This window comes from Candidatus Rokuibacteriota bacterium, assembly GCA_016188005.1.
Taxonomy (GTDB): Bacteria; Methylomirabilota; Methylomirabilia; order Rokubacteriales; family CSP1-6; genus UBA12499.
In genome coordinates this window covers 1-49441 of record JACPIQ010000109.1, presented here as the reverse complement: position 1 = coordinate 49441, position 49441 = coordinate 1, and the positions used below count along the sequence as shown (strand labels likewise).

The following is a 49441-nucleotide window of genomic DNA, read 5'->3' as shown; positions in this document are numbered from 1 at the left end:
CGGCCATCTCGCCGCTCGCCCACGCCACGTCGCTGCCGCCGACCGAGCGCATGGTCGACTACGCCCGCCGGCTCGGGCGTCCGGCCGCGCTGGAGGGCGAGGGCCTGGAGGCGATGGCGGTCCACTTCCGCGCGGAGGCGGAGGCCGCGGGCAAGCCGCTCGGCCGCCCCGTCGAGTACGACCCGTTCCACTACCGTCACCAGGTGCCGGGCGGCATGATGACGAATCTCACTGCCCAGCTGGCGGAGGCCGGCCTGGCGGACCGGCTCGACGAGGTCCTGGAGGAGATCGCCCGGGTACGCGAGGAGCTCGGGTACCTCAACATGGTCACGCCGACCTCCCAGCTCGTCGGCACGCAGGCGGTCATCAACGTGGTCCAGGGGGAGCGCTATCGCACGATCCCGGTGGAGGTCGTGAAGTACGCGCTCGGTCACTACGGCAGGCCGCTGGCCCCCATCGACCCCGCCGTCATGGACCGGATCCTCGCGACACCGGCCGCGCGTGAGCACGCGCGGGTGGAACCCCCTGCGCCGATGGTGGAGCGCGTCCGGGCGAGGTTCGGCGGCCGCATCACCGACGAGGAGCTGCTGCTCCGGATCATGTTTCCGGAGGAGCACGTCGAGGCGATGCTGGCCGCGCCGCCCCTCGCCGGCCGCCCGCCCTCGGTCGCCACGCCGCTCGTCGACCTGGTCCGCGCCCTGCTGACGGAGCGACGGTTCGCCTCGGTGCGGCTCGACACGGCGCAGGTCCGGGTGACCGCGCGCGCCCGGCCGGCCTGATGTCCTTGACAGGCAATCCCGAGGCGAGTAGAGGTACAGGCCACGATATACGGAAAGTTGTTCCGACATCCGGACCAGATGGCAGCGGTGCGCTGTACCGACCAGGCCCCATGGATCGCAACGCCGGAGGGAATCCATGAAGCGAGCAATTGCTCCCGCGCTCGTGTCCGTTCTCCTCTTCTTCGCCCTGCCGCTCACGATGATCGCGTACCCGACTCCCGGCCTCGCTGCCGAACAGTTCACTGAGGGTGGCTGGCCCTTGCCCTACGAGAAGGTGTCGGAGAAGTCGGTCCAGTGGCTGAAGAGCCGCGGCTACTGGCCGCTCAAGTGGGGCCATGCGACGATCGCCTTCTACGACGCCTATACAGGGGTCATCAAACACATGGACCTCGCGCGCAAGCGTGGTCTCGAGGTCCAGTTCGCGCCCTTCGCCGGTGGGCCTCCTCAGAACGAGGCCTTCGCCGGAGGACAGATCCAGATCGCCTGGGTCGGTGAAGGCCCGTACGTGTCCATCATGAGCAAGAGGCTGCCGGCGAAAGGCCTCCTCGTCTCGATGATTTCCTACCCGGTCTCGCTCGTCGTCCCTCCGAACAGCGACCTGAAGACACCGAAGGACCTCGAGGGTAAGCGGGTCGGCATGGCGGTCGGCTCGTCTGCGCAGTACATGTTCGCCGCCTTCGGAAGGCATCACGGCGTCGACCTAAACAAGGTGAAGGTTGTGCCGATGGGCTGGGCCGAGGCCGCGACCATGCCGAAGGGTCTCGACGCGGCGGTCGCGCTCTCCTTCGGCATCTACAACGGCGAACTCGAGGGGTTCCTGAAGGAGCGCTGGCCGCTGTATGCCCACTACAACTTCTACACGATGTACATGCACGAGGACATTATCCGGAACGCTCCGGATGTCGCGCAGGCCGTCGTCGACATGACGATGGAGGCCTTCGCGTGGGCCTACAAGAACCCCGCCGAGGCGATGAGGCTGTACCGCGACATGGTCCCCGCGCTAAAGCAGACGAAGCTAGCCCCGCAGTGGAGGGACGTCAACAACCTCTACGCGAAGCTGCCGCCGAGCGCGAACTACCCGGCGGTCGACCTCATCGCCGCGGAGGCGGAGTTCCTGAGCGGCCTCCTCGTGGAATGGAAGCAGCTACCGAAGAAGCTCAGCGCCGCGGAGGTCAAGGCGAGCTACGACACGAGTTTCGTCGACCGGACGTTCAAGAAGCTCGGCTGGGTCAGGAACGACTCTTCGTGGATGCGGCCCGGCTTCACGGCGAAGGACGCCATCGCCGACGTGAACAAGGGAAGTCTCTACTTCCCGGACAAGATGTACCTCGTGTCGGAGATGAACGTGCCGATCCCCTGGCCGCAGCCCGCTGATGTGTCAAAGCCCTGGTACTACTTCGGAGTGTGGTACCAGCCCGGGAAGTGACCGGTGCGGAACTCGAGCGCGACTGCCAGGCGGCGGCGATTCGCCACACCGCACTTCGTCCTCGACGGGCTGAGCCGCGTCGCGCTCATCGGCGTCGCGCTGGTGGCCTGGCAGATCATCTCGCTCTACGCGATCGATCCTCGCTTCGCGGCGCTCCTGCCACCGGTCCAGGTCATCTTCGTCAAGCTCATCCAGGCTCTCGCCGACGTCGACACGTACGGCCACATCCTCGCCAGCGCGACCCGGGCGCTGTCGGGGTTTTTCCTCGCCATCCTGGTGGCCATCCCGCTGGGTGTCGCCATGGGGTGGTGGCGAAGCGTCAATCGTGTCGTCGATCCCTTCGTGGAGCTGCTGCGTCCCGTGCCGCCCATCGCCTGGATCCCGCTGAGCGTCCTGTGGTTCGGCGTCGGCGAACTGCAGAAGGTCTACATCATCTTCCTCGGGACGTTCTTTCCGATCCTGCTGAACACGATCGCCGGCGTGCGGGGCATCGATCGCGAGGCGGTGTACGGCGTGCTGACGCTCGGCGGCAAACCGCGCGATGTCATCAAGGACGTGGTGCTTCCCGGGATGCTCCCCGTGGCCCTCACCGGCGTTCGGATCTCGATCGGCATCGCCTGGATGGTCCTCGTCGCCGCCGAGCTTACCGGCGCCCAGAGCGGCCTGGGCTACATGATGACCATGGCCCGGGAGTACGTGAACACGCCGGTCGTGATCATCGGCATGGTCATCGTTGGCGCGCTGGGGTTCCTTTCCGACAGGATCATGCGATACGTGCAGCAGCGGCTCACGCCCTGGGACGTCCACTGAGGCCGACGCCATGCCGCACATCCTCTCGGCGGAGAAGATCTCCAAGATGTTTGCCGCCCGGCGTGGGCGCGGCAACGTCCTCGCGTTGTCCGACGCCTCCTTCACGATCGACGAGGGCGAGTTCATCGCACTCGTCGGTCCGAGCGGTTGCGGGAAGTCCACGCTGGCGCGGATCATTGCCGGAATCGAGGGCGCCAGCGATGGAGACGTGTACTTCAGGGGCGAGCGGGTGCAGGGCCCGAGCTGGAAGCGGGGCATGATTTTCCAGCATTACGCCCTGCTTCCCTGGAAGACCGTCTTTCACAACGTCGAGCTGGGGCTGCGGTACCGCGGCTTCCGGAAGCCGGAGCGTGCCAGACGCGTGCAGGACTTCATCGAGTTGGTCGGCCTCGCGGGCTTCGCCGACGCCTATCCGCACGAGCTGTCCGGGGGCATGAAGCAGCGCGCCGCGCTTGCCCGAACGCTCGTGAACGATCCCGAGCTGGTCCTGCTCGACGAGCCGCTGATTTCGGTGGACGCGCAGACGCGGCGAATCCTCCAGAGCGAGCTCTTGAAGATCTGGGGGGACGACCGGCCGCGCGAGCAGCGAAAGACGATGATCTACATCACGCACAGCATCGAGGAAGCGGTGCTCCTGTCGGATCGGATTTTCGTCATGTCGACGCGGCCCGGACGGGTCATCAAGACCGTCGACAACGACATTCCGCGCCCTCGCACCGACGACGTCCAGGCGACCGCGGCGTTCGGGGAGATCTGCCGCTCGATCTGGTCGCTCATCGAGCCCGACGCTCGCAAGGCGATGTTGTACGCCGACTAGTCCTCAGCGCTCCACGCGTCACAGGGAGAATCGCGATGGCATGGAGACGCGAGCCGGTAGACTGGCCGAAAGCCATCCTGCAGCAACTGTTGGACGGCGAAGTCCCCGACGCGACTCTGCAGGAGATCCAGAGCCGCCCGAAGGAGGAGAACCGGTTCGAGAAGATCCTCGAGATCGAGCAGGGACGCGTGCCGTGGCACGAGCGCATCGTCGTGCCTCTCCAGGAACACCTGTATGTCGTCCTGAGGCGTGGCGACCTGATCGTCAAATGCGCGTGCGGTCACGAGTTCGGTGACTATCGGCGCAACTGGAAGCTCGGCGCCTCGGTTTACGAGCGCGACTGCCGGGATGGTGAGATCTACCAGGGGCCACGCGCCGCAGATCCTGACTGGATGATCCTCCGTGAGTTCTACTGCCCCGGCTGCGACAGTCTGCTCGACACGGAGGCGGTGCCGCCCGGCTATCCCTTCACGTTCGCGGCGCTGCCCGATATCGCGGGCTTCTACTCCGAGCATGCGGCACTGCGCGAGCGGGTCTTCGGCGACGTGCCGGTTCCGTCACGCCGAGAAGCTGGCGGATGAGCAGCTCCGGACGGCGTCGCCAGAAGCTCTGCTACACCGACACCGGCGGCACCTTCACCGATACGTTCGTCGTCGACGAGGACGGCGACTTCCTCGTCGCCAAGGCGTCCACCACGCCGGACGACGTCGCGAGCGGCTACTTCGACTCGCTCGAGGATGCGGCGAGAGAGCTCGGCATCTCGCTCGACGATCTCTGCGGCGAGCTCACGGTGATCGGGTACGGGACGACGATCGTGCTGAACACCCTTCTGACCCGCGGCGGCGTGCGGCTCGGCGGCATCGTCACGAAAGGCTTCGAGCAGGTGCTCATGATCGAGCGCGGCCGGCAGACCTGGGAGGAGCACGACCTGGAGGACCGCATCCACTATCGTGTCCACCGGCACACGACGCCCCTCATCCCACTCGATCGGATGAAGGGCGTGACCGAGCGCGTCGACTGCCTCGGCAGCGAGAGAGTCCCGCTCTACGAGCATGAGGTCCGCCGGGCGGGGGACGAGCTGATCGCCGCGGGCGTCGAGGCTATCGTGATCTGCTTCTTGTTCTCGTGGCAGAACCCCTCCCACGAGCGTCGGGCCGCCGAGCTGATTCGTGGCCTCGCCGCGGAGCGCGGCGTGCAGATTCCGGTCTATTCGAGCGTCGACGTCAGCCCCGTCCTCCGGGAGCTCTCCCGGCTGAATGCCACGGTGATCGAGGCCTACACCTCGCCGTGCTTCCGCGCGGCGCTCGGCCGCATCGAGGAGCGACTCGCGACCGGGGGATTTCGCGGCGCGCTGCAGGTCATGCAGTCGTCCGGAGGGCTCGCCGCTGGTCGTGACATCAAGGCCGTCGAGACCGTGCAGTCCGGCCCGGTGGGCGGTCTCATCGGCGGCCAGTACATCGGCCACCTCTACGGCTTCGACAACGTCATCACGACGGACGTCGGCGGCACCAGCTTCGACGTCGGACTCGTCAACGGGGGCCGGATCACGGTGGACCGAGAACCGGTCTGCTCAGGGATGGTTCTCGGCGTGCCGGTGGCGCAGGTGAGCTCCATCGGCGCAGGAGGAGGAACGATCGCCTGGGTCGACCCGCTCACCCGACGGCTGCAAGTGGGACCGGACAGCGCCGGCGCGAAACCGGGCCCAGCCTGCTACGACCGGGGCGGCGAGAATCCCACCGTCAGCGACGCGGACGTCGCCCTCGGCTATCTCGATCCCGACTACTTCCTGGGAGGACGCATCAAGCTCAGCGCCGAGCGCGCCTGGCGCGCGATCGAGGAGCGAGTAGGGCGGCCGCTCGGGATCTCGGTGCCCGAGGCGGCGACGGGGATCAAGCGCCTCGTCGACGTCAAGATGCGCGACGCCCTCCTCGGGATGGTGATGGCCCATGGCGGTGAGGTGAGTCGCTATCACCTCCTTGCCTTTGGCGGCGCCGGCCCTACCCACGCTGCCGGCTACACGTCGGGCGTCCCGCTCGGGGGCGTGCTCGCGCTGCCGTTCTCCGCCGCCTTCTCGGCGTTCGGCGCCGCCGCCGCCGACTACGAGCATCACTACATCCGCGCGGTGAACGTCGTGGTGCCGCCGACAGCGGTCGCGCACGTAAAGCTCGATCTCGGCACGCGGATCAACCAAGTCTGGGAGGAGTTGGAGGCGCAAGCCAGCCAGCAATTGCGGCGCGAGGGCTTCGTCGCCGGGCAGATCCGATTCCGCCGGCTCGCGATGGTCCGCTACAGCCGGCAGCTCGACGACCTGATCATCACATCACCTGTCTCGAGGATCTCGACCGTGCAGGAGTGGGACGCGCTGATCACGGCCTTCGAGACGGACTACGAGCGTATCTACGCGAGCGCGGCAAAGTATACGCGCGCCGGATACGACATCTTCGAGGTCGGCCTCGTGGCGGCGGTCGAGAAGACCAAGCCGAAGCTGCGGCGGTATGCGCGGCGTTCGAACTCATCCGCCTCACCGAAGGGGCGCCGGCATTGCTGGTTTGACGCCACCCGCGTCGACACGCAGGTGTACGAGTGGGGCGAGCAGTCACCGGGCGCCGTCGTGAACGGCCCGGCGATCATCGAGAACTCGTCGACGACACTGGTCGTGCCTCCCGATCGGCGGGTGGAGATTGACGAACACCTCAACGCCTGGCTCAGGTAGCGGCGACGACGCGAGGAGAGACGCGCATGGGGATGTTGCGAGAGCGACTCACGGCGCGAGAGCGCGAGGTCGGTGCGGGCCGATACCCCGGGCTGAGCCTCAAGGAGGCCGATCCGGTCAAGTGGGAGATCCTTTACACGCGGCTCGCCGGGCTCGTCCAGAACGCGCGTGAGACCGCGCGGCGCGTCTCGGCTTCTCCGGTCGTGAGGGAGATCGGCGAGTGCATCTTCGCCTTTTTCACTCCCGAGGGCGAGTCGGTGTGCTTCTCCACCGGCCTCCTGCTCCACGTGTCGAGCATGAGCGGCACGATCCGGTTTCTCCTCGAGAACGACTACGAGGAGTTGGTCGGCATCCGCGAGGGCGACTACTTCTTCAACAACGATCCTTTTCTGGGCGGCGCGCACTCGCCGGACCAGACCATTGTCACTCCCATTTACTCCGGCGATGAGCTGATCGGCTGGGCGGGCGGCCTGACCCATGTCCCCGAAACCGGTGCATCGGAACCCGGTGGTAACCCCGTGTCGGCCCTCACTCGCTACGAGGAAGGGATCTACCTGCCGTGTGTGAAGGTGGCCGAGGATGACCGCATCCGCCACGACCTCGAGGTGATGATCGAGCGGGGGACGCGGACGCCCGTGTACTGGCTCCTCGACCAGCGCGCCCGCATCGCCGGCTGCCGGCTGATCCGTGACGGCGTGAAGGCGCTCGTCACCGAGTACGGCCGACAGTACTTCCTGCCCGCGCTGTACGAGTACATCGAGGACACCCGCCGCGCGTGCCTCACCCGCGTCACGCAGGTGCTGTTCCCGGGGCGGTACCGCGCCGTCTCGTTCCACGCCGTGCCGTGGAAGGACAAGCCAGTCCGTTACGCCCGTGACCATGAGCTGATCATGCCAATCGAGCTCCAGGTGAGTCCCGACGGGGAGATCCGCCTCGATTTCGATGGGACGTCTCCGGCGGGCCTCCACTCGTTCAACGCATCCCAGCCGACCACCGTCGGGAACATGATCAGCATGCTGATCCAGAACGTCTTCTACGATATCAAGTACAACTATGGGATCCAGCACCTGATCGAGGGTGATCGCTGGCACCTACCGCATTCCTGCCTGAATCCTCCTGATCCGTCCTATGCCGTCGGCAACTGGGCGACGGCCATCGTATCTTGCAGCGGCATCACGACGTGCCTGTCATTCGCCTACTACGCTCGCGGTTTCCGCGAAGAGGTGACGGCCGGGCACGGGCTCACCAGCGCCATGCGAACGGGCGGCGTGGACCAGTACGGCCGGCGCTTCAGCATCAACAACTTCGAGCTGTCGTGCTCGGGGGTTCCCGCCACCGCGGTGAGGGATGGCGTCGACGTCTGTTACGCCGTCTGGAACCCGCAGGGAGACTGCGGCGACGTGGAGCTCTGGGAGAAGATGTTTCCGCAGATCTACCTCGGGCGTCGGATCTACCCCGACCCCGGGTTCGGCAAGTACCGGGGCGGAAGCGGGCTGGAATCGCTGTACCTCGTCGCGCTCGTGGACCAGGTCGAGATGGCGTCGAGCATGGGCGGCAGCCGCGTCTTCGCGAGCCCTGGCCTGATGGGCGGCTATCCCGCGAGCGCGAACTACCGCCGGATCGTCTCGGGCTTCGACCTGAGCCGGCTCGTGGCTGCCCGCCTCGACATACCTCATTCCGAAGGTGCCGACTCCTTGACGCCGGACTGGACCAGACTCGGCGACGGCGTGACCGAGTGCACCGATGCCGTCGTGATCGCGCGCGAGGTCCGGCGCAACCAGCTCTGGCAGCAGATAAACGGCGCGACCGGCGGTTACGGCGATCCGCTCGAACGCAATCCCGTGGCGGTGGCCGCGGATCTGGGCCTCGGCCTCGTCACTCCGGGGACCGCGGAGCACGTCTACGGCGTCGTCGTCAACGATGGAAGCGTCGATGAGAACGCGACGGGACGCCGGCGAGCTGAGATCCGCGCCAGGCGACGGTCACGCGGGATGCCCGCCGGTCAGTACGTCGAGCAGCAACGCCTTCGAATTCTCGCTGGTGAACTGCCCGAGCCGGCCCGAGCCGCGCTGAACCAGTGTCTGGCCGCGTCGGAGCGCTTCAGGCGGGAGTTCGTGGAGTTCTGGGGTCTTCCCGAGACCTTTGCCGGCGTCGAGCCGACATCGGCATGATGGCCAGGGACCAATGGTGAAGGTCTATCCGTCACCGGGTGGCGCGGTGGCCGGCATCCCGGACGGGGCGTCGATCATGGTGGGTGGGTTCGGCGGATCGGGCGTGCCCGAGGCGCTGCTCGCGGCGCTGGCCGAGACGGGAGCAAAGAGGCTCACCTTCATCAACAATAACGCCGGTCTGATGGAGGGAGGCGGCATCGAGACGCTGGTCCGGAACCGGCAGGTACAAAAGGTAATCTGCACCTTTCCGGGACAGCGCAAGCAAGGAGCCGTCGAGGAGCAGTTCCTCCGAGGGGAGGTCGACATCGAGACCCTTCCGCAGGGCACCTTCATCGAGCGGATCCGGGCGGGCGGGGCAGGGATCGGAGGCTTCTACACTACCGTCGCCGTTGGCACCCCGCTCGCTGAAGGCAAGGAGAGACGGATCATCGATGGCCGCGAGTATGTTCTCGAGCTGCCGCTTCACGCCGACTTCGCCCTGGTGCGGGCTCATCGCGCGGATCGATTCGGCAATTTGGCGTACCGTTACGCCGCCTGCAACTTCAACCCGACGATGGCGGCCGCTGCCGACGTCACCATCGCCGAAGTGGCGGAACTCGTGGAACCCGGGGAGATCCCCCCCGATCAGGTGCGGACTCCCGGCATCTACGTGGACCGGCTGGTCGTCGTGGGGTATTCATGGGACGTCCATTGACCCGCGATGCGATCGTCCGCCGCGCGGCTCGCGAGCTCCCGGATGGCGGCTTCGTCAACCTGGGCATCGGGCTGCCGACGCTGATCCTCGAGCACATCCCCCCCGGTCGAACCGTGTTCTTCCAGTCGGAGAACGGGATCCTCGGGATGGGGCCGCCGCCCCCGGCCGGACAGGAAGATCGTGACATCATCGACGCCGGGAAGCGGCCAGTCACCTTGCTGCCGGGCGCCTCGATCTTCCCCAGCGTCGAGTCGTTCGCGATGATTCGGGGAGGCCATCTCGACCTGGCGATCCTCGGCGGGTTACAGGTCTCGTCCAGCGGCGACCTGGCCAACTGGAAGGTGCCGGACCGTGTCCTGGGGGGTGTGGGAGGCGCAATGGACCTTGCCGCTGGGGCCAAGCGGGTGGTGGTCGTCATGAAGCATACGAGCAAGAGTGGCGAGGCGAAACTGGTCGAGCGCTGCACCTATCCGCTGACGGCCGGCCGCTGCGTCTCCCTGGTCATCACTGAGCTGGCGGTCATCGAAATCGCCCATGGCGAGTTCGTCCTCAGGGAGATCGCGCCCGGCTTCACTGTCGAGGAGATCCAGGAGCGAACCCAAGCAAGGATTCGCGCCGCGGGATCCATCCGCGAGATGGACGTGTGAGACGCTCAGAGGACCGAAGACGGAGCACTGGGTGCTTCAGGTTCGGCGAGCACTGGGACAAGCCCGCCGAAGACCTTATCATCGAAGCCTTCACCGAGTGCATCCAGGACGCCGGGATCGGACGAGACGAGATCGAGGCGTTTCGTGGGCGCAGGATCGTCGGGCCGGGGCCCAGCTCGGTGCTTGGCCCAAGCTCGACCTTCTCCCTGATCAGCCGGATCGGCCTCGAGCACAAGCTCGACGAGATCCTCGAGGAGGCAGCGCGGGTCCGAGAAGAACTCGGCTACGTCAACATGGTCACGCCGACCTCACAGCTGGTGGGGACCCAGGCGGTGATCAACGTCGTGCAGGGAGAACGGTACCGGACGGTGCCCGACGAGGTGATCCGGTACGCGCTGGGGCATTATGGGAAACCGCTCGCGCCCCTTGCGCCGGACGTCCTCGACCGGATCCACCAGACGCCAGCCGCACGGCTGTATACCAGTCGGGAGCCCGAAAAGTCAGTCATCGAACGAGTGCGTGCAAGGTTCGGCGGGGGAATCTCCGACGAGGACGTTCTCCTGCCGATCATGTTTCCCGAGGAGCACGTCGAGGCGATGCTGGCCGCGCCTCCCCTCGCCGGACGCCCGCCCTCGGTCGCCACGCCGCTCGTCGACCTGGTCCGCGCCCTGGTCACGGAGCGGCGGTTCGCCTCGGTGCGGCTCGACACGCCGGAGGTCCGGGTGACCGCGCGCGCCCGGCCGGCCTGATGTCCTTGACAGGTACCCGCGACGCGAGTCGATGGACGGGACACGATTCGGAGCACCTCGGCCTGGCGCTCGCCGCGGACAGCGGCGGGCGCGTCGGGTCGGCCCACCGGGCGCCGGCCGCCCGTGCCCCACGGAGGCGTTGACCCATGGATTTCGACCTCACGCCGACCCAGGTCCTCGTCCGCGACAGCGTCGCGGCGTGGGCCGAGCGGATCATCGCCCCGCGCGTGCGCGAGTACAGCCGGGCGGGGCGCTTCCCGCGCGACGTGCTGGACGAGCTGGCGAAGCAGGGCCTCTTCGCCGGGATCCTGCCCGAGGAGTACGGTGGCTCGGAGATGGACTACCTGAGCCACGGGCTCGTGGCCGAGGAGCTCTCGCGCGTCTGCAACGTCGTCCGGAGCTTCTACAACGTCCACACCTCGCTGGCGACCCTCGCGGTCCTCGGCTTCGGGACCGAGGCGCAGAAGCGGCGCTACCTCCCGGAGCTCGCGGCCCTCCGGAAGATCGGCTGCTTCTGCCTCACCGAGCCCAACAGCGGCTCGGACTCGGCGAGCCTGCAGACGCAGGCGGTGCGAAAGGGCGACCGGTGGGTGCTGCGCGGCACCAAGATGTGGATCACCAACGGCACCGTCGCGGATCTCGCGATCGTCTTCGCGCGTACGCCGGCGGCGGGCGGCGAGAGCCGGGTCACGGCCTTCCTCGTCGACCTGCCGGCGCCCGGGCTCGAGCGGCGGGAGATCCACGGCAAGCTCGGCATGTGGGCGGCCTCGACGGCCGAGGTCTACCTGACCGACGTCGAGGTCGGCGACGATGCGGTGCTGGGCGAGGTCGGCCACGGCATGCGTGTCGCCCTCGCCGCGCTCGACCACGGCCGCTACACCACCGCCGCGGGCTGCGTGGGCATCGCCCGCGCCTGCATCGACGCCGCCAAGCGGTACGCGCTCGAGCGCACCCAGTTCGGCCGGCCGATCGCCTCCTTCCAGCTCGTGCAGGAGGCGATCGCCGACATGGTGACGGAGATGGAGGCCGCCCGGTACCTCGTCTACCGGGCCGGGTTCCTCAAGCAGCAGGGCCGGCGGAACTCGCGCGAGGTGTCCATCGCGAAGTACTACGCCAGCGAGATGGCCCTGCGCGTCGCCTCCCGGGCGCTCCAGGTCCACGGCAGCTACGGCTACTCGGACGAGTACCCGGTGGAGCGCCACTTCCGGGACGCCCGGCTGAACCTGATCGTCGAGGGGACCTCGGAGATGCAGAAGCTGATCATCGGCTCGCACGAGCTCGGCCTCCGGGCCTTCGTGTGACGCGGGAGGACGGCATGGCGGCAGCGGCGTCGAGCGACAGGATCGCGGTCCTCGGAGCGGGCGTGATGGGGACGGGCATCGCCCAGGTCTTCGCGCAGTTCGGCTTCGCCGTCGCGCAGACCGACGTGAGCGAGGCGGTGCTCACCCGGGCGACGACGGCGATGCGGCGGAACCTCGAGGGGCTCGCGGCCAAGGGCAAGCTCGCGGCGGAGGAGGTCGAGCGGACCCTCGGCCGGATCCGCCAGACGACCGTGCTCGAGGACGCGGCCGGGGACGCGACGTTCGTCGTCGAGGCGGTCCTCGAGGATCTCGAGACGAAGAAGCGGGTCTTCGCCGAGCTCGACCGGGCCTGCGCGCCGGGAACGGTCCTCGCCAGCAACACCTCGATCCTCTCGCCGACCGAGATCGCCGCGGCGACGAAGCGGCCGGACCGCTGCATCGGGATGCACTTCATGAACCCCGCGCCGATCATGAGGCTCGTCGAGCTCGTGCCGGGCCTCCTCACCTCGGAGGCGACGGTCGAGGCGACCCGGGCGATGGCCGGCCGGATCGGCAAGACCGCGGTGGTCGCGCGCGAGGCGCCGGGGGGCATCGTGTCGCGCATCATGATGGCGATGCGCAACGAGGCCGTCGACATCCTGGCCGACGGCGTCGCGACCGCCGAGGAGATCGACACCGCCATGCGGCTCGGCGCGGGCTTCCCCATCGGGCCGCTCGCCCTCATCGACCTGGTGGGCGTCGACCTGCACGTGACGAACTCCGACAGCATGGTGCGCGAGACCGGGAACCCGAAGTATCGGCCGCACCCGCTGCTCCGCAAGATGGTCCGGGCGGGCCTGCTGGGCCGGAAGTCCGGCCGGGGCTTCTACCGCTATGAGCAGTGAGCCGCCGGTCCGCTACGAGCTGAGCGGGTCGACGGCCTGGATCACCGTCGACCGGGCGGCGGCGCTCAACGCGCTCGACCGGGCGACGGTCCGTGGGCTGGCGGAGGCCGTCGAGCGGGCGGCCGGGGACGCGGCCGTGCGCGCCGTCGTCCTCACGGGCGCCGGCGACCGCGCCTTCATCGCCGGGGCCGACATCCAGGAGCTCCAGGTGCGGACGCTCGCGACGGAGTCACGGCCCGACGGCGGCGGCCGCCGCGCGCTCGCGGCGCGGCTCGAGGGCCTGGACAAGCCGACGGTCGCCGCCATCAACGGCGTCGCCCTGGGCGGCGGGCTCGAGCTCGCCATGGCGTGCACGCTCAGGGTCGCCTCGGAGCGTGCCCGCCTCGGCCTGCCCGAGATCAAGCTCGGGATCATCCCCGGCAACGGCGGCACGCAACGCCTCGCCCGATTCGTGGGGTGGGGCCGGGCGATGGAGATGGTGCTGACCGGCGAGCCGATCGACGCCCCGACGGCGCTCGCGTGGGGCCTCGTCAACCGCGTGGCCGGCCACGAGCGGCTCCGGGCGGAGGCGCAGGCGCTCGCCGACACGCTCGCGCAGCGCCCGCCGCTCGCCCTCCGTGCGGCCAAGGAGGCGGTGCTGGCGAGCCGGGAGCTCGGCGTCGAGGCCGGGGGCGACCTCGAGCGCATGCTGTTCGCGATGTGCTGCGGGACGGCCGACAAGGCGGAGGGCGTCCGCGCGTTCCTCGAGAAGCGAGCCGCCCGGTTCACGGGCGAGTAGGAGGGAGACGATGGCAGACGACGTGGTCATCCTGGGCGGTGCCCGGACACCCATCGGCAAGTTCGGCGGCGGCCTGCGCGCGCACGGCGCGGTGGAGCTGGGCGGTCTGGCGATCCGCGAGGCCGTCACGCGCACCGGCGTGCCGGCGGACGCGGTCGACCTGTGCGTGATGGGGCATGCCCGGCAGGCGGGCAACGGCCCGAACCCCGGGCGGCTCATGGCTCTCGCCGGCGGCCTGCCGGAGTCGGTGCCGGTCAGCACGATGCAGCAGGCATGCATCTCGGGGCTCCTGGCCGTCACGCACGCCCGCTACGCCCTGCGCGAGGGCGACGGGGGGGTGGCGGTCGCCGGCGGCAGCGAGAACATGAGCAGCATCCCGTACCTCTCCTTCGAGACGCGGTGGGGAGCACGGATGGGTCACGGCAGCCTGGTCGACGCCATGTTCAAGGACGGGTTCATCGACCCGATCACCGGCAAGCACATGGGCGAGCTGTGCGACGCCGTGGGCAAGCGCTACGGCCTCACCCGGACCGAGCAGGACGAGTGGGCGTGCCTGAGCCAGGCGCGGGCGGCGCTGGCCCGGAAGAACGGCCACATCGACGGGATGCTGGTCCCGGTGCCGGGCAAGGGGGCGAATGCGGCTCCCCTCACCGAGGACGAGCACGCGCGGGCCGACACGACGCTGGACAAGCTCGCCAGGCTGCCGCCCGCCTTCGGCAAGGACGGGGTCATCAGCGCCGGCAATGCCTCGGGGATCACCGACGGCGCCTGCGCGCTCGTCCTCGCCACCGCCGGGCGGGCCCGCGAGCTCGGCCTCCGGCCGCGCGCGCGGATCCTCGGCGCGGCGACCGCGGCGATGGCGCCCGCCGACTTCCCGATCGCGCCGGTGGCCTCCACGGGCAGGCTCCTCGACCTCGGCCTCGACCGGGAGCGGGTCAACGTCTGGGGGGGCGCGATCGCCCTCGGCCACCCCATCGGGATGTCGGGCGCGCGGATCGTTCTCTACCTGGTCCACGCGCTGGAGGCCACGGGCGGCCGCTACGGCCTGGCCACACTCTGCGGCAACGGCGGCCACGGCGCCAGCATGGTCATCGAGCGCCTTGGCTGAGACGGGGGCCGGTGGCGGCGCGGTCCGGGCCCGCGGCATGGAGGCGCTCCTCCGCGCCCGCTCGGTCGCCATCCTCGGGGCCTCCGGCGACCCGCGCAAGGTGAGCGGTCGGCCGCAGAAGTACCTCCTCCGCCACGCCTACCGGGGCGCCATCTACCCGGTGAATCCCACCGCGACCGAGGTCCAGGGCCTTCCGGCCTACCCGTCGCTCGCGGCCATCCCCGGGCCCGTCGAGCTGGCCGTCGTCTGCGTGCCGGCGGCCAAGGTCCCCGACGCCATGACGGCCTGTGGCGCGCGCGGCGTGCCCGCCGCGGTGATCCTCACCGCGGGCTTCGCCGAGACCGGCGCGGACGGCGCCCGGATCCAGGACGAGGTGGCGCTGATCGCCCGCGCGCACGGCATCGCGGTGTGCGGGCCGAACTCGGTCGGCATCGTCAACGTCTGGGAGCGGCTCGCCGCGTCCTTCTCGGCCGCCCTCGAGCAGGACCTGGTGCCGGGGCCCATCGCCTTCGTGAGCCAGAGCGGCGCCATGGGGACGACGATCTTCAACCGGATGCAGGACGAGGGGCTGGGCTTCAGCTACTTCGTTTCCAGCGGCAACGAGGCGGTCGTCGAGTCGCTCGACTACATGGAGGCGCTCCTCCCCGACGAGCGGACCCGGGTGATCGGCGGCTACATCGAGGGCTTCCGCGACGGCCGGAAGCTCTTCGGCGTCGCCGACCTCGCCCACCGGCTCGGCAAGCCGATCGTCCTGCTCAAGGCCGGCCGGACGGAGTCGGGGACGCGCGCCGCGCTCTCGCACACGGCCTCGGTCACGGGGTCGCACCGCGTCTACGAGGCGGCGCTGCGCCAGGCCGGGGTCATCGCCGTCCACGACATCGAGGAGCTGGTCGATGCCTGCCGGCTCCTGAGCCGCGGCCGCACCTTCCCGGGCCGGCGGATCGGCGTCCTCACCGGCTCTGGCGGCGCGGGCGTCCTCGCCGCCGACCACCTCGGCCAGGCCGGCCTCGACGTCCCCTCGTTCTCGGCCGCCACGCGGGAGGCGCTCACGGCGGCGCTGCCGCCCTTCGCCGCCTGCAACAACCCGGTCGACGTCACCGCGCAGATCTTCGCCGAGCCCCAGCTGCTCGAGGCCGCCTACGCCATCCTCACCGACGAGGAGGTCGTGGACGGCCTCGCCCTCGTCCTGACCATGGCGCCCGCCGAGACGGCCCGCCGGCTGGCCGAGGACGTCGTGCGCTTCACTCGCGAGGGCAAGAAGCCGCTGGCCGTGTGCTGGCTGGCCGGCTCGCTGGTCGAGAACGGCCGTACCGTGCTGCGGGAGGCGGGCGTCCCGCTCTACGCCTCGCTGCCGGCCCTCGCCTCGGGGCTCCGCGTCATGGTGGAGGCGGGCCGGCCGGCGGCCGTCCCGACCGGGCCCGCCGCCCAGCGCCCGCCGCTGCCGCCGCCGCTCCGCGCCGCGCTCGCCAGGGGCGGCCTCCTGCCCTACGCCCGGGCGCGGGAGCTCCTCGCGTGCTTCGGCATCCCGGGCCCGCGGGAGGCGATCGTCAAGACGGCCCGCGCCGCGCGCCGGGCCGCCCTCGACCTCGGCGGCCCCGTCGCCCTGAAGCTCCTCTCCGCCGCCCTCACCCACAAGACCGACGCCGGGGCGGTCCGCCTCGGCCTGGCGCCGGGGGCCGCCGTGGAGAAGGCCGCGCGCGAGCTCCTTGCCCTCGGTGCCGGCCTGCCGCCGGGGAGCGTGGAGGGGCTGCTGGTCCAGGAGATGGTCGAGGGCGGGGTCGAGGCCCTCGTGGGGGCCGCCCTCGACCCCCAGTTCGGGCCCGTCGTGACCTTCGGGCTGGGCGGCGTCTTCGTCGAAGTCCTGCGCGACGTGGTGCACCGCCTGCCACCGCTCGGGGCCGCCGAGGCCGAGGCGATGACGCGGGAGATCGCCGGCGCGCGCATCCTCGACGGCCTCCGCGGTCAGCCGCCCCGCGATCGCGCCGCCCTCGTCGGCGCGCTGCTCGGCCTGTCAGCGCTCCTGCAGGAGGCCGGCGGCCTCGTGGCCGAGCTCGATGCCAACCCGCTCCTCCTCCTGCCGGAGGGGCGCGGCGTGACGGCGGTGGATGTCCGCGTCGTCGGCCACGGCCCCTCAGCGTGAGCGGGGCGCCGCCGGCCGACCGGGGGAGGGAGCGATGGACTTCGACCTGAGCGAGGAGCACCGCGGGGTCCGGGCGATGGCGCGGGAGTTCGCCCGGAAGCGCATCGCCCCCGCGGCGCGCGAGCTCGAGCGGGCCGAGGCCTTCCCGCGAGAGCTCGTGCGCGAGATGGGCGAGCTCGGGATGTTCGGCGCGGCCTTCCCGCCCGCCTACGGGGGCACGGGGCTCGGCTACCTGGCCCACATGCTGATCGCCGAGGAGGTCTCCGCCGCCCACGCCGCGCTCGGCACCCTCTTCAACATGCAGGGGATGACCGTGCCGCACACGATCCTGCTCGCCGGCACCGAGGCGCAGAAAGAGCGCTACATCCCGCGCCTCATCGCCGGCGAGTGGCTTGGCTGCTACGGCCTGACCGAGCCCAACGCCGGCACCGACACCGCCGCCATGCAGACGACCGCCCGGCGCGACGGGACGGACTACGTGCTGAACGGGACGAAGTGCTGGATCACCCAGGCGCCCGTCTTCGACGCCGGGGTCGTCTTCGCGAAGACCGACCCGAGTCAGCGCCACACCGGCACCTCGGCCTTCATCGTCGAGCGGCGCTCCGCCGGTCTCGCGACGCGCGAGACCCGGCACAAGTTCGGCTACCGCGCCTCGCCGACGGGCGAGCTGGTCTTCGAGGAGTGCCGGGTCCCCGCCGCGAACCTACTGGGCGCCGAGGGGGGCGGCTTCAAGGTGATGGCCCGCGGCATCCAGTACGGCCGCGTCTGCGTGGCGGCGCGGTCGGTCGGGATCGCCCAGGCGGCGCTCGACGAGATGGTCCGCTACGCGAACGAGCGCGAGCAGTTCGGGCGGCGGATCGGCGAGTTCCAGATGGTCCAGGACCCGATCGCCACGACGGCGGTGGCGGTCAGGACGGCCCGGCTGCTCACCTGGGAGGCCGCCTGGCGCCTGGACCAGGGGCGCCCGGCCTCGCTGGAGGCCTCGATGGCGAAGTACCATGCCGGCGAGGTCGCCTTCCGCGCGGCCGAGTCGGCGGTGCGGATCCTGGGCGCGTACAGCTACACCGACGAGTATCCGGTGAGCCGGTACCTGGCCGACTCGATCGTCGGCCTCGTCGGCGAGGGGACCAACAACATCCAGAAGGTGATCGTCGCCGAGGACGCCCTCGGCTGGAAGCCCGCGAACCGCCGGTGAAGCGCCCGGGGCCGAAGGACGTCGTCGTCGGCGCGCTCAGCCTCGGCGCCGTCGGCTACACGCTGCACGCCGCCGGGTTCGGCACCCTCACGCCGATGGTGGAGCGGCCGGTCCTGCTGGCGCTCCTCTTCCCCCTCGTCTTCCTGACCTTCCCCGCCGCCCGCCGCTGGTCGGGACGGCCGTGGTCCCGCCTCGTCGACGGCCTCCTGGCGGCGCTGAGCGCCGCCGTCTTCCTCTACGCCGCCCTCAACGCCGAGGACTTCCTGGACCGGACGACCGACCCGACCCGGCTCGACTACGTGATGGGCGGCATCGCCGTGCTGCTGGTCGTCGAGGGGTGCCGGCGGACGAGCGGCTGGGCCATCCCCGCCCTCGTCCTGGCGGGTGGCCTCTACGCGCTCTACGGCGATGTGCTGCCCGGCGTGTGGGGCCACCCGTCGGTCTCGCTGAGCCGCCTGATGTCGCTCACCTACATGTACAACGAGGGGATGTTCGGGAGCCTCACCGGCATCGCCGCGCGCTTCCTCGTGGTCCTCCTGATCTTCGGCGCCGTGCTGAACGAGTTCGGCGCCGCCCGGCTCTTCATCGAGGTGAGCGAGGCGATCCTCGGGCGCTTCCGGGGCGGCGGGGCGAAGATCGCCGTGGTCGGCTCGAGCCTCTTCGGGATGATCTCGGGGAGCGCGGTCGCCAACGTCGGCGCCGTCGGGCCGCTCACGATCCCGCTCATCAGGAAGTCGGGCTACTCGGCGCAGTACGCCGCGGCCGTCGAGGCCTCGGCGTCGGTCGGCGGCCAGATCATGCCGCCGATCATGGGGGCCGCGGTCTTCATCATGGCGGACATCCTGGGCATCTCCTACATCAAGATCGCGCTGGCCGCGGCGCTGCCGGCCGTCTTCTACTACCTCTCGCTCTTCGTCAGCATCGACTTCGCCGCCGGCCGCAGCGGCATTCGGGGGATCGACCCCGCGACCCTCCCGCGCCTGGGCGCGACGCTCCGGTCCGCCTGGTACATGCTCGCGCCGCCGGCCGTGCTCGTCTACCTCCTGGCCGTCCAGGAGAGCTCACCGGGCTCCGCGGCGTTCTGGGCGCTCGTCACGCTGGTGGCGATCGAGCTGGGCCGGAGCCTCTGGCTCGAGCGCACGCTGAACCTCGGGCGGCTGCTGGGCGCGCTCCACCGCGGCGTGCAGGGCAGCCTCATGGTCGTGACGATCCTCGCCGCCGTTGGGATCCTGGTCGGCATGGTGAACATCACGGGGCTCGCGATCAACCTCTCGTGGCTCCTGATCGACGCCGTCGGCGGCCACCTCCTGCCGCTCCTGTTCCTCACGATGATCGCCTCGCTCGTGCTGGGCACGGCGCTCCCGACCGTGCCGACCTACCTGATCGTGGCGATCCTGGTGGCGCCGTCGCTCGTGCAGCTCGGCATCACCCCGCTCGCGGCCCACCTGTTCGTCTTCTACTTCGGCGTGCTGGCGGACATCACGCCACCGACCGCCATGACCGTCGCCATCGCCTCCGGCATCTCGGGCTCGCGGTTCATCCCTACCTGCTGGACGGCGATGCGCGTGTCGCTGGTCGGCTTCGCCTTCCCGTTCCTGTTCGTCTACTCGCCGGCCTTCCTCCTGCGCGGCTCCGCAGCGGAGCTCCTCGCGGCGGCCGCCGTGGGGTTGCTCTTCGTGCTCGCCCTGGCCGCCGCCTTCGAGGGATTCCTCCTGACGCCTCTCAACGGCCGCCGCCGGGCGCTTGCCGGCATCGCGGCCGTCGGACTCCTGGTGGCCGGGATGAGCGGGCGGGGCCCACTGGGCGCCTCCGCGGTCGTGGCCGTCGGCTGGGCCGCGCTCGCCCTCCTGGCCCTCGTGCAGTTCCTGGACCTGTGGCGAAGACGCACCGCCCCGGAGGCGGGCATCGAGCCCGCGACCTGACCCTCAACACGGAGGTTCCCATGCCGAGAATCGGACGCCTCGTCTCCCTGGTGCTGGCCGTGATCGCCGCCCTCGGCGGCCTTGCCTGGGCCGCCGGCCCGCAGCGCTTCGTGCTGGCGACCGCCAGCGAGTCCGGCTACTACTACATCTTCGGCGCCGGTGCGGCCCGTGCAGTCAACAAGGCCCATCCCGACATCTTCCTCACGGCCGTGCCGACCGCCGGCTCCCCGGAGAACATCCGGCTCCTCTCCTCCGACCAGGCGCAGGTCGCCACGGTCGTCGGCTCCGTCGCCTACGCGTCCTACTCCGGGCGGGGCACCGACAAGAAGGACGACCTCCGGATCCTGCTCGCCTTCGGCCACCCCATCGGCTTTCACTTCCAGGTGCCGAAGGACTCGACGGTGAAGACCGTCTACGAGCTCAAGGGCAAGAAGGTCGCGTTCGGCGTCAAGGGCAGCGGTGACCACGCGATGGTGAAGCACGTGTTCGAGGCGATCGGTCTCGACATGGACCGTGACTTCCGGGCCCAGTACCTGCCCATCCGGGAGATGGTGGACGCCTTCAAGGACGGCAAGGTCGACGGGGCCTTCAAGGTGGGCCCCGATCCCCAGCCCGCCGTCGTCGACATGTCGACAGGCTCGCGCGGGGTCAAGCTCCTCGGTCTCAGCGAGGAGGACGTCCAGAAGGTGACCGCGAAGTTCCCCGACTACAGGCGCTTCGTGGTGCCCACCGGCTGGTTCCAGGGCTTCGACTACCAGGTCGTGACCGCCGCCACGCCGAACCTCGTGGTGGTCCGCTCGAAGTTCCCGGCCGACATCGCCTACAACATCGTGGCGGGCATCTTCGCCGGCCAGCCTGAGCTGGGCAAGTCGGACCGCCACTGGGCGGTCACGACGCCCGAGATCTCCGCCCGGAACCTCATCCTCCCCGTCCATCCGGGCGCCGAGCGCTTCTACCGGGAGAAGGGGCTCCTGAAGTGACGCTGGGATTCACGCTCGCCGAGGACCAGCGGCTCCTCAGCCACACGGTCCGCCAATTCGCGGAGAAGGAGCTCGCCCCGCTCGCCGCCCGTCACGACGAGCTCGAGGAGTTCCCGGCAGGGCTCGTGCCGAAGCTCGGCGCGGCGGGGCTCACCGGCGTCATCGTCCCGGAGGAGCTCGGGGGCGCCGGTGCCGGCAACATGGGGCTGGTGCTCATGCTCGAGCAGGTCGGGCGCGTGGACGCGGCGACGGCCTTCACGCTCCAGGGCCATTACCACGTCGTGCGCTACCTGCTGACCGCGGCGAGCCGCGCCCAGCAGGAACGCCACCTCGTGCCGCTCGCGCGGGGCACGGGGCTGGGGGCGATGGCGCTCACCGAGCCCGAGGCCGGCTCCGATGCGGCCGCGATTCGCACGGTGGCGCGGCCGGCGGACGGCGGCTGGGCGCTCGACGGCGGCAAGTGCTTCATCACCAACGCGGGCGTGGCCTCGACCTATGTCGTCATCGCGCGCACGGCCCCGGGTGGACGGCGCGGCGAGGGGATCAGCGCCTTCGTGGTGGAGGCCGGGACGCCGGGGCTCGTCATCGGCCCCCGCCACCGCAAGCTCGGCGTCCGTGCGAGCCTCACGCAGGAGATCCGCCTCGAGGGGTGCCGGGTGGGCGGCGAGGCGCTCCTCGGCCAGGCGGGACAGGCCTACCGGACGCTGACCCGGTCCCTCGGCCTGGACCGCCTCGCGAACGCCGCGACCTCGATCGGCCTCGCCCAGGGCGCGCTCGAGCACGGCATCCGCTACGTCGCCGAGCGCCAGGCGTTCGGGCGACGCGTCGTCGAGTTCCAGGGGATCCGGTGGCAGCTCGCCGAGCTGGCGACCCAGGTCGAGGCGGCGCGCCTGCTCGTCTACCAGGCGGCCTGGCTCGCGGACCACGGCACGCCGGACCTCGGGAAGGTGGCCATGGCGAAGCTGGCGGCGAACGAGGCGGTCATGCGGGTGACGACCGACGTCGTGCAGCTCCACGGGGGCCACGGGTACATGCGCGAGCACCCGGTCGAGCGTTTCATGCGGGATGCCCGGGTCTTCGGCATCGGTGGCGGGACGACGCACGTGCTCAAGAACCTGATCGCCCAGGGACTGCTCCGGTGACGCCCCCGCGCGAGAGGAGGGCTCGTGGGCTACCGGCCCCACTGAGCCTGCCGGTGCCAGCCTGGCACGGCCCGCCGGCAGTCCTGTCACGGCATGGCCGGCACTCGGCCGGGGCGTCCAGGATTTCCAGGTAGTTGTCCTCTGGCACTCCCATTGCGTGAGTGGGCCGGAGGCCATTACCAGACCATGCTTCGCCGTCACTTCCCCGCTGGCCTGCTGATATGCCTGGGCATCGGCCTGTCGGTCGCCCTGTGGAGCCTCGTCGGCGGCAGGGAGGAGGAGCGACTGCGGCTGGATCTCGAGCGGCGCACCGACTACATCGTGGCATCCATCGTCCGGGAGATGGACGAGAGCATCGAGCGCCTGGTGTCCATCCGCGCCTTCCTCGACGCGGGGCCCGCTCCCGACCGCCGACGGTTCCGCCTCCTCGTGGGGAGGGCCTTCACTGACGACGCGAGCCTGCTCTCCCTCAAGTGGGCCCCCCGGGTCATGGCCGCCGAGCGCGCCGCGTTCGAGGCCGAGGTTCGTCGGGAGGGGGTGCCGGGGTTCCGGGTCTCGGAGCAGGGGGCGGGGGGCAGCATGGTCCCGGCCGGCCCGCGGGCCGAGTACATGCCGGTGCTCTTCGCCGAGCCCTTCACCGGCCGCGAGAACCAGCTGGGCTTCGACCTGGCCTCGGAGCCGGCACGCCGGGTTGCCCTCGAGCAGGCGCGTGACACGGGCAAACCGATGGCCACGGGGCGCGTCCAGCTGGTGCTGGAGCCCGGGGAGCAGTGGGGCGTCCTCGTGCTCATCCCCGTGTACCGTGGCGCCACCCCAGGAACGGTGGAGGAGCGGCGCGAGGCGCTCAGGGGCTATGCGCTGGGGGTGTTCAGGATCGGCGACCTCGTGGGCAGCGCGCTCAAGCACCTCGGCCCCACCGAGGTCGACCTCAGGATCGAGGACGCGGCGGCGCCTCCCGGGCAACGCATCCTGCTGAGTCGCGCCCCCTGGGAGGCTCGTCCCGGGCCGCCCGGGAACGGGAGGCTCCCCGCGCGGCGGGTGCTGGAGGTGGCGGGGCGCCGGTGGGCCCTGGAGGTGCGTCCGACGCCGCTGTTCCTCGCGGCCCACCGCAGCCGCCACGAGTGGACCGTGCTGGGGGCGGGAATCCTCAGCACGGCCTTGCTCGGGGCCTACCTCTTCACGTCAGCGAATCGGGCCGCCAGGCTCGCCGCGGTCAACCACGAGCTCGAGCGGGAGGTGGCGGAGCGCCAGCGGGCAGAGGAGGTGGGGGAGCGCCAGCGTCGCGAGGCCGAGGCGCTGGCCGAGGTGGCCCGGGCCATCAATGCCTCCCTGGACCTGAGCACGGTGTTGCAGCGGGTGACCGAGGCTGCGCGGGAACTGTGCGGGAGCGACACAGCGAGACTCGCGCTCCGGGACCCCGAGACGGGAGCGATGCCCTACCGCTACGCGGCGGGAACGGAGTACTCGGGATCGCCCACCGCGATCTGCGAGCCCGGCAAGGGGGTGGGGGGACAGGCCCTCGCCACGGCGCGGCCGTTCAGGACGGACTGCTACGAGGAGGATCCCCGCATCACACGAGAGTACCTCGCCGCGGCCCAGGCGCAGGGGATCGTGGCGGTCCTGGCCGTTCCGATACGCGGCGAGGGCCAGGTGGACGGCGTTCTCCTCCTGGACAACCGCTCGCCGCGCCCGTTCACCGACAGGGACGAGGCCCTCCTCTGCCGGCTCGCCGACCATGCGGCCGTCGCGCTCCGGAACGCGCGCCTCTACGACCAGGCCCGGACGAGGCTCCGCCAGACCGAGACCCTCCTGGCGGTGGGCCAGGCGGTCGGGGGCACCCTCGAGCTCCCCGAGGTCGCCAGGCGGACGGTGAGGGAGGCCGTCAGGATTCTGGACGCCGATGTGGGCGGGGCCTGGCTGCTCGAGCCGAGCGGGGAGCAGCTGAAGCCACTGGCGGGCTACCGGGTCCCCCCCGACATACTGGGGATCTTCGCCGGCGGCTCGGTCCCGGCCGAGCATCCGGCGCTGCGGGCGCTGAGAGACGAGGGCGGGCCCATCTACTCCACCGACACCCGGCCCGATCCGCGAGTGGACCATGCGCTGTTTCAGCGCCTCCGCCACAAGGCGCTGCTCCTGTGCCCGGTCATGGTCAAGGAGGAGATGGCTGGCGTCTTGGTCATCATCTGGACCCGCGAAGCCCACGCGGTCACCGCCGAGGAGCGGAGGCTTCTCGAGGGCGTCGTCCGTCAGGCGGCCCTCGCCATGGACAATGCCAGGCTCCTGGAGGCCGAGCGGAGGCTCGAGGCCAGGAAGGAGGCGCTCGTCGCCCTGAGCCGGGGGCTGGCCTCGGAGCGGGATCTGAGCCGACTCCTCTCCCGCGTCGCCAGCGAGACACGGGACCTGACGGGGGCCGACACGGCGCTCTTGCTCCTCGCCGAGGGGGACCGTCTCGTGTTCCGAGGGATGGCGGGGGCGGACGACGCACTCATGACCAGCGGCTCCCTCAGGACGGGCGGGAGCCTCATCGGCGCTGTCGTGCGCGAGGGGCGCCCGCTCGTCTGCGCCGATCTGGCACTGGACCCGGACTGGCGCGAGACCGTCGTGGTCCAGCGACTCGGCTACCGGGCAATGCTGGCCGTGCCTCTCACGGCCCAAGGCCGGCCTGTCGGGGTGCTCAAGATCCTGCACCGGGCCCCCCGAGTGTTCGCGCCCGACGAGGTGGAGTTCATCGCCGCGCTGGCCAGCCATGCCGCGCTGGCCATCGAGAACGCCCGCCTCTTCGCCGAGGCCGAGCTGAGGCGGCATTCCGCCGAGAGCCTGGCCGAGGTGGGGCGGCTCATCTCCGAGTCGCTGGATCCCGGGGAGGTGGGGCGCCGGGTCGTGGAGAGCGTCCGCGCGCTGCTCGGGGCCGCCACCGCGCTGCTGTACCGCCTGGACGAGGAGAGCGGGGATCTCGTGGCCATCGCCGCATCCGGGAACGCGTGGCCCCCGCTGGGGCGGGGCCTCAGGCTCCCGCGCGGGACCGGCGCCGTCGGGCTCGCGGTCCAGAGGACCGCGCCCGTGGTGAGCGCGAATGTGCTCGAAGCCCCCGAGATCACCCTCGCCGCCGACAGCAGAGCGCGCATCGAGCAGGCCGAGCTCAACCGCGCAGTCCTCGCTCTGCCGCTGCTCGTCCAGGGGCAGGTGATCGGCGCGCTCGGCATCGCCGATCGCGAGGGGCGCCTGTTCGACGAGGGCGAGATCAGGCTGGCCCAGGCCTTCGCCGACCAGGCATCCGTCGCGCTGGAGAACGCGCGGCTCCACCAGGAGACCCAGCGGGCCTATGACGAGCTGTCCCGGACCCAGCAGCAGCTCACCCAGGCCCAGAAGATGGAGGCCATCGGCCAGCTGGCCGGCGGCATCGCCCACGACTTCAACAACCTCCTGACGGTCATCGGCGGGCGCAGCGAGCTGGCCCTGGCGCGCCTCGAGCCGGGTGATGCGCTCAGGCGCGAGGTCGAGGTGATCGGCAAGACGGCGGGCCGCGCGGCTGACCTGACCCGCCAGCTGCTGGCCTTCAGCCGCAAGCAGGTCATACAGCTCCAGGTCGTGGATCTCAACGCGGTGGTCGGCGGCATGGCCAGCATGCTGAGCCGGCTCATCGGCGAGACCATCGAGCTCGTCACGGTGCCCGGCTCGGGGCTGGGACGGGTGAAGGCCGACCCCGGGCAGATCGAGCAGGTGATCATGAACTTGGTCGTCAACGCTCGCGATGCCATGCCCGGGGGCGGGAGGCTCACGATCCAGGCGGCCAACCGGGAGCTCGACATCGCGACTGCCGCGCTCCTCGACGCCAAGCCCGGGCCGTACGTGATGCTCGCCGTGACGGACACCGGGAACGGAATGGACGCGGACACCCGGACCCGGATCTTCGAGCCCTTCTTCACCACCAAGGAGGTGGGGAAGGGCACGGGGCTCGGGCTGTCCACCGTCTACGGCATCGTCAGCCAGCACGGCGGCTGCCTGGACGTCGAGAGCGAGCCGGGGCGCGGGACGACGTTCCGGGTCTACCTTCGCCGGGAGGACGAAACCGAGGCAGCCTCGGCGCCGGCACAGGGCCGGGAGGAGGCGCCCCGGGGCTCGGAGACGATCCTCATGGTGGAGGACGACGCGGAGGTCGGGGATCTGACGCGCGAGATGCTCCAGGCGCTCGGCTACGCCGTCCTCCACGCCTCGCGCCCCGCCGAGGCTCTGGCCTGGGCCGAGGGCTGCCCCGGCGCGATCCACCTCCTGCTCACCGATGTGGTGATGCCGGAGATGAGCGGGCGCGACCTGGCCGATCGCGTGTCCCGCCAGCGGCCGGGGATCCGCGTCCTCTTCATGTCGGGCTACACCGACAACATCCTCGCCCCCCACGGCGTCCTCGACGCGGGGACGGCGTTCCTCCAGAAGCCTTTCACGCCTGTCGCGCTGGCCAGGAAGGTGCGCGAGGTGCTCGATGCGTCGCCGCCGCGCACTGACGCCCCCGCGTCGTAGACTGGAGATCCACGCTCCCGGCCCGATAGAGCGTGGGAGGAGGGGGAGAGATGCAGGACTCCTTCAGGATCAGCACGCGCGAGTGCCACGAGGTGATGGACATCACGCGCCGCGTGGCCGAGGTGGTGGCGCGGGCGGGGGGGGAGGAGGGGATCTGCACCGTCTTCGTCCGTCACGCCACGGCCGCGATCATCATCAATGAGAATGCCGACCCCGGCTTCCGCGCCGATGTGCTGACGGCGCTCGACCGCCTCTTCCCCCAGGGGATCTGGGAGCACGACAAGGTCGACGACAACGGCGCCGCCCACCTGAAGGCCGCGCTCCTCGGCCCCTCGGAGACCGTGCCGATCCGGGGCGGGCGGCTCCTCCTCGGCACCTGGCAGGGCATCGCGCTGGTCGAGTGCGACGGCCCGCGGGAGCGCGAGATCGTCGTCGACATCCGCGTCTGATCCCGACCGCGGGGAGGAGGGTGGGGCCCGGGGTGGGGCGACGGGAATCGGGACACCGGGGCGCCTTCCGGGCTACAATCGGGGCGCGACCCATGAGCGCGTATCTCCGGGTCTCACCCATCATGCTGGCGCTCGCGCTGGCCTGTGCCGCGTCACCCGCCCCTGCGCAGAGCCGGGTCGCGCCGGACGGCCGGCCCGCCATCCAGGTTCCCCGCGGCCAGGGCGGAGAGCGCGCCGCCGACCTCGAGAAGCTCAGCGCCGACGTGGTCCGGACGACGCGCGAGTACCGCGCGAGCCTGGAGAGGCTGCTGGAGATCTACCAGCGCGACGTGGCAACCCTGTCGGAGCTGGTGGAGCTGCGGCGCGAGCTGCGCGGTCGGGACGTCATCTCCCAGCGCGAGCTCGAGGTGAGCGAAGGGCTGCTGGCCGAGGCCGAGGCGAAGGCGGCCGAGACGCGGCGCTGGATCGTCGAGGCCGACCGGATCCTGCTCGAGGCGGAGGTGAGCGAGCAGGTCGCCAAGCTGCCCCCGCTGGCCAGCGGCGGCTACTTCGCCACCCCGACCCTCATCCGCTTCAACGGCTCCGCACGCTGGGGGCTCGCGGATACCGCGAAGATCCAGCGCTTCTTCGTGGCCCGGTTCGGCCAGCCGCTGCCCATCAGCGCGTTCGGCCAGACGGCGGCGCACAACCGCATCGGCTTCGACCACCGCGATGCCATTGACGTCGCGGTGCACCCCGACAGCGCGGAGGGCCAGGGGCTGATGGACTACCTCCGCAGCGCGGGCATCCCCTTCCTCGCCTTCCGGCGGGCGGTGGCCGGCGAGGCCACGGGCGCCCACGTTCACATCGGCCAGCCCTCACGCCGGATCACCGCGCGCCGCTAGCGGCCCCGTGGACGCGCCGGGCGATTCCCGCGACGGCCTGCTCCAGCCCCTCGCCGGCGAGCCGTCCGAGGCCGTCCGCGGCCCCCGCTCCGTCGTCCTCGTGGTGGACGACGACCCGGGAGTGCGGGCGTCCTTCCGCCTGATCCTCGAGGAGGAGTACGACGTCCTCGAGGCCCGGGACGGTGTGCAGGCGCTCGAGACTCTCCGCGCCGATCCGGTGGACCTCGTCCTCCTGGACGTCCGGCTGCCGGGGATGGACGGGCTCCAGGTGCTCGAGCGGATCCGGTCGCTCGACGAGCGGCTCGACGTGATCCTGGTCACCGCCGTGAAGACCGTCAAGACCGCCGTGGACGCCATGAAGCTCGGCGCCCTGGACTACCTCACCAAGCCGTTCGACCAGGAGGAGGTCCTCCCTCTGATCCGGCGGGCCGTCGAGAAGCGGACGCTCGAGCGCGAGGTGGTGGCGCTGCGATCCGAGCTGGCCCGGCGGGAGGGCCCGGAGGCGCTCGTGGGCCAGTCGCCCGAGATGCGGAAGCTCTTCCAGGTCGTTGACCAGGTCGCGCGCACCACCGCCACCGTCCTGATCACCGGGGAGAGCGGCACCGGCAAGGAGCTGATCGCCCGCGCGATCCACCGCCGGAGCCCGCGCCGGGACCGGCCCTTCGTGGCCGTGAACCCCGCCGCCATCGCCGAGAGCCTGCTGGAGTCGGAGCTGTTCGGTCACGAGCGCGGGGCCTTCACGGGCGCCTATCAGCGGAAGCTCGGGAAGTTCGAGCTGGCCCAGGGGGGCACGCTGTTCCTCGACGAGATCGCCACGCTCCGGGCGGAGGCCCAGGCCAAGCTCCTCCGGGCGCTGCAGGAGCGGGAGATCGAGCGCGTCGGCGGCACGCGCAGCATCAAGGTGGACGTCCGCATCATCGCGGCCACCAATGCCGATCTCCGCAAGGCCATCGCCGCGGGCGCCTTCAGGGAGGACCTCTACTACCGGCTCAACGTGGTGCCGCTCGTGGCCCCGCCGCTCCGGGGGCGGCCCGGCGACGTCCCGCTCCTGGTGACCCACTTCATCCGCCGCTACAGCCGGGAGTTCAACAAGCCGGTCACCGCCCTTTCCCCCGAGGCCCAGACGGCCCTCGAGGGGTACGGCTGGCCGGGCAACGTGCGCGAGCTGCAGAACGTCATCGAGCGCTCGGTGGCCCTCGCGGAGGGGCCCGTGATCCAGCTGAGGGACCTCCCGCTGGATCTCATGCTCCCCGATCATGGCGCCCGCTCCCGCGAGACCGAGAGCCTGCCGCTGCCGGAGGCGTGCGAGCGCTTCGAGCGGCAGATCGTGCTGCGGGTCCTCGAGCGCGCCGGCTGGAACCACACCGAGGCGGCCCGTCTCCTGGGCATCCACCGCAACACCCTCCAGCTGAAGGTCGCCAAGTGGAGCCTCAGGCGGCCGGGGAGTGAGGCCTAGGGTGCACAGGGATCTGTGCAGCCTGCCCAGGATCCTGTGCACGTGCGCCAAGCCCCTGTCGCGCTTATCGATTGTGGCGATGCGCGGGGCGCCGGTCCAGGGGACTGCACAGCCTTGCGGTCAATGGGGCTCCCGGCGAGTCGTCGGGGCCCTCGGACGGTCGTCGGGAGAATCAATGAGTTAGCGCAGCCGGGATCGCGTCGCTCGCTGGCCGCGTTCTTGCTCCCTCTCCTCCGCCATGGGCCTCATGGTGAAGCCCACAAGGCGATTCCTACATCAGGGGAGGAAGAGCGATGACCAGGATCTGGGCGGTGCTGCTCGTGCTCGCGTCGTTCCTGCTGGCGGCCCCCGTGATCGAGTCGGGGACCTCAGAGTCGACTCAGGTGTTCGTTGCCATCGGCAACGCCGACGGTGGTGGAGGCGGTGACTAGCTGAGTCGAAATCGCTCGCGGATGGACTGGGATGGGATCCGCTGCCCGGTCACGAGAAAGGGGGGCTTCGGCCCCCCTTTGCTCCTCGTCGCCGTGCTGACCCTCTCCGGCGCCCTCTCAGTCGCCGTCGTGGCCCAGGAGAGGCCGGAGCCCCCTGCGCCGGCGCCGGGGGGAGCCCTCTATCGGCGTCCCCTCGGCAACGATCCCCCGACGCTCGATCCGGTGCGCATCAGCGACATCTATGGCCGCTCCGTGGCCGAGCAGATCTTTGACGGCCTCGTCCGGTTCGACCAGACCCTCACCATCACTCCGGCGCTCGCCCGCTACTGGAAGGCCTCACGCGACGGCCTCACGTGGACCTTCACGCTGCGCCAGGGGGTCAAGTTCCACCACGGCCGCGAGGTGACGGCGGAGGACGTGGTCTACTCGCTCACGCGCATCCTGGATCCGAGAACCCGGTCTGGCGCGGCCGACAGCTTCGCGGGGATCGAGGGGGCGCAGGCCTTCCGGGAGGGCCGCGCCCGGCAAGTCTCCGGCCTGGTCGCCGTGGATCGGCACACGGTGCGGGTCACGCTCAGCGAGACGCAGGCGCCCTTCGTGTCCGTGCTGGCCCTGGGCCACGCCAAGATCGTCCCGCGGGAGCTCGTGGGGGAGCAGGGCGAGGGCTTCGGCGTCCACCCCGTGGGTACGGGCCCCTTCAGGTTCCTCCGCTGGGAGCGCGGGAAGGAGATCGTCCTGGGGGCCAACGCGGAGTACTGGGATGGTCCGCCGCGGCTGTCGCGCATCGTGTACCGGATCTTTCCGGGCGAGTCGAGCGATCTCATCTGTCGCGAGTTCGAGCAGGGCGGGCTCGAGGAGAGCCCGGTGCCTCCGCCCTGCCGCAGCAAGGCGGGAGACCCCCGCTACCAGTACGTCCGCCGGTCGACCTTCAGCGTGCGCTTCTATGGCTTCAACACGCGCCTCCGCCCTCTGGCGGACCCACGCGTGCGCCAGGCCATTGCCTATGCGGTCGACCGGGAGCGTATCCTCCAGGAGATCTTCCTCGGGCGGTACCAGCCGGCGCGCGGCATCCTTCCGCCGGGCATGCCCGGGCACAACCCGCAGCTCCGCGCGATCCCTCATTCGCCCGCGCGGGCCCGGGCGCTCCTGCGGGAGGCCGGGTATCCGGAAGGGCGCGGGCTCGGCCCCATCGCCATCTGGTCGAGCGTCAAGGGGGAGCGCATCGAGCGGGAGCTGGAGGTCGTGAAGCGGCAGCTCGCCACGGTGGGAATCCCGCTGGAGATCCACTACGACACCGGGTGGCCCTCCTTCTCCCGCGGGCTGGCCGAGGGGCGCTTCCCCATGTTCCTCTATGCCTGGTACGCCGATGTGCCCGACCCGGACAACTTCCTGTTCAAGCTCTTCCACTCGCGGACCCCCCGCAGCCTCACGGGCTACGCCAACCCGGTGGTGGACGATCTGCTGCGCGAGGCCCGGCACGAGCCGGACCTCTCTCGGCGCATCGACCTCTACCGGCGGGCCGAGCAGCGCATCCTCGACGACGCCCCCGTCATTCCGGTCTGGCATTACACCTACGAGCGGCTCTTCCAGCCCTACGTGAAGAGCGTGGAGGTGAATGGGCTCGGGGATCCCTACATCCCGCTCAGGAAGATCTGGCTGGAGGGGCGGCGGTGAGGGACGATCTTCGGGCGCGGCGCCGGGGGCTGCGGCCGCGCTCGCTCCAGGCCCGGTTCCTGGTGGGCACCGTCCTGGTCCTGCTCGTGGTCATGGCGGGGGTGTTCGTCGTGGTGGAGCATCGCCAGCACGCCGCCATCGTGGACGAGGTGCTCCGGCGGGGCGAGGTCATCGCGCGCGACCTGGCGGCGATCTCCTCCGGCCCGCTCCTCCTCTACAACTTCACGGCACTGGAGCAGAACGTGGCCCGCGTGAGCGCCAGTCACGACGTGGTGTACGCGATGGTGCTCGACGCCGAGGGGGCCGTGGCCGCCCACAGCCGGAACGCGGGGCTCGTGGGCGCCCCCCTCGCCGGAGCGGCGGACCGGCGCGCCGCCGGGGCGGAGAACCTCTTCATCCAGGAGATCCCGCGCGGCAAGGGCCGCGCGGCGGTCTACGACTTCGCCGTCCCGGTGCTGGTCTCGGCGCAGAAATGGGGCACCATCCGCGTCGGGCTGTCCAAGCGCCGGATGGAGGCTCAGATCAGCCGCACCCGATGGGAGCTGGCGGGGCTGAGCGTGCTGACGCTCCTCCTCGGCGGGCTCGTGGCCGCCCTCGTGGCCCGGCGCATCGCCCGGCCCGTCCGCCAGCTCGCAGCCGGCGCGGAGGCCATCTCGCGGGGCGACCTCGACCAGCGCATCGCGCCGCCCGGCTTCGACGAGATCGGCCAGCTCGCCGTCGCGTTCAACGACATGGCGGCCCAGCTCCTCCACCAGCGGAGGGACCTCGAGACGACCCACACCGAGCTCAGCCGCCGCTTCGCGGAGCTGGCCGACCTCAAGAGCTACACGGACAGCATCTTCGCCTCGCTCACGAGCGGCATCGTCACCCTCGACCTCGACGGGCGCGTGGCGACGCTGAACCCTGCGGCCGAGATGCTCACGGGGCTCTTCGCCGGGGAGGTCATCGGCCGCTACGCCACCGAGGTGTTCGTCCACACGCCCGAGATCGGCGAGACTCTGCTCGAGACGCTGGGAAGCCGCTACGGGACGACCAACCTCTCGCTGACGCTCCGGCGCCCGAACGGGGGCACGCTTCCCGTGGAGATGAGCACGGCGCCGCTGCGTGGCGTGGAGGGCAAGGACCTCGGCGTCGTCGGCGTCTTCGGCGACGTCACGGTCGTCCGCGAGCTGGAGGCGCAGCTCCGCCGCTCGGACCGCCTCGCCGCGCTCGGCACGCTCGCCGCGGGCCTCGCCCACGAGATCAAGAACCCGCTCACCTCGCTGCGGACCTTCACGCGCCACCTCTCGCGGAAGTTCGACGACGCGGGCTTCCGGCGCTCCTTCGAGGAGGTGGTGTCGCGGGAGCTCGAGCGGATCAACGAGATCGTCGAGCAGCTCCTCGACCTGGCCCGCCCCTCGCGGCTGCACCTGCAGGCCGTGGTCGTCCCGGTCCTCCTCGACCGCGTGCTCGATCTCTACAGCCACGAGCTCGAGAGCCGGCACGTCGCGGTGGCGCGGGAGTACGCGCGGGACGTCCCGGCTGTCCCGGCTGACCCCGACCTGCTCTACCGGGCCTTCGTGAACCTGGTGGCCAATGCGCTCGAGGCCATGGAGTCGGGGGGCCGGCTAACGGTCCGCACGGGGTGGCATCACGGGCCGGACCCCTTCGGCGCCGTCCCGCGCGGCCGGATGGCGCGTCGGCTCCGGATCGAAATCGAGGACACCGGCTGCGGCATCTCGACGCTCGACGCCGACAAGGTGTTCGATCCCTTCTTCACGACGAAGGCCAGCGGCACGGGCTTGGGGCTCGTCCTCACCCACAAGGTCGTCGAGGACCATGGCGGCGCCATCAGCTTCAGGAGCACCCCCGGCCGGGGCACGACCTTCCGGATCCTGCTCCCGCTCCTGAGCGAGCGCGCCACGGAGCCCGGGGATGCCTGAGGCGGCGGCGGCTGGCATCGCCCGCGACTTCCGGAACGTCCTGGCGGCGCTCCTCGGGCAGGCGGACGCCATGCTCGCCCGGCTGGACGGAGGGACGCTCGACACCGCCAACCTCCGCGAGGGCCTGCTGTCGCTCCGGGAGGTCGCCCGCGAGGCCATCGTGCACGTCGAGGGACTGCTGACGCTATCCCCGGCCGCAGAGGCGGCGCCCCCCGCGGTGCTGGTGGTCGAGGACGACCGGGTGTTCGGCGCGCTGCTGGAGGAATTGCTCGGCGCCGAGGGCTGGAACGTGCGTGTGGTCGGCGACACCGCCTCGGCGTTCGAGGCGCTGACCCAGCAGACCTTCCAGGTGGTCCTCACCGACCTGGTTCTCCCGGAGGAGCACGGGTGGGTGATCGCGCGCGCCGCGCGGCACCGGAATCCCCGCTGCCGCGTCGTCGTCATGTCCGGCGCCATGGGGCCGGAGGATGCGGACCCCGGAGCGCCTGCGGTGGATGCCTTCCTCACCAAGCCCATCGACCTGGACCGCCTCCTGGCCGTGCTGGCGGCGCTCTCCCCGAGGGCGGCCCGTGGGTAGCATCGAGAGCGCCGCGCCGGCCTCCGGGACACTCGAGCAAGCGCTCCGGGCGCTCCGTGAGAGCGAGGCGCGGTACCGCGGCCTGGTCGACGGCTCTATCCAGGGGATCGCGATCCACCAGGACTTCGTCATCCGCTTCGCCAACCCGGCCCTGGCCCGAATCTTCGGCCACGACAGCCCGGCGGAGCTGATCGGGCGCAACGTGCTCACGCTCGTGGCTCCGGAGGAGCAGGCTCGCCTCGAGGCCTATAACCTCGCGCGGCTCCGCGGGGAGCCGGTGCCCTCCCACTACGAGTTCCAGGGCCTGCGGCGGGACGGGGCCCGCGCGTGGATCGAGGGGGTGATCTCGCTGACCACCTGGGACGACCGGCCCGCGACGCTCGTGACGCTGTTCGACCTGACCGAGCGCAAGCAGCTCGAGCAGCAGTTCCTCCAGTCCCAGAAGATGGAGGCGGTGGGCCGCCTGGCCGGAGGGATTGCCCACGACTTCAACAACCTGCTGACGGTGATCCTCGGGCGGACCGAGCTCTTGCTGCGCCGGCTCGTGACCGAGGGGCCGGCGCGGCGGGACGTCGAGCTCATCCAGGCCACCGGCCGGCGGGCGGCGGCGCTGACGCAGCAGCTGCTGGCGGTGAGCCGCCGCCAGGTCCTCCGGCCCCAGGTGCTGGACCTCAACACGGTGGTGAGCGGGCTCGGGCCGATGCTCAGGCGCGTGATCGGTGAGGACCTGGAGCTGTCGATCACGCTGGACCCCGGGCTCGGGCGCGTCCTGGCCGACCCCAGCCAGATCGAGCAGGTGCTCCTCAACCTCGTGATCAACGCGCGCGACGCGATGCCGGGGGTCGGGCGGCTCACCATCGAGACCGCCAACGCGGAGCTGGACGAGAGGTATGCGCACCGGCACGCGGGTGCCCGCCCGGGGCAGCACGTGATGCTGGCCGTGAGCGACACCGGGTCGGGGATGGACGAGGCCACGCGGGCCAGGATCTTCGAGCCCTTCTTCACGACGAAGGAACGGGGGACAGGTCTCGGGCTGGCCACCGTGCATGGCGTGGTCAGCCAGAGCGGCGGCACCATCTGGGTCTACAGCGAGCCGGGCCGGGGCACCACCTTCAAGGTTTATCTCCCGCGCGCCGAGGACGCCGTGGCCGTGCCGGCGTCCGTCGAGCATCCCCCCGAGCGCCCGCGCGGCTCCGAGACCATCCTGCTGGTCGAGGACGACGAGGACGTCCGCGCCCTCACCCGCGAGGCCCTCGAGGCCCACGGCTACACCGTCCTCGACGCCCGCGGCCCCGAGGAGGCCCTGGCCCTGGCGGCGGCGCCCGGCCTCCTCCATCTCCTCGTCGCGGACGTCGTGATGCCACGGATGAGCGGCCGGGAGCTGGCCGCGGCGGTCGGGCGGACGCGCCCCGGCCTCCGGGTGCTCTACGTGTCGGGGTATGCGCCGGACGCCGTCGAGCGCCACGGCATCCTCGACCCTGGTGCCGCCTTCCTCTCCAAGCCCTTCACGCCTCTCGCCCTGGCGCAGAAAGTCTGGGAGGTCCTCGCCGCCGGCCCGGCCTGACGCGGCGGCTCGCGCTCAGGCCAGCCGCTCGTACACGGGCTGCTCGACGTAGCCGATGGCGCAGTCCGGGCCATGGACGTGCTCGGCCAGCGCCACCGCCTCCTCCACGCTCGCCGCGACGTCGAACCCCAGATGCCGCGGCACGGCCGGGTCCTCCGGCGCCGCGACGATCACGCGCCCGACGTGGCGGAGGCGCCGGAGCGGGTAGACCGCCATGATGGCGTGCACGGGGTGGAAGGCGAAGCGTGGACCTCCGTGTGTCATGATGGCGCCTGTGAGGGCCTGGGCCTACGCGGCGGTGGTCGGCGCCTGCGCCGTCGGCGGCTTCGTCGTCCTGAGCCTGCTCGCCTTCTGGGTGGCGGTGCGCCCCCCCCGGATCGCCATCCCGCTCGGGCCCGAGGACTACCGGCTGGACCCCGAGACCGTCAGCATCGAGGCCGACGATGGCGTGCGGCTGGCAGGCTGGCTCCTCCCCCGCGCCGGCGCGCCGGCCGTGATCTTCCTGCACGGGTATCCCGCCGACAAGCGCGACATGCTGCCGCTGGCCGCCGCGCTGGCCCCGCGCTTCACCGTGCTGCTGATGGACCTCCGTCACTTCGGCCAGAGCGGCGGCGCCGTGACCACGCTGGGCCTGCGCGAGCGCCGGGACCTCGCCCGCGTGCTCGACGTCCTGGCTGCGCGCGGGTTCGCCCGGGTCGGTGTCTTCGGCTTCTCGCTGGGCGGCGCCGTGGCGCTCATGACGGCCGCCGACGACGACCGGATCGGCGCCGTTGTCGCCTACGCGTCCTTCGCCGACCTCGAGACGCTGGGCCGGGAGCTCTACTTCTGGCTCGGGCCCCTCAGGTACCCGCTCGTGAGGCTCATGATGCTCTGGGGCCGGCTCTTCCTCGGCGGCGACCTCACGCGGCCGTCGCCGCTGGACGCGGCGCGCCGGCTCGGGACTCCCGTCTTCCTGATCCACAGCCGGGGGGACGAGCAGATCCCCTTCGCCCACGCCGAGCGCCTCCGCGCGGCGCTCGGCACGAACGCGCGCGCCGAGTTCTACTTCCCCGGGCGCGGGCGCCACGGCGAGCTGCCCGCCGACTTCCTCCCCCGCGTCGCCGCCTTCTTCGACGCGCATCTCCGCCGCCCGCCGCCACGGTAGCCGCAGCCCCGTGCCCGTGTCAATCGCGCCGGCAGACCCTTTCCGATTGACACGCTCTCGTCGCCGGTGATAGGAAGGCGGTGCTCGCGCGGGAAAGCGTTCCTGGCGGGTACGTCCGGAAGACGCTCCGGACCGAGAAGTACTGCCTGGGGCTCAAGGTCTTCGAGAGCTACCAGGCCCTGCAGATATCATCAGGGCGGCGGGGTACGCGGTGGACAACGAGGAACTCGAGACAGGGCTCCGGTGCATCGCCGCCCCGCTCCGGGATCACACCGGCGCGGCGGTGGCCTCCACGGGTGTGGCGTGCCCGGCGGTGCGGCTCTCCGAGGAGCGGCTGGGCTCGCTGGTGCCGCTCGTGAGAGGGGCAGCCCGGGGCGCCAGCATGGCCCTGGGCTTCAGGGGGAGCCGAGCGTGACACGCACTGCCACCGTGGACATCCACGCGCATTTCGTCCCCGAGGGGTATCTGAGACTCATCGAGACGGACGGCGAGCCTCACGGAGTGCGCCTCCGCCCCGGCCCCGACGGCCCCACCATCATGGTAGGCCAGGTCCCCTTCGGCCCGATCTCGCGCCGCTACCATGACCTCGCGCTGCGCCTCGAGGCGATGGACAGACAGGGGGTGACGGTGCACGCGCTGTCGCTCATGCCGCCAATGGTGTACTGGGCGGACGAGGCGCTCGGTACGCGGCTCGCGCGGCTCGTGAACGATGCGATGGCGCAGGCCGCGCGCGCCCATCCCGGCCGGCTGGTCGGCCTGGCCACGCTGCCGATGCAGGCGCCCGCGGCCGCCGCGGCCGAGGCCGAGCGCGCGGTGCGGGAACTGGGTTGCCGCGGCGTCTACCTCGGCACCAATGTGCGCGGTCGGGACCTGGACGATCCGGCCTTTCTCCCCGTCTTCGAGGCGATCGCGGCGCTGGGTGTCCCGATCTTCCTGCACCCCATCAACGTGATCGGCGGCGAGCGGCTCGGCCCGTACTATCTCCACAACCTCCTCGGCAACCCCTTCGACACCGCCGTGGCTGCGGCGCGGCTGGTCTACGGCGGGGTCCTCGACCGGTTCCCGGCGCTGCGCGTCTGCTTGCCCCATGCCGGCGGCGCCTTCCCGTGCCTCCTGGGCCGCCTTGACCGCGGATATGCGGTCCGCCCCGAGTGTCGACATCTGCCGCGGGCGCCCTCGGCGTACCTCCCGCACTTCTTCTTCGATACCATCTCGCATGCCCCGGAGGCGTTACGCTACCTCATCAGCGTTGCCGGCGCCGATCGCGTGATGCTCGGCAGCGACTACTGCTTCGACATGGGCTACGAGGATCCCGTGGCCGCCCTGGAGACGGTCCGGCCGCTGAGCCGGAGCGACCGCGAGCGCATCCTCGGCGGCAACGCCCTCGCCCTCCTCGGCCTCTGATGGGGTCAGGTCTTGCATTCCAACACGCAGCCCCCGAGCCCACCGCCGGTGCGCTCCCAGCGGCACACGATCACCACGGCCGCGACCATTGTCCGAATGAAGGGCCGCATCCCTGCCGGCGGATGTCGGAATGCAAGACCTGACCCCTGGCATATTCGTGACCCAGCCGATCCCCGACGGCGCGCTCGCACGCCTGCGCGCGCTGGGCCGGGTGGAGATCAACCCCGATCCCCTCCACATGGTCACGAAGCCGGAGCTCTCGGCGGCGCTCCAGCGCAACCAGTACCTGGTCTGCCTCCTCCACGACCGCGTCGACGCCGAGATCATCGGCCAGAGCGCGCGGCTGAGGGCCATCGCCTCCATGGCCATCACGCCGGCCGGCGTCGACGTGGCCGCCGCCACAGCCCGGCGCATCCCGGTCACGACGATCCCGCCGCTCGTCACCGAGGCCACCGCCGACCTGCACTGGGCGCTGCTGCTGGCCGTGGCCCGGCGTGTGGTGGAAGCGGACCAGGGCCTGCGCGCGGGGCTCTTCCCCGGGTCGCAGTCGCTCTACTACGTGGGCGGCGAGGTGCACGGCAAGACGCTCGGCATCGTCGGGCTGGGGCGCATCGGCGAGGCCGTGGTGCGCCGCGCGCACGGCTTCGGCATGCGCGTCCTCTACACCAAGCGGCAGCGGCTCGCGCCGCAGCGGGAAGCCGCCCTGGGCGCGGAGTTCCGCTCCCTGGACGCGCTGCTCGCGGAGTCGGACTTCGTGTCCATTCACGTCGCGCTGGCGCCCGAGACCGTCCACCTGATCGGCGCCCCCGAGCTCGCGCGGATGCGCCCCTCGGCCTACCTCGTGAACACCGCCCGCGGCCCCATCGTGGACGAGGCGGCGCTGGTGGCCGCCCTCGAGCGGAAGCAGATCGCGGGCGCGGCGCTCGACGTCTTCGAGCACGAGCCGCGCGTGGAGCCGGGGCTCGTGGCGCTGCCCAACGTCGTGCTCACGCCGCACCTCGGCAGCGCGGCCCGCGACACCCGCGAGTGCATCGCCGGCATCGTCGCCGACAACGTGGCGGCGGTCATCGAGGGCCGCCGGCCCCCGAACCTCCACAACCCGGAGATCTACGGCTGAGCCCCTGATGGAGTTCTGGGTCATCCAGTCGTTCAATGGCCTCTCCTACGGCGCGCTGCTCTTCCTCCTGGCCAGCGGGCTGTCGCTGATCTTCGGCGTCATGCGGATCGTCAACCTGGCCCATGGTTCCTACTTCCTCCTCGGCGGCTACGTGGGGCTCAGCACCGTGTGGCGCACCGGCAGCTTTCCCCTGGCGCTGCTCGCCGGTGGGCTGGCCATCGCGCTGGTGGGCGTGGCCATGGAGCGGCTCTTCCTGCAGCGGCTGCACGGGCAGGTGCTGGGCCAGGTGCTCATGACCATGGGGTTCGCCCTCATCTTCCAGGACCTGGCACTCCTCATCTGGGGAGGTGACCCGTACTCCCTCCCCGCGCCGGCCTGGCTCGTGGGCTCGCTGCGCGCCGGCGCGCTGGTCTTTCCCATCTACCGCCTCTTCGTGATCGCCGTGGCCGTGGCCATCGCGGTGGCGCTCTGGCTCTTCCTCGAGCGGACGCGCGCCGGTGCCATCATCCGCGCCGCCGTGGACGACGAGGAGATGGCCCGCGGCGTCGGCATCAACGTGGCCGGGGTCTCCATGGGGGTGTTCGGCCTGGGTGCCTTCCTCGCCGCCCTCGGCGGGGTGGTGGGCGGCGCGTTCATCGGCGTCTACCCCGGCTCGGACTTCGAGATCCTGCCCTATGCCTTCGTCGTGGTGATCGTGGGCGGGCTCGGCAGCCTCCAGGGCGCAATCGTCGGCAGCCTCCTCGTGGGGCTCCTCGACAACTTCGGCAAGGCCCTCTTCCCCGAGCTGTCGTACTTCACGCTCTTCGCCCCCATGGCCGTGATCCTCGCCCTCAAGCCCACGGGCCTCTTCGGCCGCGCGTGATGGCGGGCCCGTCGCGGCGGGGCGGCCGGGGGGCGGTGGGGCTCGCGGCGGCCGCGGTGCTCCTGGCCGCGGCGCCTCCATTCCTCTCCGCCTATGCGCTGACGCTGCTCACCCAGGCGCTCATCTACGCCATCTTCGCCATGAGCCTCGACATCCTGCTCGGCTACACGGGCTTGCCGTCGCTGGGGCACGCCGCGTACTTCGGGACGGCCGCCTACACGGTGGCCCTCCTGGCCACGGAGTACCGGGCGGGGTTCTGGACCTGCCTCGTGGCGGCGCTGGCGGCGGCCGCGGTCGCCGGCGCTCTCTTCGCGCCGCTGGCCATTCGCGCCACCGGCACCTATTTCCTCATGATCACGCTGGCCCTCGGCATGGTGGTCTGGGGGCTGGCCTTCCGCTGGGTGTCGGTGACCAAGGGAGACAACGGCATCTCGGGGCTCGAGCGGCCCACGCTGGGCCCCTGGTCCTTCGCCGGCGACGCGGCCTTCTACTACCTGACCCTCGCCTTCTTCGCCGGAGCGGCGGCCTGCCTCGTCCTCGTCGTCCGCTCGCCCTTCGGCATGAGCCTCATGGGGATCCGCGAGAGCGAGGCGCGGATGCGGAGCCTCGGCTACAACGTGTGGCTCCACAAGTACCTGGCCTTCGTCCTGGCAGCGGCCTTCGGAGGGCTGGCCGGCGTCCTCTGGGCCTACTACAACGGCTTCGTGAGTCCCGTGGAGGTGCAGCTCGTCACCTCCGTCGAGGCGCTCCTGATGGTCGCCCTCGGCGGGTCGGGGACGCTGGTGGGGCCGGCGCTCGGCGCCGGGCTCATCGTCTTCCTCAAGAACTTCGTCAGCCTCTACACCAAGCGGTGGCTGCTCATCCTGGGCGGCGTCTATATCTGCGTGATCCTCTTCGCCCCCGGCGGCATCATCGGCGCGCTCCGCGGGTGGGGGGCGCTCCGCGGCTGGGCGGCGCTGCGGCGCTGGCGGCCGCCGGGCGCGCGCGCGACATGAGCCAGGCAGAGGCCCTTGCCCTGTCGGCCCTCACGAAGGTCTTCGGCGGGCTCGAGGCCGTCGGCGGCGTGGACCTCTCGGTTCGCCCGGGGGAGCGGCGCGCCATCATCGGTCCCAACGGCGCGGGGAAGACCACGCTCTTCAACCTCATCAGCGGGGATCTGACGCCCTCCGGCGGGCGCATCACGCTCTTCGGCCGGGACGTCACGCGCCTGCCGGCGTTCCGGCGGGCGGCCCTGGGCCTGGCCCGCACCTTCCAGATCACGGCGCTCTTCCCGCGCCTGAGCGTGCTGGAGAACATGCTGCTGGCGGCCCAGGCCCTCGAGCCGACGAAGCTCGTCTTCCACCGGCCGCTCCGCTCCTACCGGCGCCTGCATGCGCGTGCCCGCGCCGTCCTCGACTCCGTGGGCCTGGCCGGCAAGGAGGCGGAGACGGTCAGGAATCTCTCCCACGGCGAGCAGCGGCAGCTCGAGGTGGCTCTCGCGCTGGCGGGCCGGCCGCGGCTCCTGCTCCTCGACGAGCCCACGGCGGGGCTGTCGCCGGCCGAGTCGCAGATGATGAGCGCGCTGCTCCGGGGCCTCGATCCCGCCATGACCATCCTCATCATCGAGCACGACATGGACGTGGCCTTCGGGCTGGCCGACCGGGTGATGGTGCTGCACAATGGGCGGGTCGTGGCCGACGGGACCCGCGAGGCCGTGAGAGCCGATCCCCTGGTGGCCCAGATCTACCTGGGGACCGACTGATGCTCGAGGTCCAGGACATCCACACCTATTACGCGGACAGCCACATCCTCCAGGGTGTCTCGCTCGGCGTGGCCCGGGGCCAGGTCGTGGCCCTCCTCGGACGCAATGGCATGGGCAAGACCACGCTGATCCGCTCCGTCATCGGCTTCACGCCGCCCCGCTCGGGGCGCGTGAGGTTCGCCGGCGCCGAGGTCACGCGGCTCGGCTCGGACCGGATCGTGGCCATGGGCATGGCGCTGGTGCCCCAGGGCCGGCGGATCTTCCCGTCGCTGACCGTGCTCGAGAATCTGACCGTGGCGGCCCGGGCCCGCGCGGGCGGGGGCTGGACCGTCGAGCGGGTGTTCGGTCTCTTCCCGCGGCTGGCCGAGCGGCTGTCCCACCGCGGGAACAAGCTCTCCGGCGGCGAGCAGCAGATGCTCGCCATCGGCCGGGCCCTCATGACCAACCCGACGCTCTTGCTGATGGACGAGCCCACCGAGGGGCTGGCGCCGCTCCTCGTGCGCGAGGTGGGCCGGGCCCTGACCGAGCTCAAGGCGCAGGGGCTCTCCATCCTCCTGGTCGAGCAGAGCCTCCCGTTCGCCGTCAAGATCGCCGACCACGTCCACGTGCTGAGCCGGGGCCGCATCGTCCACTCGGGGACGCCCGCGGCGCTCTGGGCCGACGAGGAGGTCAAGTCCCGCTACCTGGGGCTGTAGTTCACCGGCGCCGCGCGTCCTGGCGGGACGCGGCGCGAAAGGAGACCGACATGCGAAGGATGCTGGGAATCGCCGCACTGCTCGTGGCCGGTGTGCTGCTGCTGGCGCCCGCGGCGAGCTGGGCCCAGAAGGGGCCCATCAAGGTGGGGCTGCTCGTCCCGCAGACCGGGCCCCTCGCCGCCAACGGCAAGGACATGATCAACGGCCTCGAGCTCTTCTTCGAGGAGCAGAAGTACCGGCTGGCAGGACGCGAGATCAAGCTCATCATCGAGGACGACGAGGGGAAGCCCGCCACCGGGCTGACCAAGGCGCGCTCGCTCGTCGAGGGGCAGGGCGTGCATCTCGTCACCGGGCCGCTCAGCGCCGCGGTGGGCTACGCCGTGGCGCCCTACATCGACGGGAAGAAAGTGCCGGCGATCTACCCCATCGTGTCCGGCGAGGACATCACCCAGCGCAAGCGCAGTCCCTATATCGTGCGGGTGGGGTGGTCCAGCGCCCAGCCCTCCCATCCCTTCGGCAAGTGGGTGTACGACAACCTCAAGTACAAGAAGATCGCGATGATCGGCTACGACTTCGCCTTCGGCTGGGAGGTGGCGGCGGGCTTCCACAGGAGCTTCGAGGAGGCGGGCGGGCAGGTGGTGCAGAAGCTCTGGCCGCCGCTCGGCACGGCCGACTTCGGGCCCTACCTGGCCCAGCTCAAGCGGGACGTGGACGCGGTCTACGCGGTGTTCTCGGGCGCCGACGCCCTCCGCTTCGCCAAGCAGTACGCCGAGGCGGGGCTCAAGCAGCGGCTGCCCCTGATCGGCGGCGGCACCTTCACCGACGAGCATGTGCTGCGCAGCATGGGCGACGAGGCCCTCGGCATCGTCACCGCGCTCCACTACTCGGCCGCGCTGGCCACGCCCGGCAACCGGAAGTTCGCCCAGGCCTACGAGGCCAAGTACAAGCAGATCCCGTCCTATTACTCCGAGGGCACCTATGTCGCCGGCGTGGCGCTCAAGGCCGCGCTCGGGGCCACGGGCGGCGACATCGAGAGCGTGGACAAGTTCCTGGCGGCGCTCCGGCGCGTGGACCTCTCGGACGCGCCCCGCGGCCCCATGCGCTTCGACGACTACGGTAATCCCATCCAGAACATCTACGTCCGCAAGGTCGAGAAGGTCGGCGGGCGGCTCCAGAACACGGTGATCCACACCTTCCCGAAGGTGTCGCAGTTCTGGACCTACAAGGCGGAGGAGTACCTGAAGAACCCCGTCTACTCCCGCGACTACCCGCCGTGCAAGTCCTGCTGATCGGCTGATGGCGACCGTCGGCCTGGTCGGCCTCGGTCTCCTCGGCCACGCCGTGGCCTCCCGCCTGCGGGCGGGGGGCCACGCGGTGGTCGGCTACGACGTCGTCCCCGAGCGCGTGGAGGCGCTCGCCGCGCTCGGCGGGCGGGGGGCGGGCTCGGTCGCCGAGGTCGCGCGGGCCTCGGAGGCAGTGTGCACGCTGCTGCCCTCGCTCAGCACCGTGGAGGAGGCGATCCTCGGCCCGGCGGGGATCCTCTCCTCGGCGCCCTCCGGGCAGACGGTGATCCAGATGAGCACGATCTCGCCCGCGCTCACCGAGCGCCTGGCCCGCGAGACGGCCGGCCGGGGTCTCTCGTTTCTCGACGCGCCGATCAGCGGCACCAGCGCCATGGTGGAGCGCGGCGAGGGCCTCTGCCTCCTGGGCGGGGAGCGCGCGGTATTCGACCGCTGGCGGCCGGTGCTCGAGACGGTCTTGCGCAGCGTGTACGTGGGCGCCGCCGGCCAGGCCATGGTGGTGAAGCTCGCCGCCAACCTGCTGGTGGCCGTCAACACCCTGGCCGCTGCCGAGGCGTTGCTCATGATGGAGCGCGCGGGCCTCGCCCCCGACGTGGTGTTCGAGATCCTGACGGGTGGCGCCGCCTCCTCCCGCATGCTCGAGGTGCGTGGCCCGCTCATCATCCGGCGCGACTTCCCGGCCCAGATGAAGCTCGAGCTGTTCATGAAGGACCTGCACCTCATCCAGGACGCGGCGGCCGCGGTGGGCGCGCCGGTGCCGCTGACGGACGTGGCCGAGCGCCTCTACGCGGCGGCCAGCGCCGGCGGCCACGGCGCCGAGGACCTGTCGGTGGTGGTGCGGGCGCTCGAGGCCCTGACGCGCGGCACGCCAGGGGAGGGGACCGCGCGGGGCCCTGCAGTCGATCCGTAGCGCCCGCGCCATCGGCGACCGCGTAAGCGTCACATTCGAGCGGCGCGCAGCGTCATCTCCGTATCGAGTCGGGCCCGTCCTTGCACCCGCCGCGACGAGGACTTATAGTGTCCACATCGTGGCGGAGCGGGCCAGCGTCCTGATCGCAGACAGCATCCGGACGGTCGACCGGATTTTCGGCCCATGGCCTGCCTGACTGTCGGCCGGCGCTGCGCCCCTTCGGGCCCGACTCGACGGTTCCGCAGAGCAACGACGCCCTCCGGGCGACGGGCTGCCGCAACGTGCCGCCGTTCCACGCCGATCCTCCTCTCAGGCTGCAACTCCCTCGGGCCTCTATACTGCAGCGCGCGCTGCGTCACCGTTTCTCGCTGGTTCCACCGAACTCACGATGGCGCGGACGCTTCGCGCCGCGCCATCGGGGGCGGCGGATTGACATCCGCATGCCGGGCGTCGCTTCGCGCCGCCCATCATGCGGCTGGAGCGGACGGGCGGCCCCGCGAGCAAGCTCGCGGTTCCTCCCGCCGCTCATCCGCCGCCCCCGTTGGACGGACAGTAGAGGCGATCGAGACTGAGTGACTATGAGGATGGAGACCCCGGACTTCAGCACGTTGGCCCGGCTCGAAGAGGCCGCCCTCGGTGCGAAACTCGAGGCTGTTCGGGCAACCATTAGCCACAGAGGCGAGAAAGGGCGCGCGCTGGCGCAGGCCGTGATTCTGTTGTTGCGGGAGTTCCTTCCGGCTGAGTATGGCCTGTCGACTGGGTTCATCGCCCATCACGCTGATGGAACTGTCAAGCTGTCGCCCCAGCTCGACATCATCATCTATGATGCCGTGCGGAGCGGCCCCTTGGCACGCCTGACCGCCTGCGACGTGTTTCCTCTCGAGGCTGTTCACGGGTACGTCGAGGTCAAGGCGAGTCTCCGCAGTTCGTCCGACTCGGCCGAAGCTCCGTCCGATGATTCGATCGAGCATTGCCTGGAGCAGAATCGGGAGCTTCGCCGCATGGTCGACCGTCGGTATCACGCCCAAGTCCCTGGTACCGTGGTCGGGTCAGTCCGGCAGCAGAGAACATGGGTCCCCATCCGCGGTTTCGTCGTCGCTTTTGCGCCAGCGGGTACGGTTGCCAGCGATGCCGACGCGTTCGCGCAGAGGATGGCGGATGTGTCCCGCCGCCTTGGCCCGCCGACTCATCTACATGGTGTGTTCGTTGCCCGCCATGGCTATTTCAGGACACGGCCGGTGAATCCGACCACTGCACAGCCAGAAGACATGCGGCATGTGCACTACGTGCAGGAACATGGGTTGGCCGTGTTCAAGACGGATCTGCTCCATGGGTTGGCGCGGTTTCCGCGATATCCGAGCGACTGGAGTCCGGCGGTCGACGAGTACTTTGCCGAGCCAGCGTGGAACTCGCGTGCTCCCGCCAACGTACTTGTAGCCGCCCAACAACAGGCTGGAGCGGACCGGCTCGACACCGGCCGCTCAGCCTGAACGATGGCGCGGACGCTTCCCGCCGCGCCATCGGGGGCGGCGGATTGACATCCGCCTGGCGGGCGTCGCTTCGCGCCGCCCATCATGCGGCTGGAGCGGACGGGCGGCCCCACGAGCAAGCTCGCGGTTCCCCCCGCTGGTCATCCGCCGCCCCCGTTAGCGGTACATCGAAAGGGCTTGCGGACACAGACCCCTGAGGGAGACACTGCCGGTATGCGAGACGTAGAGTTCGACTTCAGCAAGCTGTCGGTCGCCGAGCGCATCCAACTGGCCGAGGACCTCTGGGAGAGCATCCCCGAATCCGCCGACATTTCCCTCACCGATGCTCAGAAGGCGGAGCTGGATCGGCGGCTGGAAGATCTCGAGCAGCATCCCGATGCCGGAGAACCCTGGGAGGTGGTCCGGGCCCGTCTGTACGGGCGCCTGAAACGTGGCGAGTGACGCGCCACGCTTCATCGTCCGGCCAGCAGCCGAAGCCGACATCGAGCAGGCGGCGCTGTGGTATGAGCTACGCGCCATCGGCCTGGGGGCGGAGTTTCTTCGGGCGGTGGATGTGTGTTTCGAGCAGATTCGGCGCAGTCCCGAAAGCTTCCAGCAGATCTACAAGAGCGCTCGGCGGGCGCGCATCCGGCGCTTCCCGTACGTCGCATACTTCGTCTCGACCACTACGGGTACCCACGTCGTGGCGTGCATACACGCGAAGAGAGATCCGCGGATCTGGCAGCGACGTGTTGACCGCTAGCTTCCGGTTGCAGCCGAGCACCGCTCGCTCCGCTCGCTGGGGCGGCTGAACCGCCGCGTCAGACTCAGGGGACACGAAGCGACGAGGCGATGAGACGAACACGAACGGTGCCGGAGCTCGATCTCAGGACGTGGCCGATCGAACCGATCCTACGCCAGGCCATGAGCCTTGATGTGGGCCGCGCCGGCGACGCGTGGAACCTCCTCGGGACGATGGCCAGGGAGCGAGAGGAGGCGGGCGTCTTCCTCCTCGGGCTCATGCAGGTTCATCGAGGCGACTTGACGCGTATGACCGTCCTGGTGCGCGCCGTCTCGTTCTTTCCATCGGAGGCAGCGGCTGGTGCGCTGAAGGCCGAGTTCTGTCGCGTCCGATCGTCGCCAGCGACTCGGACGTACCTGAACGAGGTGCTACGAGCGCTCGTGGGGCTTCCCGCGCCCCTCGCGCGCGATGCCCTCAACGCCCTGGCTGATGACAAGAAGCTGAGCGTGAAGTGGCGGCGGCGCTTCGAGGAAGCGGCATGGCGGCTCGACGGCTGACGCCTGGAGAACATAGGGCGATGCGCCCCAGCCACGAGAGCATCGTTGAACGCCTCGCTGCAGAGGCAATTCGTCGCGGGGTGGACCTCCTGGACGTCGAGTGCAAAGACGGCTACGAAGACGTCGTCGCCGGGAAGGGCGGCGTGAGGCTCGGCGTCGCCGGGCTCCGAAGTTCCAGGGATCGCAGCGGCGGCCCGATCCACGTCGTCCGGGGATCCCGAGAGGGCAGACGTCGGCGGCAGTGGTGGTCACTGCCTATCGGCCTGATCCGGCTCGCTGGGCCGACGATTTCCTTCGGAGGAGGCGATGAACAGGAGACGCCATACCACGTTGGTCCGCGAGGGCCCGTACGCGGCAGAGGTGGATGTGGAGTTGATCGAAGCGGGCGACGGTTGGTCGCCGTATCTCTCGCTGGATGACGCGCGCAAGCTCGATGCCGTTCGTGAGGCCCTGCGGAGTGGAGACATTCAAGCGGCAGCCCGCCACGCGCGCGTGTTCAGCCTCACGCCCGTTCCGCGGTGAGTGACCCGGCGAACAACCGGCTGCAGCCGACGGCCGTAAGCGGGCGCGGCTGGAGCGGACGGGCGGCCCCGCGAGCACGCTCACGGTTCCTCCCGCCGCTTATCCGTCGCCCCCGATGGCGCGGCATCAGCAACCAGAGCGCGTGGGGCGGGACGCCGTCTGCACTTTTGGCTTGACAGCCTCGCCCGCGAGGCATGGCCGCGGATCGGCTGCGCTCGGCGGATGCCGGCCCAGCGGGCCGCAAAGGCCCGGTGATGGGCGGCCGGGAGCGAATGTACCGAAAATCGTCGCTGGTCCCGGAATCGCCCTGGAGGCTCCCGGGTGGCTCCGAAATCGGGGTGTAGAGTCGTCCCAAGAAAAGGGAGGCTCACCAGGGAGATCCACTCGCCCGACATTCCTGCCACGCTCGAGCCCGTCGCGGAGCTGGACCAGCTGGGCGACGAGATCGCCGAGTTGTCGGCGCATCTCGAGGCCGCCACCGCCCGGCTGCTCGATCTGATCCGCGACTTCGACGCCCGGGGCGGCTGGAACAGCGGGTTCCGCCTCTGCGCCGCCTGGCTGATCTGGCGCGTCGGGCTCGATCTCGGGGCGGCCCGGGAGAGGGTGCGGGTGGCGCGCGCCCTGGGGACGCTGCCGCTGCTGGCCCAGGCCCTCGCCCGCGGGGAGCTGTCGTACGCCAAGGTCCGGGCCCTGGCCCGCGTGGCCACGCCGGAGACCGAAGCGCGGCTGCTGGGGGTGGGGCGGGCCGGCCCGGCCGCGCATGTCGAGCAGATCGTGTGGGGCTGGCGGCGGGTGGATCGGCAGGCCGAGGCGCGGGAGACCGCGCGGCAGCACGCGAGCCGGGCGCTTCACGTCCACCAGGACGAGGACGGCATGGTGGTGCTGCGCGGGCGGCTCACGCCCGAGGTGGGGACCCTGTTCCTGCGGGCGCTGGACGCGGCCCGTGAGGCGCTGTACCAGCGGACTCGAGGTGTGGAGGCGGCCACCCGCCTGGCTGACCCGATCGAGGATCGCCCGACCACGGCCCAGCAGCAGGCAGACGCGCTGGCCCTGCTCGCGGAGACGGCCCTCCACCAGGGGCTCGATCCCGGCGCCCCGGGAGAGCGGTACCAGGTGGTGGTCCATGTCGATGCATCGGCGCTGGCGGACCCGGATCAGCCCGGCCAATCCGTCCGCGAGGACGGGGCGCACGTTTCCTATGAAACTGGGTCTGCGTCAGGCCGCCTCCTTCGCGAGCAGGACCTGGTAG

45 protein-coding genes are annotated in these 49441 nt (G+C 70.9%); 44 read left to right on the top strand and 1 reads right to left on the bottom strand.

Translation table 11 applies throughout. The annotated features are described in order from the left end of the window. The 28 genes from HYV93_21385 to HYV93_21250 form a co-directional block, all read left to right on the top strand. The coding region (locus tag HYV93_21385) for a carboxyltransferase (protein ID MBI2528524.1) at positions 1-779 on the top strand (779 nt) is incomplete at its 5' end. A 136-nt stretch (positions 780-915) separates the two neighbouring features. Then, entirely contained in the window at positions 916-2205 is a 1290-nt protein-coding gene (locus HYV93_21380; protein ID MBI2528523.1) for an ABC transporter substrate-binding protein, read from the top strand. A gap of 3 nt (positions 2206-2208) precedes the next feature. Beyond that, a complete protein-coding gene (locus tag HYV93_21375; GenBank protein ID MBI2528522.1) occupies positions 2209-3015 on the top strand; it encodes an ABC transporter permease in 807 nt (268 codons plus the stop codon). A 10-nt stretch (positions 3016-3025) separates the two neighbouring features. After that, the gene (locus HYV93_21370) at positions 3026-3832 is read left to right on the top strand and encodes an ABC transporter ATP-binding protein (GenBank protein MBI2528521.1); all 807 of its coding nucleotides are present in this window, start codon (positions 3026-3028) and stop codon (positions 3830-3832) included. 35 nt (positions 3833-3867) lie between these two features. Further along, a complete protein-coding gene (locus HYV93_21365; protein ID MBI2528520.1) occupies positions 3868-4413 on the top strand; it encodes an acetone carboxylase subunit gamma in 546 nt (181 codons plus the stop codon). After that, the gene (locus HYV93_21360; protein MBI2528519.1) at positions 4410-6545 is read left to right on the top strand and encodes a hydantoinase/oxoprolinase family protein; all 2136 of its coding nucleotides are present in this window, start codon (positions 4410-4412) and stop codon (positions 6543-6545) included. Before HYV93_21365 ends, HYV93_21360 begins: the two co-directional genes overlap by 4 nt. 26 nt (positions 6546-6571) lie before the next feature. Further along, positions 6572-8716 (top strand): hydantoinase B/oxoprolinase family protein, encoded by a 2145-nt coding sequence (locus HYV93_21355; protein MBI2528518.1) that lies wholly within the window; start codon positions 6572-6574, stop codon positions 8714-8716. Positions 8717-8729: 13 nt separating this feature from the next. Further along, positions 8730-9410 (top strand): 3-oxoacid CoA-transferase subunit A, encoded by a 681-nt coding sequence (locus HYV93_21350; GenBank protein MBI2528517.1) that lies wholly within the window; start codon positions 8730-8732, stop codon positions 9408-9410. Continuing rightward, entirely contained in the window at positions 9395-10057 is a 663-nt protein-coding gene (locus tag HYV93_21345; protein ID MBI2528516.1) for a CoA transferase subunit B, read from the top strand. Before HYV93_21350 ends, HYV93_21345 begins: the two co-directional genes overlap by 16 nt. Then, entirely contained in the window at positions 10054-10806 is a 753-nt protein-coding gene (locus HYV93_21340) for a hypothetical protein (GenBank protein ID MBI2528515.1), read from the top strand. Before HYV93_21345 ends, HYV93_21340 begins: the two co-directional genes overlap by 4 nt. 146 nt (positions 10807-10952) lie before the next feature. Continuing rightward, positions 10953-12107, top strand: coding sequence for an acyl-CoA dehydrogenase family protein (locus tag HYV93_21335; protein MBI2528514.1), 1155 nt, complete (start codon positions 10953-10955; stop codon positions 12105-12107). 14 nt (positions 12108-12121) lie between these two features. Beyond that, complete coding sequence (locus tag HYV93_21330) at positions 12122-12991, top strand: 3-hydroxybutyryl-CoA dehydrogenase (protein ID MBI2528513.1); 870 nt, start codon at positions 12122-12124, stop codon at positions 12989-12991. Then, positions 12981-13769: an enoyl-CoA hydratase/isomerase family protein gene (locus HYV93_21325; GenBank protein ID MBI2528512.1), complete on the top strand. Its 789-nt coding sequence runs from the start codon at positions 12981-12983 to the stop codon at positions 13767-13769. Before HYV93_21330 ends, HYV93_21325 begins: the two co-directional genes overlap by 11 nt. A 10-nt stretch (positions 13770-13779) precedes the next feature. Beyond that, on the top strand, positions 13780-14877 hold the full coding sequence (locus HYV93_21320; protein MBI2528511.1) for a thiolase family protein: 1098 nt from the start codon (positions 13780-13782) through the stop codon (positions 14875-14877). Continuing rightward, the gene (locus HYV93_21315; protein ID MBI2528510.1) at positions 14870-17017 is read left to right on the top strand and encodes an acetate--CoA ligase family protein; all 2148 of its coding nucleotides are present in this window, start codon (positions 14870-14872) and stop codon (positions 17015-17017) included. Before HYV93_21320 ends, HYV93_21315 begins: the two co-directional genes overlap by 8 nt. Positions 17018-17051: 34 nt before the next feature. Further along, positions 17052-18212 carry an acyl-CoA dehydrogenase family protein gene (locus HYV93_21310; GenBank protein ID MBI2528509.1) on the top strand — a complete coding sequence of 387 codons (1161 nt, stop codon included), beginning with the start codon at positions 17052-17054 and terminating at the stop codon, positions 18210-18212. Then, positions 18209-20134 carry a TRAP transporter fused permease subunit gene (locus tag HYV93_21305; protein MBI2528508.1) on the top strand — a complete coding sequence of 642 codons (1926 nt, stop codon included), beginning with the start codon at positions 18209-18211 and terminating at the stop codon, positions 20132-20134. The genes HYV93_21310 and HYV93_21305 overlap by 4 nt, the downstream gene beginning before the upstream one ends. Positions 20135-20154: 20 nt before the next feature. Then, a complete protein-coding gene (locus tag HYV93_21300; GenBank protein MBI2528507.1) occupies positions 20155-21114 on the top strand; it encodes a TAXI family TRAP transporter solute-binding subunit in 960 nt (319 codons plus the stop codon). Continuing rightward, positions 21111-22256 carry an acyl-CoA dehydrogenase family protein gene (locus HYV93_21295; GenBank protein MBI2528506.1) on the top strand — a complete coding sequence of 382 codons (1146 nt, stop codon included), beginning with the start codon at positions 21111-21113 and terminating at the stop codon, positions 22254-22256. The genes HYV93_21300 and HYV93_21295 overlap by 4 nt, the downstream gene beginning before the upstream one ends. Positions 22257-22442: 186 nt before the next feature. Next, positions 22443-26771 carry a GAF domain-containing protein gene (locus HYV93_21290; GenBank protein ID MBI2528505.1) on the top strand — a complete coding sequence of 1443 codons (4329 nt, stop codon included), beginning with the start codon at positions 22443-22445 and terminating at the stop codon, positions 26769-26771. Positions 26772-26821: 50 nt separating this feature from the next. Further along, complete coding sequence (locus HYV93_21285; protein ID MBI2528504.1) at positions 26822-27220, top strand: YjbQ family protein; 399 nt, start codon at positions 26822-26824, stop codon at positions 27218-27220. 92 nt (positions 27221-27312) lie between these two features. Further along, positions 27313-28104: a hypothetical protein gene (locus tag HYV93_21280; GenBank protein MBI2528503.1), complete on the top strand. Its 792-nt coding sequence runs from the start codon at positions 27313-27315 to the stop codon at positions 28102-28104. Between the two features lie 37 nt (positions 28105-28141). Then, complete coding sequence (locus HYV93_21275; GenBank protein MBI2528502.1) at positions 28142-29560, top strand: sigma-54-dependent Fis family transcriptional regulator; 1419 nt, start codon at positions 28142-28144, stop codon at positions 29558-29560. 293 nt (positions 29561-29853) lie between these two features. Beyond that, positions 29854-29991 (top strand): hypothetical protein, encoded by a 138-nt coding sequence (locus HYV93_21270; GenBank protein ID MBI2528501.1) that lies wholly within the window; start codon positions 29854-29856, stop codon positions 29989-29991. Positions 29992-30012: 21 nt separating this feature from the next. Next, complete coding sequence (locus tag HYV93_21265) at positions 30013-31665, top strand: ABC transporter substrate-binding protein (GenBank protein ID MBI2528500.1); 1653 nt, start codon at positions 30013-30015, stop codon at positions 31663-31665. After that, entirely contained in the window at positions 31662-33587 is a 1926-nt protein-coding gene (locus HYV93_21260) for a HAMP domain-containing protein (GenBank protein ID MBI2528499.1), read from the top strand. Before HYV93_21265 ends, HYV93_21260 begins: the two co-directional genes overlap by 4 nt. Beyond that, positions 33580-34164, top strand: a complete 585-nt coding sequence (locus tag HYV93_21255) for a response regulator (protein MBI2528498.1) — start codon at positions 33580-33582, stop codon at positions 34162-34164. Before HYV93_21260 ends, HYV93_21255 begins: the two co-directional genes overlap by 8 nt. After that, on the top strand, positions 34157-35728 hold the full coding sequence (locus tag HYV93_21250; GenBank protein ID MBI2528497.1) for a PAS domain S-box protein: 1572 nt from the start codon (positions 34157-34159) through the stop codon (positions 35726-35728). Before HYV93_21255 ends, HYV93_21250 begins: the two co-directional genes overlap by 8 nt. A gap of 15 nt (positions 35729-35743) precedes the next feature. Here the strand turns inward: HYV93_21250 and HYV93_21245 are convergent, their stop codons facing one another. Next, the gene (locus HYV93_21245) at positions 35744-35992 is read right to left on the bottom strand and encodes a hypothetical protein (GenBank protein MBI2528496.1); all 249 of its coding nucleotides are present in this window, start codon (positions 35990-35992) and stop codon (positions 35744-35746) included. 10 nt (positions 35993-36002) lie between these two features. On the opposite strand from HYV93_21245, the gene HYV93_21240 reads away from it, so the two are divergent. The 16 genes from HYV93_21240 to HYV93_21165 all read left to right on the top strand — a co-directional run. Next, positions 36003-36872, top strand: coding sequence for an alpha/beta fold hydrolase (locus HYV93_21240; GenBank protein ID MBI2528495.1), 870 nt, complete (start codon positions 36003-36005; stop codon positions 36870-36872). Positions 36873-37083: 211 nt separating this feature from the next. After that, positions 37084-37287 carry a hypothetical protein gene (locus HYV93_21235; protein MBI2528494.1) on the top strand — a complete coding sequence of 68 codons (204 nt, stop codon included), beginning with the start codon at positions 37084-37086 and terminating at the stop codon, positions 37285-37287. Between the two features lie 20 nt (positions 37288-37307). Next, positions 37308-38276, top strand: coding sequence for an amidohydrolase (locus HYV93_21230; protein MBI2528493.1), 969 nt, complete (start codon positions 37308-37310; stop codon positions 38274-38276). Between the two features lie 130 nt (positions 38277-38406). Next, a complete protein-coding gene (locus HYV93_21225; GenBank protein ID MBI2528492.1) occupies positions 38407-39393 on the top strand; it encodes a D-glycerate dehydrogenase in 987 nt (328 codons plus the stop codon). 7 nt (positions 39394-39400) lie between these two features. Beyond that, positions 39401-40255 (top strand): branched-chain amino acid ABC transporter permease, encoded by an 855-nt coding sequence (locus HYV93_21220; GenBank protein MBI2528491.1) that lies wholly within the window; start codon positions 39401-39403, stop codon positions 40253-40255. Further along, positions 40255-41250 carry a branched-chain amino acid ABC transporter permease gene (locus HYV93_21215; GenBank protein MBI2528490.1) on the top strand — a complete coding sequence of 332 codons (996 nt, stop codon included), beginning with the start codon at positions 40255-40257 and terminating at the stop codon, positions 41248-41250. The genes HYV93_21220 and HYV93_21215 overlap by 1 nt, the downstream gene beginning before the upstream one ends. Continuing rightward, positions 41247-41996 (top strand): ABC transporter ATP-binding protein, encoded by a 750-nt coding sequence (locus HYV93_21210; GenBank protein ID MBI2528489.1) that lies wholly within the window; start codon positions 41247-41249, stop codon positions 41994-41996. Before HYV93_21215 ends, HYV93_21210 begins: the two co-directional genes overlap by 4 nt. Continuing rightward, positions 41996-42691, top strand: a complete 696-nt coding sequence (locus HYV93_21205; protein ID MBI2528488.1) for an ABC transporter ATP-binding protein — start codon at positions 41996-41998, stop codon at positions 42689-42691. Before HYV93_21210 ends, HYV93_21205 begins: the two co-directional genes overlap by 1 nt. A 50-nt stretch (positions 42692-42741) precedes the next feature. Next, positions 42742-43980, top strand: a complete 1239-nt coding sequence (locus HYV93_21200) for an ABC transporter substrate-binding protein (protein ID MBI2528487.1) — start codon at positions 42742-42744, stop codon at positions 43978-43980. 7 nt (positions 43981-43987) lie between these two features. Next, a complete protein-coding gene (locus HYV93_21195) occupies positions 43988-44902 on the top strand; it encodes an NAD(P)-dependent oxidoreductase (protein MBI2528486.1) in 915 nt (304 codons plus the stop codon). Between the two features lie 584 nt (positions 44903-45486). Next, on the top strand, positions 45487-46392 hold the full coding sequence (locus HYV93_21190) for a hypothetical protein (GenBank protein ID MBI2528485.1): 906 nt from the start codon (positions 45487-45489) through the stop codon (positions 46390-46392). A gap of 213 nt (positions 46393-46605) precedes the next feature. Beyond that, positions 46606-46833 (top strand): addiction module protein, encoded by a 228-nt coding sequence (locus tag HYV93_21185; GenBank protein MBI2528484.1) that lies wholly within the window; start codon positions 46606-46608, stop codon positions 46831-46833. Further along, positions 46823-47134: a type II toxin-antitoxin system RelE/ParE family toxin gene (locus tag HYV93_21180; GenBank protein MBI2528483.1), complete on the top strand. Its 312-nt coding sequence runs from the start codon at positions 46823-46825 to the stop codon at positions 47132-47134. Before HYV93_21185 ends, HYV93_21180 begins: the two co-directional genes overlap by 11 nt. A gap of 89 nt (positions 47135-47223) precedes the next feature. Continuing rightward, positions 47224-47670, top strand: a complete 447-nt coding sequence (locus HYV93_21175; GenBank protein MBI2528482.1) for a hypothetical protein — start codon at positions 47224-47226, stop codon at positions 47668-47670. Between the two features lie 306 nt (positions 47671-47976). Next, entirely contained in the window at positions 47977-48192 is a 216-nt protein-coding gene (locus HYV93_21170) for a hypothetical protein (GenBank protein ID MBI2528481.1), read from the top strand. 321 nt (positions 48193-48513) lie between these two features. After that, on the top strand, positions 48514-49441 hold a 928-nt coding region (locus HYV93_21165; GenBank protein ID MBI2528480.1), incomplete at its 3' end, for a DUF222 domain-containing protein.

Bases quoted from the DNA above. Each gene is read 5' to 3' on its own strand.
- HYV93_21380 (MBI2528523.1), top strand. From the start codon at position 916: ATGAAGCGAGCAATTGCTCCCGCGCTCGTGTCCGTTCTCCTCTTCTTC.
- HYV93_21370 (MBI2528521.1), top strand. From the start codon at position 3,026: ATGCCGCACATCCTCTCGGCGGAGAAGATCTCCAAGATGTTTGCCGCC.
- HYV93_21365 (MBI2528520.1), top strand. From the start codon at position 3,868: ATGGCATGGAGACGCGAGCCGGTAGACTGGCCGAAAGCCATCCTGCAG.
- HYV93_21360 (MBI2528519.1), top strand. From the start codon at position 4,410: ATGAGCAGCTCCGGACGGCGTCGCCAGAAGCTCTGCTACACCGACACC.
- HYV93_21355 (MBI2528518.1), top strand. From the start codon at position 6,572: ATGGGGATGTTGCGAGAGCGACTCACGGCGCGAGAGCGCGAGGTCGGT.
- HYV93_21350 (MBI2528517.1), top strand. From the start codon at position 8,730: ATGGTGAAGGTCTATCCGTCACCGGGTGGCGCGGTGGCCGGCATCCCG.
- HYV93_21345 (MBI2528516.1), top strand. From the start codon at position 9,395: ATGGGACGTCCATTGACCCGCGATGCGATCGTCCGCCGCGCGGCTCGC.
- HYV93_21335 (MBI2528514.1), top strand. From the start codon at position 10,953: ATGGATTTCGACCTCACGCCGACCCAGGTCCTCGTCCGCGACAGCGTC.
- HYV93_21330 (MBI2528513.1), top strand. From the start codon at position 12,122: ATGGCGGCAGCGGCGTCGAGCGACAGGATCGCGGTCCTCGGAGCGGGC.
- HYV93_21325 (MBI2528512.1), top strand. From the start codon at position 12,981: ATGAGCAGTGAGCCGCCGGTCCGCTACGAGCTGAGCGGGTCGACGGCC.
- HYV93_21320 (MBI2528511.1), top strand. From the start codon at position 13,780: ATGGCAGACGACGTGGTCATCCTGGGCGGTGCCCGGACACCCATCGGC.
- HYV93_21310 (MBI2528509.1), top strand. From the start codon at position 17,052: ATGGACTTCGACCTGAGCGAGGAGCACCGCGGGGTCCGGGCGATGGCG.
- HYV93_21300 (MBI2528507.1), top strand. From the start codon at position 20,155: ATGCCGAGAATCGGACGCCTCGTCTCCCTGGTGCTGGCCGTGATCGCC.
- HYV93_21290 (MBI2528505.1), top strand. From the start codon at position 22,443: ATGCTTCGCCGTCACTTCCCCGCTGGCCTGCTGATATGCCTGGGCATC.
- HYV93_21285 (MBI2528504.1), top strand. From the start codon at position 26,822: ATGCAGGACTCCTTCAGGATCAGCACGCGCGAGTGCCACGAGGTGATG.
- HYV93_21280 (MBI2528503.1), top strand. From the start codon at position 27,313: ATGAGCGCGTATCTCCGGGTCTCACCCATCATGCTGGCGCTCGCGCTG.
- HYV93_21270 (MBI2528501.1), top strand. From the start codon at position 29,854: ATGACCAGGATCTGGGCGGTGCTGCTCGTGCTCGCGTCGTTCCTGCTG.
- HYV93_21265 (MBI2528500.1), top strand. From the start codon at position 30,013: ATGGACTGGGATGGGATCCGCTGCCCGGTCACGAGAAAGGGGGGCTTC.
- HYV93_21255 (MBI2528498.1), top strand. From the start codon at position 33,580: ATGCCTGAGGCGGCGGCGGCTGGCATCGCCCGCGACTTCCGGAACGTC.
- HYV93_21245 (MBI2528496.1), bottom strand. From the start codon at position 35,992: ATGACACACGGAGGTCCACGCTTCGCCTTCCACCCCGTGCACGCCATC.
- HYV93_21225 (MBI2528492.1), top strand. From the start codon at position 38,407: ATGCAAGACCTGACCCCTGGCATATTCGTGACCCAGCCGATCCCCGAC.
- HYV93_21220 (MBI2528491.1), top strand. From the start codon at position 39,401: ATGGAGTTCTGGGTCATCCAGTCGTTCAATGGCCTCTCCTACGGCGCG.
- HYV93_21215 (MBI2528490.1), top strand. From the start codon at position 40,255: ATGGCGGGCCCGTCGCGGCGGGGCGGCCGGGGGGCGGTGGGGCTCGCG.
- HYV93_21210 (MBI2528489.1), top strand. From the start codon at position 41,247: ATGAGCCAGGCAGAGGCCCTTGCCCTGTCGGCCCTCACGAAGGTCTTC.
- HYV93_21205 (MBI2528488.1), top strand. From the start codon at position 41,996: ATGCTCGAGGTCCAGGACATCCACACCTATTACGCGGACAGCCACATC.
- HYV93_21200 (MBI2528487.1), top strand. From the start codon at position 42,742: ATGCGAAGGATGCTGGGAATCGCCGCACTGCTCGTGGCCGGTGTGCTG.
- HYV93_21195 (MBI2528486.1), top strand. From the start codon at position 43,988: ATGGCGACCGTCGGCCTGGTCGGCCTCGGTCTCCTCGGCCACGCCGTG.
- HYV93_21190 (MBI2528485.1), top strand. From the start codon at position 45,487: ATGGAGACCCCGGACTTCAGCACGTTGGCCCGGCTCGAAGAGGCCGCC.
- HYV93_21185 (MBI2528484.1), top strand. From the start codon at position 46,606: ATGCGAGACGTAGAGTTCGACTTCAGCAAGCTGTCGGTCGCCGAGCGC.
- HYV93_21175 (MBI2528482.1), top strand. From the start codon at position 47,224: ATGAGACGAACACGAACGGTGCCGGAGCTCGATCTCAGGACGTGGCCG.
- HYV93_21170 (MBI2528481.1), top strand. From the start codon at position 47,977: ATGAACAGGAGACGCCATACCACGTTGGTCCGCGAGGGCCCGTACGCG.